Origin of the sequence: Mesorhizobium sp. M1163, from assembly GCF_040318415.1 — a bacterium.
Lineage (GTDB): Bacteria > Pseudomonadota > Alphaproteobacteria > Rhizobiales > Rhizobiaceae > Mesorhizobium.
This window is the reverse complement of record NZ_JAMYMF010000034.1, coordinates 1-55,697: the sequence shown is the minus strand read 5'-3', so window position 1 is coordinate 55,697 and position 55,697 is coordinate 1. Positions and strand designations below refer to the sequence as shown.

Below are 55,697 nucleotides of genomic sequence, written 5' to 3'. Positions count from 1 at the left end.
ACGACGAGGACGACGACGACCACCAGAAATAGCGCCGTCCGCCTGCAGTTTTCCACAAGCTCGGGACGGTTTCGCGGCCGCGATTGTGACCGATGATCGGCCTTGCCGACTGCCTGTCGCTTCCCGCCTGAACTCAATGTCCAGAAGCTGTTCCATCCGGGTAGAGTCGGATGGAACAGGTTCTGGCGTTTTGCCTGAGCATGATCTTTTCCGAAAACCGGATTCCACTTTTCGGGATCATGCTCTAAGCGCTGGACAGGCCGAATTCCCGTGCTATAACCCACGCGCTTTCAAGGGGTGCCGACGGCGCTTTCATGAACCCGGTGTGCAGATTGCCGCCCGCCGGAGCAGGCCCAGATAGCTCAGTTGGTAGAGCAGCGGACTGAAAATCCGCGTGTCGGTGGTTCGAATCCGCCTCTGGGCACCACTACTTCCTCATATAAAGTCAATGGCTTGCGGTGTCGCCAGCTTGGCGACTTACGGCATTTCATGTCGCGCCGTGTTGCGAACTGTTACCGTTGAGTTTCAAGGGTTTCCTGCGACTGTCGGCAACTCCACGCGACATGAACGCGACATGAGCTTCAACAAAGACCAGCCTCATGGCAAATGCTCGGTTTCAAATTTCATGTGCCCGCCGGCTTTACCGCTTTCTGGCAACCACCAGGAAATTCTGCGCAAGCTCCGCCGGAATCCTGGCACTTGCGCAGATCCTTTCAAACGGCACCATCAATATTTCGCACAGTCTTGGCAGCAATTTCCCGGGTCGCGGCAAAAAACCGTACCCAACTATCCGCTCGACAATAAAGCCATTTGCAATGAGCGTCTGCTCGTATCCTTTAATGCTCAAAGTGTGGCGGACTGTCCCTCCTGCATAACGGTTCAGAATGCGGCAGACCAGCCCTATTGGGGAGGTCGCATTCATGTGGATATTCGAGATTAGCAATCCACCTTCGTTCAAATGCGCGCTGATGGCCGACAGTGCATCCTTCCTGAGCTCATCTTCAGCATTGAGGAAGAATCTGAATGCCGTGACCACGTCGAACCTTTCGGCAAGCGGAGAGAACGTAAGATCAGCGCGGACCAATTTCACGTTCTTCGGAACCCGTGCGCTAGCCAGCATAGATTGGGAGATGTCAACGCCGACGACTTCACCAAAAAATGGAGCTGCGATATTTGCTATGCGGCCTGTGCCGCATGCGAAGTCCAGGCATTTCCGGTTCGGCCCGCCAACAGGCAGGAGAATACGTTCGACCAAAGGCTTTTCGATACCCGACCACAGAGCTGCATAGTAGCCGGACCGGTACGTGTCGGAGTAATGGGCACCGTACCCAGCCGTCTGGTGGCTTGCTCGGTAATCCCGACGAGCGGGTGCACGGTTCTCATGGACGCTCCCGAACGGTCGCCGCTGCGCCCGCAGAAATCTGCGAATGCCAACGAACGATCTCACCGTGAACACCATGCAACTCGCGCCTCTAGTCTGGCCCGACGCATGCCGTCGCGGGCAATCCGTGCCCCACGATGCGCGCGACGACCTGTTCGAAATTGCGTGGGTCGAGGCCGTCGACACGCATCAGCGGCCATTTGTCTTGCAGGCATTGGCCGATCTCCCTCGCGATATCCGCTTGCTTCAGGCCCCTGACCACTCCGACTTCGAGAAGGCGCTCGAGGTACGGCTGCCGCGCATACCGCTCAATGAGGCGGTGGCGCAGCGTTTCCCCGGGCGCGTCGACTTGAATGAGGAGATCCGGTCGCGGCAGGAACGTCAGGCAATTACGAACCATGTCGATACTTGGATTTCGTCCCAACAGGACGAGCGCACACAACGCCTGAACGATGCCCTCTTCGAAAATGAAGTACCCTTCTGAGGCCTTCGCCGTATTCCAGGCTTCGAAGAGCAAAACGACGTCGATCTTCAGACGCAACGCCCATATTCGGCTTTTTGGAGGGATCGATGCCAAAAGCCGCGCAGCGGCCCCCTCGCTCGGCGGGGTCGAGAACAAGACCGGACTCGCGGTGGCGAGCTTGTGCACCAGACGCTGGATACCATGGCGTGTCTCCGGGCTTTCATCCTCGACCGAATCGACTTCGCTGCCGACAGACACAAAATCAATCCGGCGATAGCCATTGACTGTCTTCACACGGATGTCGTGTTTCGCCAGCTCACGGCAAAGGGCGCGGAGAAGGGTCGTCTTGCCTGCACCAGGCGGACCGAACAACTCGATAATCATGTAGGGATCTCCCGAACAGGAAGCAGAAAGATCGGATGAAGCGAGCTCGCCCGCTCCGGCGGTGTGGCGAGCGTAAACACTCTGGCATCCGCCTGGCCGAGTTGACCCCGCTCGCTGGCATCCTGCTGACGCCGCAAAAAGCTTTGGAGGAGATGCGATGCGGTGGAAGACTGCCTTTCCATGGCGTGCAGTCCCGCCTGTTGAGCCGCGACAGCGTTGCCGGTTGACTTGAGAACTTGCAATTGCTTCTCGATCGCCTGCGCTTGCGGCTGGTTGACACGCCTGTCGCTGTCGAACTGGCTCGTCGCCCGTGCCATCTCCTGATCGATCGAGCGCCCCACGGTTGCCCGTTGGTCGACGTCGGTCGTCGTGGCTTCCAGGCGTGCGAGCCTCGACGACGCCGACCCCGCCGCCTGCGCCAACACCTCCGTCGTCGCGCCGCTTGCGCCCATAGGGAACATGGACCTCAGAAAGTCTCTAAATTGCCTGGGGATCAGTGCTTACTATGAGTGCCGAACCATACCATCATCCATCTGAATGACTGCCGGCACCACGGCACGCGCGTTTGGGCGCTGAACAGGGCAACGAGTTCAGGCCGAGCGGGCGGTTTTGGCTTGACGCGACACAAACGCGACATTCGGCCTAAAATCTGAACAATATCAATCACCGACAGCGGACTGAAATCCGCGTGTCGGTGGTTCGAATCCGCCTCTGGGCACCATTTTTTCCCGGTCCATTCTGGACACATAGGTTACGGTTTATACCTAAGACATGGGTGACAATCTCGCGCCGAGCGGATTGTCGATGGCGTGCAAGAATTATCTGGACCATGGCGCCAGAGGCTCCTGCTCGCCGGCCAAATGGCGATGAAGAACGCCTTCAGCATCTTGGATTCCGCTCTGGCCACAACCGCCCTACAGACCGAGGGCGCAGCCGTCCTTGCGCGGTTCAGAACCGCCCAGCAGGGTCCCGTTTGCCCAATCGATGCGAATAGCCTGCGCACCGCCGATCGGGTCCGTGGCAGGAATGATTTCGAAACCGCGCCGGCTAAGTTCAGCTACGGTTTCGCGAGCGAGCCCGTGTTCGGCCTGGACCTTCATCGTGCCGCTGACGGGGGCGACCCGCGGCAGATCGATCGCCTCCTGCAGGTCCATCCCGAAGTCGAGCACCTTCGTCAGCAGGTGCGCGTGGCCCATTGCCTGGTAGTAGCCACCCATAACGCCGAAAGGCATCTCTGCCCGGTCGCCTCTCGCAAGCATCCCGGGTATGATGGTATGCAGAGGCCGCTTGTTCGGCGCCACTGCATTGGGGTGCCTGGGGTCAAGGGAAAAGCTTTGCCCGCGATTGTGCAAGACGACACCGGAGCGTGGCGAGACCAGGCCCGAGCCAAAGCTGTCGAAGACCGAGTTGATGAAACTGACCGCATTGCGATCCTTGTCGACAACGGAAATATAGACCGTGTCGCTGTGCAGCGGCATATCGAACGCCGGCAGGTCCGCGCGGGCGCGCTTTAGGTCAATCATGCCGGCCAGACGATCGGCCCAAGCATTCGACAACATGTCGGCCACCGGGACCTCGGACGCATCAGGATCGGCGACGAGCAGGTCACGCGCGGCGTAAGCGAGGCGTGTCGCTTCGATTTCCAGGTGAAGCCGGTCCGCGGATTGCGGGTCGCCGTTGGCTTCGAAGCGCGAGAGGATGTTTAGAATCAGCAACGCGATCACACCCTGGCCATTCGGCGGACATTCGAACACATCGCAGCCTCGAAACGCCGTGCTGATCGGGGTCACGTACTCGCCTGTTGCCGAGGCGAAATCTTCGAGTGTGTGCAATCCGCCGAGCCCACGAAGATAGGCGACCATGTCTTCGGCCACAGGGCCAGCGTAGAAAGCCTCTCGTCCTTTTCTTGCGATCAGCCGCAGCGTTGCAGCCAACTCAGGCTGGCGATGCACTTGGCCAACGCTTGGCGCGCGACCGTTTGGCAGGAAAATCCGTTTCGCAGTAACATCGGAGGCCAGAAGTTCTTCCTCCAACGCCCAGTCACGATGGACCCGCGGTGAAATGGCGTAGCCTTCCTCGGCGAAGCGTATAGCAGGGGCCAGAATTTGATCGAAGGGCATGTGCCCGTGATCAGCGTGCAATCTGGTCCAGGCATCGATCGCTCCCGGGATGGTGACGGAGCCAGGAGAATTGCGAGCTACCTCCGCCATGCCACGTTCGAGGAACCAGTCAATTGTGAAGGCGGCGGGTGTCCTGCCCGATCCGTTGTAGGCGATGACCTCGCCGGATCCGTTTCGCGACAGAAGAGCGAAGCAATCGCCTCCAATGCCTGTCGAGGCTGGTTCGACGACACATTGCACCGCGCAGGCTGCGATGGCGGCATCCATGGCGTTGCCGCCGGTCGCCATGATCTCCACCGCCGTCAGGGTCGCCGACGGATGAGAGGTGGCGGCCATGGCCTCGCGTGAAACGACGACCGAGCGCGTTGGTTTCTCAAAATTTCGCATGCTATGCCCTTCTGATCGTGCTCAAGAGGCGGCGTCCCTCGTCGAGGGGCGGTGCCGCAGATGCCGCGACATCCAGTATTCGAGTGCCGCCAAGGCACGGATGATCGCGAAATTCAAAGTGAGATAAATGGCGCCCGCGCAGATGAAGACTTCAAAGGCGCGGTAAGTCTGGGAGATCAATCCCTGGGCAATTCCAGTCACCTCCATCAAGGTCACGATGGAGGCCAGAGACGTGCCCTTGATCATCAGGATGATTTCGTTGCCGTAACTCGGCAGAGCCTGGCGAAAGGCCAGCGGCAGGATAACATGCCGATAGGTCAGACAGGTGGACAGGCCGACAGACCGGGCCGCCTCGACAAGGCCGCGCGGCACCGATTGAATCGCGCCGCGGAGGATTTCACTGCCATAGGCGGTGGTGTTGAGTGTCAGCGCGATGATTGCGCACCAGTAGGGTTCGCGGAAAACGGCCCATAATCCAATTGCCGACAGTTGGTGCCGGAACTGACCAAGGCCATAATATGTCAGAAAAATCTGCACCAGCAGGGGCGTGCCCCTGAACACGGCAACGAAGCCACGGATCGGCAAAACGACGAAGGGCGATTCCGATTGCTGGGCAAGCGCCAATGTGACGGCAAGGACGAAGCCGGCAACAATGGAAGTCAGGGCCAATTCTATCGTAAGCGGCAGGCCGGCGAGGAGCTTCGGCAGGATTTCGAGGAAAAAACTGAAATCTATCATGCCGACCGGACGCGCCACGGCGCCTTTCGTTCCAGACGGTAAAAGGCATGGCCCGTGACGGAAGCGATAGCCAGATAGAGCAAGGCTGCAGCAATGTAGAAGATGAATGGTTCACGGGTCGAACCTGCAGCGATCTGTGCCTGGCGCATCAGTTCAACGAGGCCGATTACCGATATCAGCGACGAGTCCTTCAGAACCAACTGCCACACGTTGCCGAGACCTGGCAGCGCGTAGCTCAGGAGCTGGGGAAAAATAACCTGTCGCAGCCGCTGCAGCCGGTTGAGACCAAGCGCGCAAGCGGCATCGTGCTGTCCTTGGTCGATGGCGAGGTAAGCCCCTCGATAGACCTCGGCTTGATAGGCGCCCGAGATGATTGCGATGGCCAAGGTTCCAGTGGCAAAGGCCGGAACGCCGACGAATCCGGACCCGCCCAGGCTATGACCAAGCGAGGTCAGGGCGACACTTCCTCCATAGTAAAGCAGATAAATGGTCAGAAGGTCGGGCACGCCTCGGAAAACCGTGCAATAGCCAAGGGCCAAGAACCTCAATACCTTGGAGTTGCGGAGACGGCCGGCCGCTGCCAGCCCACCGAATACAGCGCCAAGCGCAAAGCCCAGCACAGACAGAAGCACTGTAACCGAGGCCGCCATGAGAAGAGCAGCCCCCCAACCTCCGTGCTGGAAACCAAGTAGCCGGAATGCGTCAACCATCGATACCCCCGGCAGGGCGAACGGCTCAGCTCCGGAACGGGTCAGGAATGGCCGTTCGCCGACAAGCGCCTACTTGACTGGAGTGACGTCGCTCTTGAGCCATTTAAGCGACAGGGTTTTGATCGTGCCATCGGCGATCGCGGCGTCGATGGCCCCGTTGAGCATATCTTTCAGCTTGATGTCCTCTTTGCGGATACCGGCACCGGAGCCAAGACCGAAGAGCCCCCCGACAAATCCCGGCCCGGCAAGCGTATAGTCGCTGAACTCCGGTTTGCCCAGCGTGGCGGCCAGCGCTGTCTGCTGTGCGAAGAGCGCGTCGATGCGACCCGCGGCAAGATCGAGATCGTGTTGCTCGGTGGTCTTGTATTCGCGAATCTCAGCGACGTCCGAGAAGTATTTTTTCACAAATTCCAGGTTCGCCGTTGCGGCCTGAACTCCAATGATCTTTCCCTTCAGCAATGGCTTGAGCTTGTCGATTGCCGCCTGCGCAGAGGCTTCATTCTCCAGCTTGAACCGCTCGTTGGAAATGCCGACCTTGCCCAGTTCGCTATCCTTTGCGACCGCGAAACCTGAGGGATCCACCGCATATGGCTGGGTAAAGTCAATGATCTTCAGACGTTTTTCAGTGATGAACATGCTCGCCATGATCACGTCGAACTTGCCAACGGTCAGCGCGGGGATCATGCCGTCCCAGTCCTGTGCGACGATCTTGCACTCGATCTTCATTCGCCCGCACAGATCATTGGCGAGATCGACTTCGAAGCCGTCCAATTTGCCGTCGGCTGTTGTGAAATTCCAGGGCGCGTAGGCTCCTTCGGTGGCAATGGTAATTGCCTTTGGTGTTTCTTGTGCGGCGGCGGCCTGGACCAGGCCGAACAAGACCGACGCAATGGCTGCGATGCGGCTAATTTTCATGTCATTCTCCTCTTTTTTGCCGGTATGGCAGTTCCCTTTCGTCGTGCCGGATTATCTTCCGGCTTCAACGAGTTAGATGGCGTTTTCTAGCGGCGGCCGGGACTTGCGAAGTTGGCCAGAAGGGGCGCTGTCTCGACGATATGATCCCGCATGACGATCTCTGCCTTGCCGGCATCACCTGACCGCAACACCTCAATCAGGATCTCGTGCTCGGCGCGCGCGCTGGCGGGCTTGTCGACATAGTCGAACCAGATGCGCAGGTAGGGTTCGATCACGACGTGCAGGCTGGCAATCTGCCGGACCAGCTTGGGTCGGTTGCTCAATTGGCAAATCTGCAAATGGAAGGCCTGATGGCGCACGACCCAGTCGCTGCTGCCGGTCTGGCTGGCGCGCTCCATGCGGTCGAGCTGGCGTTCCAGTTCTTCAAGCACTTCGATATCGATGTGCGGCATGGCAAGCCTCACCGCCAGCCCTTCGAGCACCGAGCGCATTTCAAACGTTTCGTATATCTCATCGAGGGTAAGGCCGGCGACGATGCAGCCACGGTTCGGGCGAATGACCACAAGACCTTCCGCGGCCAGCTGGCGGAATGCTTCGCGAACCGGCATGCGGCTCATGCCGATTTCCGTCGCGATCTCTTCCGGGATAAGCCGGTCCCCGGCGCGGTAGCGCCCCATCCTCAAGGCACGCTGAATGTGGCGATAAGCCTCCTCCTCGGCGGTCGTGATGCCCAGCGGCTCGATTGCGTCTGCTGCCATGTCCTTGGTCCAATCAGAGCGTATCTGTGTATCCACTTATCCAGTTGTCGCGACCTGTGTCAAGCACAGAAGCTTGTGCGCGTTAGAATTTCTCTTGTGAGAATAACCACTTGGACGGGAAAATGGGCAAGCACACCGTGATCAGCTAAGCCGCTGATCGGCCGCTTTCAACGTCCGGCAAAAAGGCCCGCCGCTCCATTTGCGAAGCGGCGAGGCCCCATATTCGGGGACGATCGCCGGAGTGTTCCCCGGCATTGCTTACAGCGCAATTCAGGTGCCAGAATTATTGACCCAAAACGGGTCACCGCATCGGAGGCGAGAAGGCGGACCTTCCGCGATCACGCTACTGCCGCGCTTTGCCATTGCTGCTACATTACTTTGCGGCGGACCTGATTTTTCCGCCTGGCCGGCGTCCGTCAGGCAACTTACCCCAACGCGCCCCCCCAAGTGACGCCGGCCATTTTCCCCATATTGCAGCACGGGCGCGCCGATTCCGTTATGCGCTTTCGAGCTATGGCAATCCGCCGGCGAGCCGCTTTGTCCAGCCTGCAATTGTCAGCCCGAAGGCCATTCCGGCGCAGTCGGCCACCCAGTCGAATAGATCCGGGTGGCGCCCTATCAGCTGCACGGCCTGAAGGCCCTCGATCGCCGCGCCCGTGAGCACGAGGAGGACGATCAGCTTCGCCTTGTGTTCCGGCCAGCCGAGACTTCCGAGAGCCGCCAGCACGACGAAGGCGGCGGCGTGATTGAGCTTGTCGTGACCAAACGTGAAAGCCAGGCCAAGACCCTGCAGGAGCTGCTCCGGCAAAAGGGCAAACAGCAGAACGCCGGCAAACGCGGCGGGAAAAGCAATCCTTGCCACGATCTGATAAGAATCCAGGCGCAACAAGGGTGAAATGGCCTTTCGTCCGAAATCTGCAGGGAACACCGCTGGCCGCTGAATCGAGAGCGAACGCGGCGTCCAATTTCCGCCGTCCGGGCGTCCGGTGCATCGTCAGAATGAATGAATGCTTCGGGTCAGCCGCTGCACAGGCCGGGCTCGTGGCAAGTGGCCTGCAATGGTGTGGCTTCCGCGATCACGCAATTACCCGCCGCGCCAACGCAGCTACTATCTGGCTGCGGCGGACCTGATTTCCGCTTGGCCGGCGCTGCATCAGGCACCTTACCCCACGCCTCACGAAGCAGCGCCGGCCATCTCTCCCAGCTAAAGCGCGTCGCGTTCGACCGGCCTCATGCGACGCGCTTAAGGTTCTTGTCTTGATGCATGTCGTTATCGCAAAACCGCTTCACACTTTTGCGCGACATGCATTGGATTTCCACCGGTTGCGCGATAACCCGGCCCGTATCAAAAAGCCCGCCGCCCTGTCGGACGACGGGCTCCGTTGCCTGGGCGCCAGGGCGCCGCGGTAGCGACTTCTGCTACTTATGCTCCCGCAGGTTTCCAATATGCTGCCACCGCATGGCGTTGCGCATCGGCTAAACAAACGAAGCCCGCGCCTCTGGCGGAGGGCGCGGGCCGACCGGGTTGCACCCCGATCTGCAGCAGAAACCCGGGAGGTTCCCGCTGCTTAAGATAACAATTAGAGACTTCTAATGTTCCCTTGGGGAAGATGCCGGCTGCTCCAGAATCTCATGGTCGGCACGACAACGATCGGGCCGTCAACTCATGCGCATGTTGATCTGGAAAATCCGTTCGTCGAAATGCCGCGTTTCGACGGCAAAGGTCAAAGCCACTTCAAGCACCAGACCGTCATGGTCGTTCCGGACCTTGACTGTGATCCTACGGTGAGGAAGGCCATCCCTGGCCATCTCGCCCAATGTGCGAAGGGCTTCTTTCCTGACCAGCGGGAAATCGTCACATGACGTTCCCTGATCGTCGGAATAGACGATTCCGTCTTCATCGGAATCGAAGAAATAAAGGGGCATTGGCTTGGCCGAAGCAGCGGCATCCGGGCACGTTGTCGATAGCTGACCGGAATTCTCGGCAGATCGTGATCAGTGCCTTTCCAACCGCCGGCTCCGCCGCCGTCTCACTTGCGCTCGCGCAATGCTTTCACCGCTTGCGAGAGGATCATCCGGTCGCCACCGGTCCTTTTGATCAGCTTGCTCACCTGGCTGGGCGAGACACCATTTTCCCGCGCGAAATATTCGACTTCATAATACTCATCCGCCGACACGCGGTTGCGGTCGCTGAAGTCTCGCTTGCTCTTGTCATCGGCCATTTCTCTTCTCCTCGTCTCTTCTCCTCGCCTCAGGGTCAACTTTGGTCAGAAGCACGCTGCAATTGAGGGTTCGCCCGCCACAAAAGTGACGCGCGAACCCTATCGGCGCAGGAAGGGACAGGGCTGCGCAGATGCCAGGTTCGATCGGAATGGAAACAGCCAAGATCGGTGCGAGCAACCGTCGACATTTTCCAAAGAATCCTCCCGGAACGTGCAGCCAGCAACGAGTTTGAGCGGCGGCGGTTCCGGGCTTCGCGACAAACCTACCCTTTGCCCGCGAGGATCAGACTTAGGTCCTGCGGCAACACGTCGATTGGTCCCCGCCGGGTGGGACCGAAGCCCCGTCGACGGAACGTTTTCAGCTGGCTTCCGTTCGAATGAGCCTTGGCGCGAAGAGCGGACCGAGTTCGCAAAGGAGACGACCATGAGAATGCATCTTTCCACCGCGGCGGCGGGACTTTTGCTGCTGGCAGGCGTCGGCGCCGCTGCGGCGCAAGACGTTGTCATCGAACCGCAGCAGGAAACCGTCATCAGGGAGTATGTGAAAAAGCAGCCGCTGGCCTCGGTGAAAATCCCTGGGGTGGAGCTCAACATCGGCTCGACGCTCCCCGACACCGTCGAGCTTCATGAGGTCCCGAACGTCAAATATCGTTATGTCGTCATTGACAACCGCACCGTTGTCGTCGACCCAGGCACGCGCAAGGTCATCAAGGTCATCGAGTGACGTGAAAACTCGGGCAGCCGTCGCCCGTCGCTCGGAAATGAGCGGCGGGTGACGTTTGCGTCAGGCGGTTCCTCGGCGCTCAGCTGGGACCCGCCTTACCGTCGAGGGCCGGGGGGCCTCACAGGCAGTTTCAATGCGAACAATCAGCAGACTTTTCGATTCCCATGACCAGGCGGCGCGTGCCGTCGAAACGCTTCAGGCAGCAGGAATTGCTCGCCAGGAGATCAGCGTCATCGGACCCTACGATGATGAAATCGGCGCCGTCTTGCGCGATCCAGGTACGGGTACCGTCCTTGGTGCGGCAGCCGGTTTGTTGGCCGGCCTCGGCGCCTTTGATATGCCCGGCATCGATCCCCTCGGCGCGGGATGGCTGGCATCGGCCCTCGTCGGTGCAGTCTTGGGCGGCGTTGCCGGCAGACTTTTCGCGACATTGTCCCGTATCGGCAAGCAGCCGGGCCAGCCGGATGCCGCACAAGGTGTGATCCTGGTGCTGGCGCATGTCGATGAAAGACAGGCCGACACCGCACAGGCGGTGCTTGGAGCTTCCGTTCAGGCGACGCAGTCTTTGGCCAGGGCGGCTTGAAGATTAAGCTCGGGCAAAACACTTGACCCGACCGAGCAGCGGGGCGATCAAAGCACGAACCCAAAAATCTCTGGCAAGCCGCCGCCAGAAAGTGTTGAACACCGTGCCGATCACATTCGGCGAGCGGTTGCGCTCGGCGAGGCTTGATGATTTGCTGTCGGTTTGCGGAGAACGAATGATGCATGAGCCTGTCGGTCAAGACGAATATGGGTCGACCAGCCCGTTCGATCCGGACGATCTGTCGAGGTTGAACGCGATCGGCCCGAGCGCCGGCAGCAACGATTTCGAAAAATACGCGGTAGCCGTGATCATCGTATTCGGCGCCCTGATCATCGGCGGCCTGATGGCCGCCGGCTTGAGCTTCGGGCGCCGCAGCACCTTCTTTTTCGCGCTTGGCGGCGCCACCGCGGCATGGATATCCGGCAACGCGCTCCTGCTCGATCGGCCGCGCATCTACGCCCTGTTCGTCGGCGTCGCGGCGTTGATGCTGATTGCGTCGACCATCGCGCTGGTCACCTGAAGCAAGGCGAATCTTCCTATTGACCGTGACCTTATCCGAAAACCGGTTCCGCCTTTTGAGACCATGGTCTAATACCCGATAGCCTCACCGGATGCGGCGCGGCTGTCGATGGCGCCGTTGTAGCGGGCGCCGCCGCCCTTCTCGATTTCCGCCAGGCTCTTGCCGCCGACCAGGATGCCGGCCGCCTGGCCCCAATTCGCCTCGGCGAGATCGAGATGGTAGCCCATGCCGGTAAGCAGCTTTTCGGTATCCGGCGACAGGCCGAAGGGTTCGATATAGACCGTGTCGGGTAACCATTGGTGGTGGGTGCGCGGCGCGTCGATCGCTTCCTGGATGTTCATGCCGTGATCGATGACGTTGACGATCGCCTCCAGCGTGATGGTGATGATGCGTGAACCGCCAGGGCTGCCGATGACCATGAACGGCTTGCCGTCTTTGGCGAGGATGGTCGGGCTCATCGACGACAGCGGCGTCTTTTTCGGCGCGATCGCATTCGCCTCGCCCTGGACGAGGCCGTAGAGATTGGGCACGCCGGGTTTCTGGGTGAAGTCGTCCATCTCGTTGTTGAGCAGGATGCCCGTGCCGTCGGCGACGACGCCGGCGCCGAAAGAGCCGTTCAGCGTGTAGGTTACCGCGACGGCGTTGCCGTCATTGTCGATGATCGAATAATGCGTCGTCTCGCTGCTTTCGCCAAAGCCCTTCGGCATCAGTTCCTGCGAGACGCCGGCCCGGAACGGATCGATCTTTTCACGGATTTCCCTGGCGTAATTCTTGTGGAGCAGTTTTGCGACCGGATTGTCGACGAAGCCGGGATCGCCGAGCGCCGAATTCCGGTCGACATAGGCGTGGCGCATCGCCTCGACCATGACGTGAACCGTCTCGGCCGAACCGGCGCCGAGATAGGACAACGGATAGAACTCAAGCACGTTGAGGATCTCGCAGATGATGACGCCGCCGGAGCTCGGCGGCGGCGAGGAAATGATCTCGTAGCCGCGATAATTGCAGGTCGCCGGCTTCAGCTCGCGCACCGCGTAGTTTTCGAAATCAGCCCTGGCCAGAATGCCGCCCTTCTCGCCGCTTGCCCTGACGATAGCGTCGGCGATCGCGCCTTTGTAGAAGGCATCCGCCCCGCGTTCGGAAACGGCGGCAAGCGAAGCCGCGAGATCGGGCTGAACGAGGCGCTCGCCGACAGCATAAGGCTTGCCGTCCGGCTTGAGGAAAATGGCCGCCGCCGCTGGGTCCCTCGCCAACCGCTCCGCGCCGCCCCGGAGCGAGGCCGCATCGCCCTGCTCCAGCACGAAGCCCTCCTTGGCAAAGCGGATGGCCGGCGCCAGCAAGTCCTGCCGCGACAGCGTGCCGTATTTCTCCCGCGCCGTCTCGAAACCGGCAACCGAGCCCGGCACGCCGACCGCCAGATAGCCGTCGAGGCTGGCGCCCTTCACCGGCTTGCCGTCCTTGTCGAGATACATGGTTTTGGTCGCGGCCAGCGGCGCGCGCTCGCGGAAATCGAGGAAGGTCGAGCGGCCGTCCTTGAAGCGGATGGTCATGAAGCCGCCACCGCCGATATTGCCGGCGGTCGGATAGACCACGGCCAGCGCATAGCCGACGGCGACCGCGGCATCGACGGCATTGCCCCCCTTCTTCAGCACCTCGACGCCGACTTCCGAGGCCAGATGCTGGGCGCTCACCACCATGCCGTGCTCGCCCTTCGCCGGCTGCGGCGAGGCGGCAAAGGCGAGGAAGGGTACGAAGGTCAGGGTGAGGGAAAGGCTGACGGCGATTAGGGTTCGGCGGGTGTTGTGCATGGCCGTTCTCCGAGGCGTGGGGTAGGCCTAGGAAACGCGCTTGGCGAGGTCGAGTCTACTGACATTAATGGGATTGGCGAGGGTTCAGGCCGGCGGAACTGCCGATCTCCCCCCTTGCGGGGGAGATGGCCGGCAGGCCAGAGGGGGGTGCTGTCCCTCCGACCTCTCCAGCAATGCGCGGGCACATCCTCTGGCTATTTTGCAGGTTGCACGGTTCGACGTTGGAGATCCGTCCCACCCCCCTCTGTCCTGCCGGACATCTCCCCCGCAAGGGGGGAGATCGGATTTCGCCTTTGGTTTTCGCCAACATTCAACGCTGACAGGCAATTTTGTTCTTGCTTTGTGCCGGCAGCTATGCTATTAATTTGGGTAAGGTGCCAATTGGCTCCAACGACCCGCCCTTCGTGGCGGGTTTTTCATTTTCACCCCAACATCAAACAATCCCGCCGCCGACGCTCGCCACCGCCGGCCGTTCCGCTGCGACCTTCGCCCGGTAGCCGGAGGCGCGGTAGGCGGCGACCGGATCGATGGCGCCACCGGTCTTCAGCCGCGCCATGGCAAGGATCGGCTCGACGTCGGTACGATAGGCTGTCTTCAGCGTCTGCGTCGCCATCAGCGCGTCATTGGCGTCCTGAAAACCTTCGAGCGCCTTGCGGTCGACCAGCAGTGCCTGGGCATAGGCGCGCTGCACCTCGACTGCCGACAGCATCAGGCTTTCGATCGGATCGGTAACGTTATGGCTCTGGTCGAGCATGTGGGCGGGATCGAAACCTTCGGCACCGGCAAGCTCGGCATCGACCAGCTCGTTGAAGACGAGGAACAGGCGGTAGGGATCGATCGAGCCGGCGTCGAGGTCGTCGTCGCCGTATTTCGAATCGTTGAAATGGAAGCCGCCGAGTTTCTTGAACTGGATCAGCCGCGACACGATCATCTCGATGTTGACGTTGGGGGCGTGATGGCCGAGGTCGACAAGGCAGAACGCCTTGTCGCCAAGCTCTTTGGCGATGATGTAGTTGGTGCCCCAATCCTGCACGACCGTCGAATAGAAGGCCGGCTCGTACATCTTGTGCTCGGTGAACAGCTTCCAGTCGCCCGGCAGCGCGGCATAGATCTCCTTCATCGCGTCGAGATAGCGCTCGAACGCCTTGGCGAAATTGACCTGGCCGGGAAAGTTCGAGCCGTCGCCGATCCACACCGTCAGCGCTTTCGAGCCCAGCGTCCTGCCGATCTCGATGCATTCGAGATTGTGCTCGACCGCCTGCCGGCGCGTCGCCGCGTCGGCGTGCGACAGCGAGCCGAACTTATAGGAAAGCTTCTGGTCTCTGGCGTCGGAGAAGGTGTTGGAGTTGATCGCGTCGAAGCCGATGCCGAAGCGGGATGCCGCCTGCTTCAGCCGGTTTGGATCGGCCTTGTCCCAGGGAATGTGCAGCGAGACGGTCGGCGTCGCCTGCGTCAATTGCCGGATGACGGCGCAGTCCTCGATCTTGTCGAAAATGTCGCGCGGCTCGCCGGCGCCGGGAAAGCGGGCAAAGCGGGTGCCGCCGGTGCCGACGCCCCAGGACGGGATGGCGACGGCGAATTTCTCGACCTTGTCGCGGATGGCGTCGATGGTGATGCCCCGGCGGTCGAGGCGCTCGCCGAGGGACTCGTAGTCGCGCTTGAGGTCGGCATTGCGCGCGGCATTGTGCCTGTCGACGAGGTCGGCGGAGATGATGGTTTCGGACATGGTTCCTCCCAAATGCGTTCGGTTGGCGCTGCCCCTCATCCGCCTGCCGGCACCTTCTCCCCGTATAGTGACGGGGAGAAGGGTAAAGCTCCGACGTCGGCGCCAACCCTCAAACGACTGCTTATCGCGTAAAACTCTGCGCGTTGCCGGCGTCGACATTGATGATGTTGCCGGTCGATTTTGCCGACATGTCGGAGGCGAAAAAATAGATCGCTTCGGCGATGTCCTCGGGGAACACCGACCGCTTCAGCATCGAGCGCGAGCGGTAGTGCTCTTCGAGATCGTCGGTCGACATCTTGTAAGCGGCGGCGCGCTGTTCCTTCCATTCGCCGGTCCAGATCTTCGAGCCGCGCAGCACGGCGTCGGGATTGACGACATTGACCCGGATCTGCGCTTCCGCGCCCTCCAGTGCCAGGCAGCGCGCCAGATGGATCTCGGCGGCCTTGGCCGTGCAATAGGCGGCGGCATTGGGCGATGCGGCAAGGCCGTTCTTGGAGGCGACGAAGACGACGTTGCCGCCGATCTTTTGCGTCCGAAACAGCCGGAACGCCTCCCGCGAAACCAGGAAATATCCCGTCGACAGGATGTCCATGTTCTTGTTCCACAGCGCCAGCGTGGTGTCCTCGATCGGCGCCGAGGAGGCCAGGCCAGCGTTGGACACCAGGATGTCGATGCCGCCGAACTCGACCGCTGTCTCGGCAAAGCCGGAGATCACCTGATCCTCGGACGTGACGTTGATGACGACGGGCCGCACGAAATCCTTGCCGTAGGCCTTGGCAAGCTCGTCATTGGCGCTGGCAAGGGCTGCCTCGTCGATATCGGCCAGCACGACGCAGGCGCCTTCGCGCAGCAGCCGGTTGGCGGTGGCGCGGCCAATGCCGCCGGCGCCGCCGGTGACCAGCGCGATTTGGCCGGCAAGAGCTTTCGGTTTCGGCAGGCGCTGCAGCTTTGCCTCTTCGAGCAGCCAGTATTCGATATCGAAGGCTTCCTGGTCGGGCAGCCCGATATAGGTCGACACCGTCGAGGCGCCGCGCATGACGTTGATGGCGTTGACGTAGAATTCGCCCGATATACGCGCCGTCGCCTTGTCGCCGGCGAAGGTCAACATGCCGACACCGGGCATCAGATAGACCACGGCGTTCGGATCGCGCACCGGTGGCGAATCCGCGTGCTTGCAGCGGTCATAATAGGCCTGATAGCCGACGCGATACTCCGCCACATCGTCGACAAGACGGGCAATGACGGCATCGACATCGGGATTCCTGGGATCGAACTCGATGACCAGCGGCCGGATCTTGGTGCGCAGGAAGTGGTCCGGGCAGGATGTGCCGAGTGCCGCCAACGGCCGCAAATCCCTGGAATTGACGAATTCGAGCACCGCAGGAGAATCGTCGAAATGGCCGAGCTTGTGGCTTTTCTCCGAGATCAGGCCGCGGATCCTCGGCATCAGTTTTGCAGCCACAGCGCGACGCGCCGGTGCATCGAGCGATTTGACGATTTCGCCGCCGAAGATCGGCTTGCCCTGGCTCTTGTGCTCGAACCAGTCGATCGCCTGGTTGATCACCGAAATCGTCGTCTCGTAGCATTCCTTCGGCGTGTCGCCCCAGCTGAACAGGCCATGGCTTGCCAGCACGACACCCTTGGCCTCGGGGTTCTCGAGGCAGAATTTCTCCAGCCACAGGCCGAGTTCGAAGCCCGGGCGCTTCCATGGCAGCCAGCCGATCGTGTCGCCGAATATCTCCTTGGTCAGCGCCTGCGAATCCTTGGCGGCGGCAATAGCGATGATGGCGTCGGGGTGCATGTGGTCGACATAAGGCTTCGGCACGAAGGCATGCAGCGGTGTGTCGATCGAGGCCGCGCGCGGGTTGAGGTTGAAAGTGCAGTGGGGCAAATAGCCGACCATCTCGTCTTCATGTTCGAGGCCACGATAGAGACCTTTCAGCGCGCGCAATTTGTCCATGTAGAGCGTGGCGAAGCCGTCGAGTTTGATCGAGGCGCTGTCGCCGCCCGAGCCCTTGACCCACAGCACTTCCACGCTCTGCCCAGTGAGCGGATCGTTTTGCCAGATCTTGGAGGAGGTGTTGCCGCCGCCATAATTGGTGACGCGCTTGTCGGAGCCAAGAACATTCGAGCGATAGACCAGACGTTCGGGCTCGCTCATCGCTTGCGCTTTTGCGTCATCCCAAAGATTGGCGAGGCGCGTGCCGGAGCGCTTGTCGAGCATAGGTAATCCTCCCTTTGGGACACGCAAACGGCGCGGGTCCCTTTTGTGCGAATTTCTACGCAAGCGGCTGTCTTGTCAATCACAAACGATCAATATCAATCATATTGCACTGCACAATGAAATTATCTGATCGGAAATGATTGACACTGCGCGCTTTGGGTGCCTAGATGCTCAAGCAGGGAGGAACCATGCACGAGAAAGAGCGCCACAGGATCATTCTGTCCGCCGTCCAGGAAAAGCCTGTGGTGACGGTGCAGGAGATGGTCGACCTGACGGAGTCGTCGGAGGCGACGATCCGGCGCGACATCGCGGCATTGCATGTGCAAAAGCGGCTGCGCCGAGTGCGCGGCGGCGCCGAGGCGCTCTCGCCGCCGCAGTTCATCGGCCTTGCCGGCCGGCCGTTTTCCGTCAACGAGACGATCAACGCTTCGCAGAAGCGGGCGATCGCACGAGAGGCCGTGGAACTCTGCAAGGACGGCGAGCCGATCATCATCAATGGCGGCACCACCACGTTCCAGATGGTGCATTTCCTGAGCGGCCGCCGCATGCCGATCTTCACCAATTCCTTTCCGATCGCCGAGCACCTGCTCAGGCATTCCAAGAACACGGTGATGCTGTCGGGCGGCACCATCTACCGCGAGCAGAACATCATCCTGTCGCCCTTCGACAATGACGTGACGCGCAATTTCTACGCGCGCCGCATGTTCATGGGCGCGCAGGGACTGGGGCCGCTGGGTCTTATGGAAGGCGACCCGCTGCTGATCCAGGCCGAGCAGAAGCTTATCGACCAGGCGGACGAATTGGTGGTGCTGGTCGACTCCTCGAAATTCCGCAAGCGCTCGAGCCTGATCCTGTGCGGCCTGTCGCGCATCGCCACGGTGATCACCGACGACGGCATCGAGGATCGCGAAGCCAAGATGCTGGAGACCGCCGGCGTGACGCTGATCGTCGCCCGCACAACGGCAAGCAACAAGGAAGAATCTTCGCTGCAGGCCTGAGAAAACTCACGCCCGCAGCGGCGATGGAATGCAACGCTCAAGGGAGGATATTCGATGAGCTTTCTGAAGAAACTGATGGTTACGGCGGCGTTTTCCGCCGCCATGTTCGTGAATGCCGCCTATGCCGAAAACGTCAAGATCGCGCTGGTGGTGAAGTCGCTCGGCAACGGCTTCTTCGACGCCGCCAACAAGGGCGCCGAAGAGGCGGCCAAGGAACTCGGCGACGTCGAGATCATCTACACCGGCCCGACCAAGGCGACCGCCGAAGCGCAGATCGAAGTGGTCAATTCGCTGATCGCCCAGAAGGTCAACGCCATCGCCATTTCGGCCAATGACGCCGACGCGCTGGTTCCGGCGCTGAAGAAGGCGATGGAACGCGGCATCACCGTCATCTCGTGGGATTCAGGCGTCGCGCCGGAAGGCCGCCAGCTTCACCTCAACCCTTCCGACACCAACCTGATCGGCGAGACCATCATCAAGCTTGCCGCCGACTACCTGCCGGAAGGCGGCGATGTCGCCATCCTGTCGGCTTCGTCCACCGCGACCAACCAGAACGCCTGGATCGACGCGGCCAAGAAGGTGCTGCCGGAGAAGTTCCCCAAGATCAAGCTCGTCGCCACCGTCTATGGCGACGACGACTCGGCCAAGAGCACGGACGAGGCCAAGGGCTTGCTGAAGTCCTACCCGAACCTCAAGGCGATCATCGCACCGACCACGGTCGGCGTCGTTGCCGCCGCGCAGGTGGTGACCGATGAAGGCCTGATCGGCAAGGTCAACGTCACCGGCCTGGCGCTGCCGTCGGAGTTCAAGAAGTTCATCGACAACGGCGCCAGCCAAGCGGTTGCGCTGTGGAACCCGATCGACCTCGGCTATTCGGCCGTCTACCTCGCCCACGACCTGGCGGTGAAGAAGGAAGAGGCGAAGCCCGGTGCTACGCTGTCGATCGGCCGCGTCGGCAAGGTCACGCTCGACGACACCAACTCGGCTGCGATGGCTCCGCCCTTCCAGTTCGACAAGTCGAACATCGAAAAGTTCTCCAAGATCTATTGATCCTGGAGCCTTCGAACTGGTGCGGCGGGACCTTGGCCCCGCCGCGGCCTCAACCGGACCTAGTTTCAGGGCTTGATACGATTATGGACACGACAGCCCAACACGAAGTGGCGAAGGAAGCGCCTTTGTCTCCCGGGCCGCGGCTGACGCTGTCCGGCATCTCGAAAAGCTTTCCCGGCGTGCGCGCGCTGCACGATGTCAGCCTGTCGCTCTATCCCGGCCAGGTGACCGCGCTGATCGGCGAGAACGGCGCCGGCAAGTCGACGCTGGTCAAGATCATGACCGGCATCTATCAGCCGGATGCGGGCACGATCAGCATCGACGGCCAGCCCGTCGCCTTGCCCAGCGCCCATGCCGCCTTCGGGCATGGCATCACCGCCATCCATCAGGAAACCGTGCTGTTCGACGACCTGACGGTGGCCGAAAACATCTTCCTCGGCCATGCGCCGCGCACCCGCTTCAAGACCATCGACTGGCGCACGATGCGCAAGAACGCCCGCGAAGTGCTGGACACGATGGGTGCCGGCCATATCGACGCCGATGCCAGGCTGAAGGATCTCGGCATCGCCAACAAGCATCTCGTCGCCGTTGCCCGCGCCATGTCGATCGACGCGCGGATCGTCATCATGGACGAGCCGACGGCGGCGCTTTCGATGAAGGAGATCGAAGAGCTTTTCCTGCTGATCGAATTCCTCAAGAGCGACGGCAAGGCGATCCTGTTCATCAGCCACAAATTCGATGAGATCTACCGCATCGCCGACCGCTATACCGTGTTCCGCGACGGCGAGATGGTCGGCGAAGGCCTGATCAAGGACGCCGGCCAGAGCCAGATCGTGCGCATGATGGTCGGCCGCGCGGTCGATCATATCTTTCCGCAGCGCAAGGCCGAGATCGGCGCGCCGGTGCTGGCCGTCTCCGGCCTGTCGCATCCGACCGAGTTCGATGATATCGGCTTCGAGCTGCACAGGGGCGAGATCCTCGGCTTCTACGGTCTTGTCGGCGCCGGGCGCAGCGAGGTGATGCAGGCGATATCAGGCATCACCCGCACCAGCGGCGGCACGATCACGCTGGAAGGCAAAGCGATCGCGCCGAAATCGGCGGCGGATTCGATCGATGCCGGCATCGTCTATGTGCCGGAGGAACGCGGCAAGCAAGGCGTGGTGATCGGCCTGCCTATCTTCCAGAATGTCTCGCTGCCTTCGCTCAAGCGAACCTCCAAATCCGGCATATTGCGGCTGGCGGAAGAGTTTGCGCTAGCCCGCTCCTACACAGAGCGGCTCGACCTGCGCGCCTCCTCGCTCAGCCAGGACGTCGGCACGCTGTCGGGCGGCAACCAGCAGAAGATCGTCATCGCCAAATGGCTGGCGACCGCGCCCAAGGTGATCATACTGGACGAGCCGACCAAGGGCATCGACATCGGCTCGAAGGCCGCCGTGCACGGCTTCATGGCCGAGCTCGTCGCGCAAGGCCTGTCGGTTATCATGGTGTCGTCCGAACTGCCGGAAATTCTCGGCATGTCCGACCGTGTCGTCGTTATGCGCGAGGGCCGCATTGCCGCGGTCTACGACAATAAGGGGCTCGACGCCGAAACGCTGGTCAGGACGGCAGCGGGGATCGCGGCATGAAGGCTCTTCTCAAATACCGCGAAGTCTGGCTGCTGGCGGCAATCGCCGTGCTGATCGGGCTGATCTCGATGCGTTTTCCGGGCTTTGCCGCTCCCGGCAATGTGCGCCAGGTGTTCAACGACACGTCGATCCTGATGATCCTGGCGCTCGGCCAGATGGTGGTTATCCTGACCCGCTCGATCGACCTGTCGATGGCAGCCAATCTCTGCTTCACCGGCATGGTGGTGGCGATGCTGAACGCCGCGCATCCGGCAATCCCGATCCCGCTGCTGATCGTCATCGCACTTCTGGTCGGCCTGGTGCTCGGCGCCATCAATGGCCTGTTGGTGTGGCGGCTGAACATTCCCTCGATCGTGGTAACGCTCGGCACTCTCACCATCTACCGCGGCGCCACCTTCGTTATTTCAGGCGGCGCCTGGGTCAACGCCGACCAGATGAGCCCCGATTTCATCGGCCTGCAGCGCGCGACGTTCCTCGGCATACCGGTGCTGTCATGGATTGCCCTGCTGGTCATCGCCTTGTTCTTCCTTGTGATGACGCGCACGGCGCTCGGCCGCTCGATCTACGCCATCGGTGTCAACCCGACCGCATCGGTCTATGCCGGCATCGACGTCGGCCGGACGAAATTCATCGTCTTCTGCATTTCGGGGATGATCGGCGGCCTCTGCGGCTATCTCTGGATCTCGCGCTACGTCATCGCCTCGGTCGAGGTCGCCAACGGCTATGAGCTCAACATCATCGCCGCCTGCGTCATCGGCGGCATCTCCATCGCCGGCGGCATCGGCTCGGTCGGCGGCGCGGTGCTCGGCGCGCTGTTCCTCGGTATCATCTCCAACGCGCTGCCGGTGATCAATATCTCGCCCTTCTGGCAAATGGCGATTTCGGGCAGCGCCATCATCCTGGCCGTGGTGCTCAACGCGCGCGGCGAACGCCGGCAAGGCCGCATCATCCTCAAAAAGGCGGAAGTGGCATGACCGATACCCCTGCCCCGCGCCATGTTCCGAACCGACTCGACAAGCCGTTCACTGCGGCGATCTTCTCATGGGAGGCGCTGCTGGTCGTCGTGGCGGTCGCCATCTTTGCCGTCAACAGTTTTGCCTCGCCCTATTTCCTCGACGCGTGGTCGCTGTCGGACCTGACTTTCAACTTCACCGAAAAGGCGCTGATCGCGCTGGCCATGGCACTGCTGATCATCTCCGGCGAAATCGACCTGTCGGTCGCCGCTATCATCGCACTCGCCTCGACGATGATGGGCATGGCGGTGCAGGCCGGCGCCGGCACGCCTGTCCTGGTGGCAATCGGCATCGTCGTCGGGCTCGGCTGCGGCGCCTTCAACGGGCTGCTCGTCACCAGGCTGGGGCTGCCGTCGATCGTCGTCACCATCGGCACGATGAGCCTGTTTCGCGGCGTTGCCTTCATCATCCTCGGCGACCAGGCCTACAAGGGCTATCCCGCGAGCTTCGCCTTCTTCGGCCAAGGTTATGTCTGGTGGGTGGTGTCGTTCGAACTGACGCTTTTCCTGGTCGCGGCCGTCGTCTACTGGTTCCTTCTGCATCGGACGAGCTTCGGCCGCCGGGTCTTTGCCATCGGCAACAACCCGGTTGCGGCGCAGTTTTCCGGCGTGCGTGTCGGCCGCATCAAGTTCATCCTGTTTTGCCTGACCGGCCTGATGGCGGGCATCGCCTCGGTGCTGATTACGTCACGGCTCGGCTCGACCCGGCCGTCGATCGCGCAGGGCTACGAACTCGAAGTCATCACCATGGTGGTGCTCGGCGGCGTCAGCATTCTCGGCGGCGCCGGCAGCATTCTGGGCGTCGTGCTGGCGGCCTTCATCATGGGGCTGGTGACCTTCGGTCTTGGCCTGCTCAACGTGCCGGGGATCGTCATGTCGATCTTCATCGGCCTGCTGCTGATCATCGTCATCGCGCTGCCGATCCTGTGGCAGCGCGTGCGGCGGGAGCGCTTTGCCTGATGCCCGAAAAATATGCGTTCAAGATGAAGCTCAATCCCGGCATGAAGGCCGAATACAAGAGGCGCCACGACGACATCTGGCCGTCACTCGTCGCGTTGCTAAAACAGGCTGGTATCTCCGATTACTCGATCCATCTCGACGAGGAGACCAACACCTTGTTCGGCGTGCTGTGGCGCCGTGACGACCATGGCATGGACGAATTGCCTAAGCATCCGGCGATGCAGCGCTGGTGGGCCGAGATGGCAGACATCATGGAAACCAAGCCGAACAACGAGCCGGTGGCGGTGCCGTTGGAAACAATGTTCCATATGGAATGACCCGCCACGTCGCCGTCATCGATATCGGCAAGACCAACGCCAAGGTGGCGCTGGTCGATCTCGCCGCAGCAAGCGAAGTGGCGCTGCGCAGGATGGTCAACGAGCCGGTTCGGCAACGCCCGTATCCGCACCACGACGTCGAGCGGTTATGGGCGTTCATCCTCGGCAGCCTGGCAGAGATCGATCGCGAGCAGCGCATCGACGCGATATCGATCACCACCCATGGCGCAACGGCGGTGCTGGCCGACGCATCAGGCGAACTGGCGCTGCCGGTGCTCGATTACGAGTTCGACGGTCCGGATGCCTTCGCCAAGGACTACGACGCGATCCGCCCGCCTTTCACCGAGACCGGCACGCCGCGCCTGCCGGCCGGCCTCAATCTCGGCGCGCAGTTGTTCTGGCAGCAGAAGCGCTTTCCAGCGGATTTCGCCAGGGCCGCCGCGATGCTGATGTATCCGCAATACTGGGCCTTGCGCCTGACCGGCGTCGCCGCCAGCGAGGTGACTTCGCTCGGCTGCCACACCGATCTGTGGAACCCGTGGAAAGCGGATTTTTCCTCACTGGTCGACCGGCTGGAATGGCGCCGGCTAATGGCGCCGGTGCGGCAGGCCAAGGACCGCTTGGGCCCGATCCTGCCCGCTCTGGCGCGGCAAACCGGCCTCGATCCGCAAACGCCGGTGTATTGCGGCCTGCACGATTCCAACGCCTCGCTGCTGCCGCATCTCCTGTCCGACAAGCCGCCTTTCTCCGTCGTCTCGACCGGCACCTGGGTGGTGTCGATGGCGGTTGGCGGCAGCAAGGTCACGCTCGATCCGGCGCGCGACACGCTGGTCAATGTCAACGCGTTCGGCGATGCCGTGCCCTCGGCGCGCTTCATGGGTGGCCGCGAGTTCTCCGTGCTGACGGAAGGCCAATCGGAAGACTGGACCGAAGACGATGTCGCCGCGGTGCTCGCGCGCAAGACGTCCCTGTTGCCTTCGACCCAACAGGATTCGGGGCCGTTTCCGCACTATGCCGCGGCGTGGCTCAGCGCCGAAGGTATGACGGCCGGCCAGCGCTTTGTCGCCATCTCGTTCTACCTGGCGCTGATGACCGCGACCTGCCTCGATCTGATCGGCGGCGGGGGGTCAACCATCGTCGAAGGACCCTTCGGCCGCAACCGGCTGTTCACCCGCATGCTGGCTGCGGCGACGGCGCGCGCCGTCATTGCCTCCGCGGCTGCGACAGGCACCAGCATCGGCGCCGCCTTGCTGGCGTCGGACCAGGGGACACCGCAAGGCAGAGGCGAAAGGACCGAACCGTCGGCCGATCCACTCTGGACAAGTTACGTGCGCTCCTGGCGTTCGGCAGTCGACGAACGAGCCTGACCGCCGAGCTCATGGCGCCCTGCGGTCAGGCCGTTGCTAGCCCGCGTAGAGCAATCCTTGTGGATCGATCTCCGGCTTGCGGCCGGCGACCACGTCGGCAAGGAATTTTCCCGAACCGCAGGCCATGGTCCAGCCGAGATGGCCGTGGCCGGTATCGAGATATAGATTGTCATACCGCGCCCGGCCGATGACCGGCACGGAGTTCGGCATCATCGGGCGAAGTCCAGCCCAGAGCTCGGCCTTGCTCTCGTCGAAGGCGCCGGGGAACAGGTCCTTGCCGGTGTTCAGGATCGAGTTGAAATCGCGCGGCTTGAACGTGCGGTCGAAACCGGTGAACTCCGCCGTCGAGGACATCCGCAGCCGATTTCCCAGCCTGGAATAGCCGATCAGCCGGTCCTCGTCGGCGCCGCCCATGATCGGCCCGTTGCTTTCATCTTCCAGCGGAACGGTCACGGTATAGCCCTTCACGGGATAGACGGGCAGGTCGATGCCGTAGCGGCGGCCGAGCAGACCGCTCTCCGGCCCCATGGAAATGACCACGGCGTCGCCGGCCACCGGGCCGGCCGAGGTCATCACCGCGCGCACCCGGTCGCCGTCGATGTCGAGGCCTTCGACCGTCGTGCCGTAGAGGAATTGGACACCGAGTTTTTCGGCGGCATAGGCAGCGAGGCGCTGCGTGAATTGACTGGAATCGCCGGTCTGGTCGATCGGCGAATAGACGCCGCCGGCAATTTTGTCCTTGGCTCCGGCAAGGCCGGGCTCGAGCTCGACCAGCCGGTCGCGGCCGACGATCTCGATCGGCAGGCCATGTTCGGCGAGATAGCGGTAATTGTCGGTGCCGGTATCAAAGCTCTGCTGCGAGCGGAAGAAATACAGAATGCCTTTCTTGCGCTCGTCATAGTGGATGCCGGTGTCGGCGGAGATGGCGTTGATGCAGTTGCGCGAATAGAGCGCCAGGCGCAGCTTGATCTCGGTGTTGGCGCGCATGCGCTTATGCGTGCACTGGCGCAGGAAGCGCAGGCTCCAGGCGACAAAATACGGATCGAAGCGCAGCCGCACCTTGATGCCGAGATCGTGGTTGTAGAGGGCTCGCAGGAACGTTTTAAGCGCGGCGGGCGAAGCCCAGGCGGTGGCATCGCCGGGAGATACCAGGCCGGCATTCGACTGGCTGGTGCCGCGCGCCGCCGCCGGATGGCGCTCGATCACCGTGACTTCATGGCCGTCGCTGGCCAGACAATAGGCCGCCGCCGTGCCAACGACGCCGGCTCCAAGCACCGATATTTTCATGCCGCCCCCAAGTCGAACGCAGCCGAACGCCTGCACGCTCAGCCGTGAGGCCCTTCAATAGCGCCTCTGCCTCCTGCCGACGAGCCCTTACGGAGAGCCCGCGCTTAGCCCAGAGCCGAATTCTTGCTGGTCAGGATGCGCTCCCAGGCAAGCGCATCGGAGACGATCTGGTCGAGGTTGTCACGCTGCGGGGTCCAGCCGAGTTCGCCGCGGGCCAGCTCCGAATTGGCGACAACCGCGGCGGCGTCACCGGGGCGGCGCTCGCCCATCCGCACCTCGAAATCATGGCCGAAGACGCGGCGTACGCTGTCGATGACCTCGAGCACCGAATAGCCGTGGCTGTAGCCGCAATTGGCGACCAGGCTCGATCCGCCGGCACGCAGCCGCTGCAGGGCCAGCCGATGCGCCGCCGCCAGGTCGCTGACATGGATATAGTCGCGCATGCAGGTGCCGTCCGGCGTCGGATAGTCGGTGCCGAACACCTGCATGAAGGGGCGCTTGCCGAGCGCCGTCTCGCAGGCGACCTTGATCAGATGCGTGGCGCCGGGCGTCGACTGGCCGGTGCGGCCCTTCGGGTCGGCGCCGGCGACGTTGAAATAGCGCAGCGCCGTATAGCGCAGCCCATAGGCAATAGCCGCGTCGCGGAGCATCCATTCGCTCATCAGCTTGGACAGGCCGTAGGGCGATTCCGGCGCAAGCCTGGCGTCCTCGCGTACCGGCTCCAGGCCGGCGCCGCCATAGACGGCGGCGGTCGAGGAAAAGATGAAATTGGGCACGCCTTCGCGCACCGCGGTCTCGATCAGGGTGCGTGTCTTGCAGGTGTTATTCTCGTAATAGGCAAGCGGGTCGGCCACCGATTCGGGCACGACAATCGAGCCGGCGAAATGGATGATCGCGTCGACCTTGTTGTCGCGGATGATCGAGGCGACCAATTCCTTGTCGGCGACATCGCCGACGACGAGCTTTGCTTCCGGAGCCACCGCCCATTCAAAGCCGGTCGAAAGCCGGTCGAGGACGACGACGCTGTCGCCCGTGTCCAGCAACTCCCAGACCATATGGCTGCCGATATAGCCGGCACCGCCTGTCACCAAAACCGTCATCCGCATCCTCGCTATTCATGATTTATCGGAACTGTCTCAATCGTCGCCGTACTGGAAAACCTGCCGCCAGGCCATTACAATCTGCAGTAACCAGTCTCATCGGCGGGTGGCATTGTCCTGAAACAAGATTGATCCACATCAAGGGAATAGGCCACGTTCCGTGGTCGTTAGGAACAGGCCTGGGGCGTGGCATTTTGACCAAAACGGTGCGGTGGACGGCGAATAGGCCAATGACTATGATCCCGCGCAAAATTGGGAAGGCGACATGAATTACCAGCGGTTCTTCGAGGAAGCGATCGACCAGCTCCATGCAGAGCGTCGCTATCGCGTCTTCGCCGACCTTGAGCGTATCGTGGGAAAATTCCCGCGCGCCATCTGGCGTGCCAATGGCCGCGCCGAGGAAATCACCGTCTGGTGCTCCAACGATTATCTCGGCATGGGCCAGCATCCCGACGTCATCGCCGCGTTCCAGAAGGCGGCAGGCAAAATGGGATCGGGGGCCGGCGGCACCCGCAACATTTCGGGCACCAGCAACCCGCTGGTCGAGCTCGAACTGGAGCTTGCCGACCTGCACGACAAGGAAGCGGCACTGGTTTTCACCTCCGGCTTCGTTTCAAACGAAGCGTCGATCTCGACCATTGCAAAGCTGCTTCCCAATTGCCTGATCATCTCGGACGAGCTTAACCACGCTTCGATGATCGAGGGTGTGCGGCGCTCGGGCGCCGAGAAGAAGATCTTCCGCCATAACGACGTCGCGCATCTCGAAAGCCTGCTGCAGGCGGCCGGCCGCGAGCGTGCCAAGCTGATCGTCTTCGAGAGCGTCTATTCGATGGATGGCGACATCGCGCCGATCAAGCAGATCGTCGACCTCGCCGAGCGTTACAATGCGATGACTTATATAGACGAGGTCCATGCCGTCGGCATGTACGGGCCGCGTGGCGGCGGCATCACCGAGCGCGAAGGGCTGGCCGACCGCATCGACATCATCGAGGGCACACTGGCCAAGGCGTTCGGCACGCTTGGCGGCTACATCACCGGCACCAGCGCCGTGATCGACGCCGTGCGCTCCTATGCGCCGGGCTTCATCTTCACCACGGCGCTGCCGCCGGCGATCGCTGCCGCGGCAACCACCTCGATCCGCCATCTCAAGCGCTCGCAGGCCGAGCGCGACGCGCAGCTGCGTCAGGCGACGCGGACCAAGGAAGTGCTTGCCGCGGCCGGCCTGCCGGTAATGGAGTCACCTACCCACATCGTGCCGCTGCTGGTCGGCGATCCCGAGCTCTGCAAGATGGCCAGCGACCGCCTGCTCGGCGTGCACGGCATCTATATCCAGCCGATCAATTACCCGACAGTGCCGCGCGGCACCGAACGGCTGCGCATCACGCCGACACCGTTCCATTCTGACGCGCTGATTGCCTCCTTACAGGACGCGCTAGTCGAGACATGGGATGCGTTGGGGATTCCCTACGGTTCGGCCGGCCGGCCTTCAGTGGCCAAGAGCGACCGCGTCATTCCGTTGCTGGTGCCGAAGTCGGGCGGGTAACCTCCGCCGCTACGGGCACCATTGCGGAAGCCGCCTATCGGTGCCGCCTCATTTTTCAGTGCTGCGATGCCTGGCGCGAAGCTCAACACACCTCACACAGTCTTCATCCATTTCGCCAGCCGGTGCGCGGCTTCTTCGAGCTGGTCGAGGCGGCGGTGGAAGCATAGCCTGAGGAAAGCTTCGCCGCCGGGGCCGAAGGCGGTGCCGGGGGCCAGGCCGACATTGGCGCGGTCGACCATGTCGAAAGCGGCAGCGCGGGAATCGGTGATGCCGTCGACGGCGAAGAACAGATAGAACGCGCCCTGCGGCACGGTGAACCGCGCCCTGCCGGTTTCGGCGAGAATGCCGCAGACGAGGTCGCGCGCCGCCCTCGCCCGCTCCACCTGTTCGACGATGAAGGCATCGCCCTCGTCGAGGGCGACGACGGCGCCGCGCTGCATGAACTGCGCAACGCCGGAAGTCGAATACTGGACCAGGTTCTCGAACACCTGCTGCAAGGCGGGATGGATCTTGATCCAGCCGATGCGCCAGCCGGTCATCGCCCAGTTCTTGGAAAAGGAATTGACGAACAGGATGCGGTCCTCATCGGCCATGATGTCGATGAACGACGCCGCGCGGCCATGGCCGTAGTGGAACAGCGAATAGATCTCGTCGGCAATGATCCACAGGCCCCTTTCGCGGGCGAGATCGAGGATTGCCTGCAGCGTCTCCTTGTCGGCGGTCCAGCCGGTCGGGTTGGACGGCGTGTTGACGAACAGCGCCTTGGTCCGTGGCGTGATCGCCGCTGCGATCTTGTCGACATCGCAGGACCAGCCATTGCCGGACTGATCAAGGGTGACTGCAACCGGAACGGCGCCGGCCACGCCGGCGGCGGCGGCGAAATTCGGCCATGCCGGCGACAGGTAGACAAGTTCGTCGCCCTTGCCGGCCACCGCGTCGATGGCCATCTGGATGGCATGCATGCCGGAGCCGGTGACGATGAATTCTTCGTTGGCGAAAGTCTTGCCGAAATGCCTGGTGTAGTAGCGGGCGAGCGCCTGCCTGAGTTCGGGAATGCCCCGCTGCCAGGTGTAGAAGGTCTCGCCGGCGGCCAGCGCCTTGGCGGCGGCATCGGTGATGAAGGCAGGCGTCGGCAGGTCGCCCTCGCCGGCCCAAAGCGGGATCATACCGTCGCGGCCGCGGCCACGATTCATGACGGCGACAATGCCGCTTTCGGGCGCCGCCCGCGCTTCGGCGCGCAGAGTATCGATCAGGGTCATGGATGGGTCCGTTTTCGTTTGCTCGACTGCTAGCGTGTTTCAGGGCGGACGAAAACAGAAAACCCCGGCCGCAAGCGACCGGGGTTTTGGTCCAGAAAGTTGCCGCAGGCGCTACTTTCTGGCGAGGAGATCGCGAATTTCGGTGAGCAGCGCGACGTCGGCTGGTGGCGGAGCGGCCGGGGTAGCCGGTTTCTCGCGCTCCAGCCGCTGGCGCAGATTGTTCACCGCCTTGACCATCAGGAAGATAATGAAGGCGAGGATAAGGAAGTTCAGCGCCACGGTGATGAAGCTGCCATAGGCGAAGACCGCGCCCTGCTTCTTGGCATCCGCCAGCGATGTGGCGTTAACGGCCGAGGACAAGGGCAGAAAGTAGTTGTTGAAGTCCAATCCGCCCAAAATCGCCCCGATGACCGGCATGATGATGTCGTCAACCAGCGAGGTGACGATCTTGCCGAAGGCAGCGCCGATGATGACGGCGACGGCCAGGTCCATCACATTGCCCCTGGAAATGAATTCCTGAAACTCTTTCAGCATTCGACCCTCCTTTCCTGACCGGCCGTGCTGCCGTCCACGCCCTCGGCATCGACCGGCGGGCAGAATAGCAAAAACCTGCGGTTGCGACAGGAGCAAAGACGTGTTTCCCCGGCCAGGATTGCGCGAAGCCGCGGCCATAATGCACCGAAAGCCGCGATGGACTCGGTGGCCAAGCTGTGATTGCGTCTGCAAGGCCGGATGAAAAAGCCGGCGCAGGGAGGAAGTTCGAGCCGTGCAGGGCTGGTTCATCGTCATCATCGCGATCGCCTATGTGACGTTGCTGTTTGCTATCGCCAGCCTGGGCGACCGGCGCTCGACTTCATCCGGGCCTGGCCGCGCCCGGCCCTTTATCTATGCGCTCAGCCTCGCCATCTACTGCACCTCCTGGACCTTCTTCGGCTCGGTCGGGCTCTCCTCCGAGCGCGGCCTCGAATTCCTCGGCATCTATATCGGACCGGTTCTGGTGTTCGTGTTCGGCTTTCCGCTGCTGCAGCGCATCGTCAGGCTGGCAAAGACCGAGAAGATCACCTCGATCGCCGACTTTCTTGGCGCCCGCTACGGCAAGAGCTTCGCTGTCGCGGCGATCGCCACGCTGATCGCAACCATAGGCGCGGTGCCTTACATGGCGCTGCAATTGAAGGCGATCTCCGGCTCGGTCAGCCTGATGGTCGAGCACTATACCGGCTCGCCGCCGTCGTTCGATCCGTTCGTCAGCGACATCTCGCTTGTCGTTGCCATGCTGCTGGCGCTGTTTGCCGTGCTGTTCGGCACGCGCCATGCCGACGCCACCGAACACCAGGACGGTCTGGTGCTGGCGGTGGCGGTCGAGACCGTGGTCAAGCTCGCCGCCTTCCTGGCGATAGGCCTGATGGTCACGTTTCTGATCTTCGGCGGGCCAGGCGATATGTTCGACCGGCTCGCCGAAAACACGCAGGTGCGCCAGGCGATGGGCTACAACACCTCGCTCGCGACCTGGCTGGTACTGACATGCCTGAGCGGCTTTGCCATCCTCATGCTGCCGCGCCAGTTCTACGTCACCATCGTCGAGAACCGCAGCGAGGCTGAGCTGCGCACGGCGACATGGGTGTTTCCGCTCTATCTCGTGGCAATCAACCTGTTCGTGCTGCCGATCGCGCTGGCCGGCCTGGAACTGGTCGGCCCCAGGACCAGCAGCGACCTCTATGTGCTGTCACTGCCGCTGTTCAGCGGCCACGACGTTCTGGCCATGGCCGCCTTTATCGGCGGCCTGTCGGCGGCGACGGCAATGGTGATCGTCGAAAGCGTCGCGCTGTCGATCATGATCTCCAACGACCTGATCATTCCGCTGTTCGTGCGCCGGCTGCTGCGGACCACGACCTCAGAGAGCGAGGACTGGTCGACGCTCATCCTCAATGTGCGGCGGGCGGCGATCTTCATCATGCTGTTCATCGCCTTCCTTTACTACCGCGAGAGCACAAACAGCGCGCGGCTATCCTCTATCGGCCTGATGTCGTTCGCCGCGATCGCGCAGTTCGCGCCGGCAATGATCGGCGGCCTGGTCTGGCGCGGCGCCAACGGAAGGGGTGCGGCACTCGGCATGGTGGCCGGCATCGTCGTCTGGAGCTACACGCTACTGCTTCCCTCGCTCGCCGCGCCCGAGACCGGCATCCTCGTCCACGGCCTGTTCGGCTTCGATGCATTGCGGCCGCAAGCCCTGTTCGGCACCGTCGCCGAGCCGCTGAACCATGGCGTGCTGTGGAGCCTGTCGATCAACACGTTGTTTTTTGTGTTCGGCTCACTGTCGCGCGCGTCGGTGCCGCTGGAACGCATCCAGGCGTCGATCTTCGTGCCGCGCGAGGCGGGGCCGCTGCCGAGCCTGCGCCGCTTCCGCACCACGATCACCGTCAACGACCTCAAGGACACGATTGCGCGCTATCTCGGTGTCGAACGCACCGAGCGCTCCTTCCAGTCATTCGAGAAGAGCAGCGGCACTTCACTGCACGGCAACGAACAGGCCAGCATGGATGTCATCCGCTTCTCCGAGCAGCTTCTGGCCAGTGCCGTCGGCTCCTCCTCGGCGCGGCTGATCCTGTCGCTGCTGCTGCGCCGCAACGACCGCGAATCCAAGGACGCCTTCCGCCTGCTCGACGACGCCACCGAGGCGCTACAGCACAATCGCGACCTGCTGCAGATCGCACTCGACCAGATGGAACAGGGCATCACCGTCTTCGACCGCGATTTCCGGTTGATCTGCTGGAACCGCCAGTACCGGGCGCTGTTCGACCTGCCCGACGAAATGGGCCAGGTCGGCGTCTCGCTCGATCGTATCCTGCGCCACCTTGCCGAGCGCGGCGATATACCGCCAGACCAGCGCGTCACCATGCTGAACCGCCTGACCAGCTTCGTCAGCCCATGGCAGATGGAGCTGAAGACCAGCGGGCGTATCCTGGAATTGCGCTCCAATCCGATGCCGGACGGCGGCATCGTCGCCACCTATGCCGACATCTCAGGGCGCGTCGAGCAGGATCTGGCGCTGAAGCGCGCCAATGAATCGCTGGAACAGCGCGTGAAGAGCCGCACCGCCGAGCTCACCCGCGTCAACGAGGAGCTGGCGCAGGCGCAGATGCTGGCCGAAGAGGCCAATCTCGGCAAGACGCGCTTCCTCGCTGCCGCCGGCCACGACATCCTGCAGCCGCTGAACGCCGCCCGCCTCTATTGCTCGTCGCTGATCGAGAAGACCGGCAAGGGGCCTGCCGGCAAGGCGGCGATGAATATCGAATCGTCACTGGAATCGGTCGAGACCATTCTCGGCGCGGTGCTCGACATTTCGCGCCTCGATGCCGGCGCGATGAAGCCGGACGATACGAGCTTCGGCCTCGACGGGCTGCTGCGCCAGATCGGCAACGACTTCCGGCCGCTTGCCGCCGAAAAGAAGCTCGAACTCTCGATCATGCCGTCGTCGCTCAGCGTCATGACGGATCGAAATCTGCTGCGCCGGCTGATCCAGAACCTGGTCTCCAACGCCATCAAATATACGCGCCATGGCCGCATCCTGGTCGGCGTGCGGCGGCGCGGCGAACTGGCCGAGATCCAGGTTATCGACACCGGCATCGGCATTGCCGGCGACAAGCTCAACACCGTGTTCCGCGAATTCACCCGGCTCGACGAGGGCATGCGCGAGGCGGAAGGCCTCGGCTTGGGGCTCTCCATCGTCGACCGCATCGCCCGCGTCCTGCGCCTTGAAATCCGGATCTTCTCCAATCCCGGCAAGGGCACGCGCTTTTCCGTGCTGCTGCCGGTGGCGGCCGTGCAGGCACCGCGGCGCGAGGCCGAGGCGAAGCCGCCTGCCCGCGCTACGACCTCGCTTGCCGGGCTGCATGTGCTCTGCATCGACAATGACGGCCGCATCCTCGACGGCATGCGGCTGCTGCTCGAGGGCTGGGGCTGCAGCGTCGACACGCTTTCCGGCGCGGAGGATCTCGACAGGTCCGCCATGCATCGGCCGGACATTGTGCTTGCCGACTATCATCTCGACGACAAGACCGGCCTCGAATTGATCGCCCAGTTGCGTGCGATCCATGGCGAGGACCTGCCGGCCGTGCTGGTCACCGCCGACCGCTCCAGCGAGGTTCGCGCCGCTGCTGGCAGGCTCGACGTGCCGGTGATCAGCAAACCGCTGAAACCGGCGATGCTGCGCTCGATGATGGCCAGGGTCAGGCCGCTGGCGCCGGCGGCCGAATGAGAATCAGCCAGCCGCCTGAACCGGGTCGCTGCCGATCTTGGACAAAAGGATGACCGCCTGGGTGCGGCTGTCGACGCCGAGCTTCTGCAGGATGGCCGAGACATGCGCCTTGATCGTCGCTTCGGAGACGCCGAGCTCATAGGCTATCTGCTTGTTGAGCAGTCCCTCCGCCAGCATGCCGAGCACGCGCGTCTGCTGTGGCGTCAGCGCCTGCAGCCGCTTGATCAGGTCGGAAATCTCGGGATCGCGCTCGACGCCGAGATCGACCCCGGCGGGTGCCGCGATGTCGCCTGCGAGCACCGACTGCACCGCATTGCGGATCTCTTCCATGCTGGCCGATTTGGAGATGAACCCCGAGGCGCCCAGGTCGAGCGCGCGCCGGATCGTCACCGGATCGTCATGCGCCGAGACCACCATCATCGGCACCGCCGGATGGATGCCGCGCAACGAGATCAGGCCGGAAAGGCCGCTTGCGCCCGGCATCGAGAGGTCGAGCAGGACCAGATCGACATCCTCATTGGCCAGGACCAGCGCCTTGGCGCTTTCGAAATCGCCGGCCTCGTGAATGGCGGCAACATCTCCGATGCCGGCGAGTGCCTCCCTCAATGCACCGCGAAAAAGCGGATGATCGTCGGCGATGACGAATGTGTAGCCCAACGGTGATATCCCTCCCCGAATCCCGTTGGCGATTTTCCGCCTTGCAGGATCTGAACGATCATAACCCTACGCCTGCTGTTCGGCGTGGCCGGCTTGCTATTCCCGCCCTAGGTCTTTTTGCGAATTGCCTAGGTCTTTTGCGAATTGGGCTTGGCGCCGTCTTCGTCCTTGTCCATGTCCTTGACGATATCCATGAAGCTGCGCAGGAAGCGCTCCATGTAGCCCATCGTCTTGTTGAAATCCTCCTCGCTGGGCAAAGTCGATTCGAAACGCGCGGCTAGCGAATTTTCGAGCTTGGCGACGCGTTCGTCGAGCGCCTTCACCGAATTTTGCAGCCGGTCGACCTGATCCTGGAAGGCGGCACGTTCGTCGGCCGCTGTCTTGCAGACGAGCTGACCGGAACGCTCCTCGCAGAGCGACATGGCGCCGGTCTGCGTATCCATGCGCACATAGCCATTGGCCGATTTTTCCAGCCGGTAGCGATCGGCTTCCTCGGAAAAGGCCGAAGCTGCGACAAGCGAGACCAGTGCTGCGGGGATCAAGACGTGTTTCAGACGCATGTTTTCCTCCATGAGCCAGTCGGCGCAATCTATCACAGTTTGCGCCGGAATTGGGGAAGAACCTGAAATGGGGAAGAACGCGGGCCTGCCCTTCCCCGCATGATCTGTTCGGACTATAGCGCAATGATGTCCGAGATCATCTACAAGATAGTTCCCGAGGCGCTGTGGCGCGAGGCTGAACGAGAAGGCCGCTTCACCGGCGCGCCGATCGACGTCGCCGACGGCTTCATCCATTTTTCCACCGCCGGGCAGGTTCGGGAAACGGCGGCCAGACATTTCACCGGCCAAAGCGGGTTGCTGCTGGTCGCCGTCGACAGCGCGCGCCTCGGCGACGCGCTGAAATATGAGGTCTCGCGCGGCGGCGCCTTGTTCCCTCATCTCTACGGCGGGCTCGGCCTCAATGCGGTCGTTTCTGTGCAGGCATTGCCGCTCGGCGCCCACGGCCGGCATGAATTCCCGGCGCTGGAGGCCGAATGAGCGCGTTCGACCGGATCGGCCAAAAACTGCTGTTCACGCTCGATCCGGAAACCGCGCATGGGCTGTCGATTGCCGCGCTGAGATGCGGCCTGCCGGTCGCCGGGCGCCCTTTGCGAGACGACAGGTTGAAGACACGCATCTGCGGGCTCGATTTTCCGAACCCGCTCGGCATGGCCGCGGGTTACGACAAGAATGCCGAAGTGCCGGACGCGCTGCTCGGCCTCGGCTTCGGCTTCGCCGAGGTCGGCACGATCACGCCGCTGCCCCAGACGGGCAATCCGAAGCCGCGCATCTTCCGGCTGCCTTCGGACGGGGCAGTGATCAACCGGCTGGGCTTCAACAATGAAGGCCACGCCGCCGCGGAAAAGCGTCTTGCTGCCCGCAAGGGCCGCGCCGGCGTCGTCGGCGTCAACATCGGCGCCAACAAGGACAGCGCCGACCGCGTCGGCGACTATGAGCGCGGCGTGATCAGGTTTGCGCGATACGCCGGCTATCTGACGATCAACATCTCCTCGCCAAACACGCCGGGCCTGCGCAACATGCAGGCGCGCGAACAGCTTGGTGAACTCCTGTCGCGGGTCATGGCCGCGCGTGCGGCGGCACCGGCAAAGCCGCCCGTCTTTCTCAAGATCGCGCCGGACCTGGTCGAGGCCGAACTGGAGGACATCGCCGCCGAGATCACCGACAAGCAAATGGACGGCGTCATCGTCTCCAACACCACGATCGCGCGAGCCGGCCTGCGCAGCGCCGGCCTTGCCGGCGAGACCGGCGGGCTTTCGGGAAAACCCTTGTTCGAGCGCTCGACCATCGTGCTGGCAAGGATGCGAAAACTACTTGGCCCGGATCCCGCCATCATCGGCGTCGGCGGCGTCGATTCCGCCGAGACGGCGCTGGAAAAGATCCGTGCCGGCGCCGATCTCGTCCAGCTCTATACCGGCATGATCTATGCCGGGCCTGCGCTGCCGGGGCGTATTCTTTCCGGCATGGTCCGTTTCATGGACAGTCAAGGGCTGAAGTCGCTGCGCGAGCTTCGCGACAGCCGCCTCGATCACTGGGCGACGAAACCGCTTTAGCGATCAGTTAAAGGCCGTGCGCACCCGCAGCCGCAATATAGTGAGCAGGCTGAAGCCGCGTACCAGCAGGAACACGTGCAGCGCCGCCCACAGGCCGTGATTGCCGAACGCCGGCGCCAGGATCAGCAACGCGGCGCTGAACGCCAGGAACGACACCAGCATCATGTTGCGCATGTCGCGCGACCATGTCGCGCCGATGAAAACACCGTCCATCTCGAAAGCCAGCACGCCGCTGAGTGCGGTGAATGCCGCCCATGGCAAGTAGATGTCGGCGACGGCGCGGACGTCTGTCGAGGTCGTGATCAGGGCGACCAGACCGGTGCCTTCCAGCAGGAGCACGAGCGTCGCCACGCCTGCCAGGCCGAGCCCCCAAAGCAGCGTCAGCCGCACCGCCTGGTCAAACGCCGTGGCGGCACGGGCGCCGATGGCGCGCCCGGCCAGCTGTTCGGCGGCGGTGGCGAAACCGTCGAGGAAATAGCCGGCAACCAGGAAGAGGTTCATCAGCACGGCGTTGGCGGCCAGCGTCAGCGTGCCGAATTGCGCGCCTTGGCGCGTGAACAGCGCGAAGGCGGCGAGCAGTGAGAAGGAGCGGATCATGATATCGCGATTGAGCGACATCATGCGCAGGAATGCCGGCAAATCGAGGACGCGATGGCGCGGCAGCCTGGGTGCGGCCCAGAAGCGCCGGCCGACGATGGCGAGACCAAGCAGCATGGCGACGAACTCGCCGGTGAGCGTCGCCCAGGCGACGCCGGCAACGCCCCAGCCAAGCTCCAGGGCGAGCAGGAAGCAGAGCGCGATATTGATGCCGTTCAGCACCAGCTGCAGCATCAGCCCGAGCCCGCCCTCGCCGCGCCCCAGCACATAACCAAGGATGGCGTAATTGATAAGCGAGAACGGTGCTGCGAGCATCCTGATGCGGATATAGACGTCCATCGCCGCGCCGACGCGCGGCTCGGCGCCGATGAACCATTGCCCGGCAGCCGAAACCAGGGGCGCAAGTGCGGCAAACACGATGCCGGCGACGACCGCGATCAGCACGGCGCGCCAGAACACCGCCTGCTCCTCCAGTGCATCGCCGCGCCCGAAGGCCTGGGCGACGAGGCCGGTGGTGCCGGAGCGCAGGAAGTTGAAGGTGGTGAAAACGACGTCGAAGATCAGGGCGCCGGCCGCCAGGCCGCCGAGAAGGGCGGCGTCGCCGAACTGTCCGACCACCGCCGTGTCGACAATTCCGAGCAACGGCGTCGTCAGATAGGCAAGCGTCATCGGCACGGCGATGGCGAGCACCGAACGGTTGGTGACGACGAAAGCCCTGGCTTCGGTGACGTGGGCTTCGGTGGGCAAAGCCTGCTCCAAACGTGTGTTGCTTCCTGTTGCGGCTTGATCGGCTAGCCGATGTGCCCCAGTTTGCGGACCTCGCGCAACCATCCATCCCGGCATGGTCAACCGAAACCGGCCTCTGGCGCACCGGCCGTCCCATGTCCTTGCAGATCGTTCATCATCCCGATTACGACGCCGGTTTCGCCGTCAACCACCGCTTCCCGATGAGCAAATATCCGCTGCTGATGGACGCCTTGCGGGCACGCGGCCTGGCGCGGCCCGAAGCGCTCAACACACCAGCGGTGGCGCGGCCATCATGGCTGAAGCTTGCCCACGCGGCAGACTATGTCGACCAGGTGCTTGCCTGCGACGTGCCGGTGAGGATCGAGCGCGAGATCGGCTTTCCCGTGGGACCGCGGGTTTCGCTGAGGGCGCAGCTCGCAACGGCCGGCACGGTGATGGCGGCGCGGCTGGCTTTGCTGAACGGAATCGCTTGCAACACGGCCGGCGGCAGTCATCACGCGCGGCGCGCGCAAGGCGCCGGCTTCTGCACCTTCAACGACGTGGCCGTTGCCGCGCTGGTGCTGCTCGCCGAAGGTGCCGCCCAAAACATCCTGGTCGTCGACCTCGACGTGCATCAGGGCGACGGCACGGCGGATATCCTGAACGACGAGCCGCGCGTGTTTACCTTCTCCATGCATGGCGACCGCAACTACCCCGCGCGCAAGATCGCCTCCAACCTCGACGTCGCCCTGCCCGACGGCACCGGCGATGCAGCCTATCTGGAGCGGCTGGGCGCCATCCTGCCGGAGCTGTCGGCGCGAAAGCGCTGGGATCTCGTCTTCTACAATGCCGGCGTCGATGTCCATGCCGAGGACCGGCTCGGCAGGCTGGCGCTGTCGAATGACGGGCTGCGCGCCCGCGACGATATGGTGATCCGCCATTTCCGCACGCTAGGCGTCCCGATGTGCGGCGTTATCGGCGGCGGCTATTCGACGGATGTCGCAGCACTTGCCGCACGCCACGCCATCCTGTTCGAGGTGGCTGCGGGCTACGCGTGAAAGGCTGTTTGTTTGAGCATGATCTTTTCCGAAAGCCGGTTCCCACTTTTTGGGATCATGCTCTACTTCCTGAAATTGGCGATCCTGAGCAGGATGAAGGCCGGCACGACGATCGCGGCACCGAGCAGGATGTAGCCGAGGAAGCGGTCGATGGCGTGGAAGCCCAAATTCCACAGGTCGATGAAGAATTTGCGGATGCCGTAGAGCACGTCCATCGGCGACCAGCCGAAGGCGTTCATGACCAGGCCGACGAGGAACGACACCACAAGCAGCTTCAAGATCACCCGGAGCGGCGTATCGCCGAGAAAGCGGTTCAGTGCGGACAAGGCCTGTCTCCACAGTCGGGTGCCGCGATTCGGGCACATGCCCAGAAATACGCAGTTGACCGCCCGGCATCAAGCCGAGCCCTCAAACCGGATTGCGCATCGGCGCCGGGCCATGATATCGGAGGAACCAGCGCGGGTATGATGTAATGGTAGCTTGTCAGCTTCCCAAGCTGAACGCGCGGGTTCGATTCCCGCTACCCGCTCCAGCTTTTGCCACACGGGTTGCGCCTGAGTTGGCGATGTTGAAAACTTGCGGCTTTACAGGCAGTTTTACAGCTCGGCTGGCCGTCCTTCATCTGTTTGGCCGATGTGCCAGTTCGTCGAATATCTCACATTGAGGGTCGGCGGGGCCTCGAATGACCCCAACCGGAATGTCTACCCTTGGCCCGCTCGCTTCTGCTGGCGGGCTTTTTTTGAGCATCACGCAGCAGTTGTGGCCGACGTGCATCGGCGCCGCTGCTGGTGGGCCTGTCTGGTCGTCTGGCCGGCCACGGGATGCGCCCCGCTACCCGCTCCAATCCTCAGCCCACCTCCCGCAAAATAAAATCGTGCAGCATCTTGGCCGCCGGCGACAGCGCGCGGTTCTTTACCGTGATCAGGCTGTAGGGCCTGACCTCGATGTCGAACTCGGTCTGGACGACGTCGATGGCGCCGTCGAGCCCTTCGGGGTTCTGAATGAACTTCGCGACCTGGATCGACACCGGCGCGATCGCGTCGGATTGCGCGACCATGACCAGAGTCAGTAACAGCGAGCTGGTGTTGAGGATGCGATCCGGCAGCGCGATGTTGCGGTTCAAAAAGTTGCTTTCCATGGCTTGGCGCAGCGGCGAGCCGCCCGACTGGAAAACCCAGTCATAGGCGGCGGTGTCTTCCAACCGCACTGCCTTGCCCTTGGTCAGCGGGTGGCCGCGGCGCACGATCAGGCAGGCCTTCTCGACGCCGATGACGCGGGCCTCGAACAGCCGCGGATTGAGGTCGTCGGGGATGCGGGCGATGATGAAATCGTGCCGAGAGGCGATCAGCTCGCGCGCCAGCACGTTCGAGGTCTCGACCTGCATGGTGATCTCGATGCGCGGATAGAGGCGCCGGATCTCGCGGATCGCCGGCACCGCCAGCTCGATCGCCGGTGCCGTGACCGCGCCCAGGAACACCGAGCCGCCCTTGCCCGCCTTGAGCTCGAAGATCTCGCGGTCGACCTCGCGCATCTCGAGCAGGATCGACCGCGCGCGCCGTGCCAACGCCTTGCCATAGGGCGTCAGCGTGATGCCACGCGGCAGCCTTTCGCAGAGCTTGACGTCGAGCACCGCCTCCATCTCGGCGATCATGCGCGAAGCCGCCGGCTGCGAGATGTTCATGACCTGGGCCGCGGCACTCACCCGGCCGTGCTCGTCGAGGGCTGCGATCATACGCATGTGACGCAGGCTCAAGCCGCTGCGCAGCAGGGTTCCGCCATCGCGCGGAATCTCATCGTAACCGGCTGATATTCCACCAGGATTTCGCAGCGCCGCCATGATTTTTCCCTACTCCTACGCCCGGCGCCCCAGCTGGATCCGGCAGCGTCGTCACTAGCCTAAGCCATATCAGTCTCGATATAGCAACCATCAAAGATCGCATTTGACAGTTATGGCAAAGCGACACACCCTTCGCGCGTCCTGAGACTTGACGGTCGGTGACGAGGGAAAACTCGTATCGATTGAACCAGAGTTTCGGGGCCGATTGGGAGGATACCGGAGATCGATTGACGGCAGCGGCGCGTTTGGCGCTCCTGCACGATTGCGCGGCCCACGAAACCCAAGGGTACGCGTCCATCAACCAGGGAGAGTTAATGTGAAGATTATCAAGACACTGGCCGCCGTCGCGGCCCTAGGCATCGCGGCTATGACGCTGCCGGCGCAAGCGGGCGAAGGCCTGGTCGGCGTGCTGATGCCCACCAAGACCTCGCAGCGCTGGATCAACGACGGCGACGCCGTCAAGTCCCAGCTCGAGGCTCTGGGCTACACTGTCGACCTGCAATACGCGCAGGACGACATTCCGAACCAGCTCAGCCAACTGGAAAACGAAATCACCAAAGGCCCGAAGGCGCTGATCATCGCTTCGATCGACGGCACCACGATGGGCGATGCGCTGCAGAAGGCGAATGACGCCGGCGTCGTCGTCGTCGCTTACGACCGCCTGATCAAGAAGACGCCAAATGTCGACTACTACACCACCTTCGACAATTTCGGCGTCGGCGTCATCCAGGCCAAATCGCTGCTCAAGGGCCTCGGCTATCCCGAGAAGAAAGGCCCGTTCAACATCGAGCTGTTCGGCGGTTCGCCGGACGACAACAATGCGTTCTTCTTCTATAACGGCGCCATGTCGGTTCTTCAGCCGCTGATCGACGACAAGACCCTCGTCGTGAAGTCCGGCCAGATGGGCATGGACAAGGTCGGCACGCTGCGCTGGCTGGCGGCAACCGCCCAGGCCCGCATGGACAATCTGCTCTCCGCCAACTACTCGGACGGCAGCCGCGTCGATGGCGTGCTCTCGCCCTATGACGGCCTGTCGCGCGGCATCATCGCTTCGCTGCGCGCCGTAGGCTACGGCACTGCCGATCAGCCATGGCCGATCGTCACCGGACAGGACGCCGAGACCGCTTCGGTCAAGGCGATCATCGCCGGCGAGCAGTATTCGACCGTGTTCAAGGACACCCGCGAACTCGCCAAGGCGACGGTCGAACTCGTCGACAAGGTGCTCTCGGGCGGCAAGCCGGAAGGCCTCGACACCACGACCTACAACAACGACGTCAAGGTCGTTCCCTCGATCCTGTTGACGCCGCATGACGTCGACAAGTCGAACTACCAGGCGCTGGTGGTCGACTCCGGCTACATCAAGGCCGAAGAACTGAAGTAATCGCGGTTACAAAGCCTGGGGTCCTGCGCAGGCAGGGCCCCTTTTCGTTGGCGAGCCAGCCCGGTATTGTTTGCGGACCTCGCAGGAGTGGTATTCTCAATGGCATCGACGATTTTGGAGATGCGCGACATCACCAAGACGTTTCCAGGCGTCAAGGCGCTGTCGAACGTCAAGCTCATGGTCGAGGAAGGCGAGATCCATGCCGTGGTCGGCGAGAACGGCGCCGGCAAGTCGACGCTGATGAAGGTGCTGTCGGGTGTGTATCCGTCCGGCACCTATGACGGCCAGATCATCTATCGCGGCGATGAGTGCCATTTCAAAGGCATCCATGACAGCGAGCGCAAGGGCATCGTCATCATCCACCAGGAGCTTGCGCTGGTGCCGATGCTGTCTATCGCCGAAAACATATTTCTCGGCAACGAGCAGGCCAAATACGGCGTCATCGACTGGAATGCCAACGAGACGCGCACCAGCGCCCTGCTCAAGAAGGTCGGCCTCAAGGAAGACCCCAACACGCTGATCACCAATATCGGCGTCGGCAAGCAGCAGCTGGTCGAGATCGCCAAGGCGCTCAGCAAAGAAGTGAAGCTGCTCATTCTGGACGAGCCGACGGCGAGCCTGTCCGAAAAGGACAGCCAGGCGCTGCTCGATCTGCTGCTCGAATTCAAGCGGCAGGGCATCACTTCGATCCTGATCTCCCACAAGCTCAACGAGGTGAACCGGGTCGCCGACAAGGTCACGATCATCCGTGACGGCCGGACCATCGAGACGTTGGCCAAGAAGGACATCTCGGAGGACCGCATCATCACCTCGATGGTCGGCCGTTCGCTCGACGACCGCTACCCGCCGCGAGAGCCGAAGATCGGTGAGACCGTTCTCGAAGTGAAAAACTGGTCGGTCTACCATCCCATCCATGCCGAGCGGCAGGTCATCAAGGGCATCAACCTCAACGCCCGCAAGGGCGAGGTGGTCGGCATTGCCGGGCTGATGGGCGCCGGCCGGACCGAGTTTGCCATGAGCCTGTTCGGCCGGTCCTATGGCCGTCGCATCACGGGCGAGGTGTTCCTTAACGGCAAGCCGATCGATGTCTCTTCGGTGAGCAAGGCGGTGGAACACGGCATCGCCTATGTTACGGAGGACCGCAAGACCTACGGTCTCAACTTGATCGACCATATCAAGCATAACATCACGCTGGCCAACCTGCCCGGCGTCTCGCGCCATGGCGTTATCGACGATTTGCGCGAGCTTTCCGTCGCCAACGATTATCGCGGCAGGACCAATATCCGCGCCTCAAGCGTCTACCAGATGACCGGCAACCTTTCTGGCGGCAATCAGCAGAAGGTGGTGCTGTCGAAATGGCTGTTCGCCAATCCGGAAGTGCTGATCCTCGACGAGCCGACACGCGGTATCGATGTCGGCGCCAAATATGAAATCTATACGATCATCGCGCGTCTCGCCTCCGAGGGTAAGGCAATCATCGTCATCTCGTCGGAAATGCCCGAACTGCTCGGTATCACCGACCGCATCTACGTCATGAACGAAGGACGCATCGTCGGCGAAATGGCGGCGAGCGACGCCAGCCAGGAAAAGATCATGCGCGCCATCGTCCGTGGAGAAGGGAAAGCATCATGAGCACCGAAAGCGCTCCCGGGCCGCAAACCGGCGTCGCCCAGGATATACAACAGGCACCTCGCATTGCCGTCTCGGCGCTGGTCACCAATCTGCGCGAATACGGGTTGGTGCTGGCGTTGATCGCAATCATGGTGTTCTTCCAGTTCACCACGTCCGGAACGCTGTTCAAGCCGGTGAACCTCAGCAATCTCGTGCAGCAGAACAGCTTCATCATCGTGATGGCGCTGGGCATGCTTCTGGTGATCGTTTCGGGCCATATCGATCTCAGCGTCGGCTCAGTCGCCGGCTTCATCGGCGCACTGGCGGCGATGATGATGGTTATCTGGCCGCTTGGCCCATTGAGCAATCCGCTGGTGGTGTCGATCATCTGCCTGATCGTGGGTGGCGCGATCGGCGCGGCACAAGGCTACTGGATTGCCTATCACCGAATACCGAGCTTTATCGTCACGTTGGCGGGCATGCTGATCTTCCGCGGCATCTGTCAGGCGCTGCTGGGTGGCGGGTCTTCCGTGGGGCCGCTTCCAGTCGGCTTCAAGGCGCTGAGTTCCGGCTTCATTCCGGACCTGATCGGCCCATTGACGCTGATACCACCGACCGTGAACGCCGCCGGCAAAACCATTGTCGGCAGCGGCCTGACGCTGCACCTGACGACTATCGTGATCGGCCTCGCCGCCGTGCTCGCCTATGCCTATTTCGGGCTCAGGGCGCGGCGCACCCGCGAGCGGCATGGCTACGAAGCCGAGCCTTTCTCGCTGTTCGTCGTCAAGACCCTGGTGATCAGCGGGCTGGCACTGTTTCTGGTCTACCAATTCGCCACCTATAGGGGCCTGCCCATCGTTCTCATGGTGATGGGCGTGCTGATAGCGTTGTTCGTCTTCGTTACCAAACGCATGACGATCGGACGCCGCATCTATGCGATGGGCGGCAATGCCAAGGCAGCCCAGCTATCGGGCATCAAGACCGAACGGCTGACGTTGATGGTGTTCATCAACATGGGCGTGCTGTCGGCACTCGGCGGCCTGATTATCGCGGCGCGCCTGGGGCAGGCGGTGCCTGCGGCGGGCCTCGGCAGCGAACTCGACGTCATCGCCGCGGTGTTCATTGGTGGCGCTTCGGCGATGGGCGGCGTCGGCCAGGTCATCGGCGCGGTGGTCGGCGGTTTCATCATGGGCGTCATGAACAACGGCATGTCGATCATGGGCGTCAATGTCGATTGGCAGCAGGTGGTCAAAGGCCTGGTGCTGCTCGGCGCCGTCGTCTTCGACGTCTACAACAAGAACAAGGCTTGAGAGGCAACCAGGAGGCATACAGGTCACATCGCGGCGCTGCCGGGCGGCGCGAAGAAGTCCCCGAGGGACCTGACCCGCGAGCGCAATCCGGACGAAGAATTTCAACCGCGGCGTGGACAGGGTCCGAGCCGCGCCGGGCAGGGTTTGCCAAGAAGGCAGGCCGCAATTCAGAGAGGGTTACCATGCTGATCTCACAGATCCTCGACGACGCCGAGACGATCCGCGTCGTTGCCCGCAACGGCGGCAAGACCCGCGTCATCAACGGCGCTCGCAGCGTCTATTCGCTGGCGATGGAAGCCGCGCGCACCGGCACCGGGCTTGTCGCCCTGATCGAGCGCAAGGGCTTCGGCGAAACCGTCGATCTCGACGCAGCCTACAAGAAGGGACGGCTGCTGTCGCCGATCAACCATCCCGATCCGGCGCATCTCCATCTCACCGGCACCGGGCTGACGCATCTCGGCTCCGCCGCGACCCGCGATTCCATGCACAAGAAGCTCAGCGATGGCGGCGAGGAACAGCTGACCGATTCCATGAAGATGTTCCGCATGGGGCTGGAGGGCGGCAAGCCGGCGAAGGGCCAGATCGGCGTGCAGCCCGAATGGTTCTACAAGGGCAACGGTACCATGGCAGTGGCGCCCGGCGCGGCGCTCATGTCGCCCGCCTTCGCCCAGGATGCCGGCGAGGAGCCGGAAATCGCCGGAATCTATGTGATCGGCGACGACGGCGCCCCGTTCCGCGTCGGCTTCACGCTGTCGAACGAGTTTTCCGACCACGTCACCGAGCGCGTGAATTATCTCTTCCTCGCCCATTCGAAACTGCGCAACGCCTCGTTCGGGCCGGAGATCCTGATCGGCGACCTGCCGTCCGACATTCGCGGCGCTTCACGCATCCTGCGCCACGGCAAGCTGCTTTGGGAAAAGCCGTTCCTGTCGGGCGAGGCGAACATGTCGCACACCATTGGCAATCTCGAGCATCACCACTTCAAATACTCGGCCTTCCGCCAGCCGGGCGACGTGCATGTGCACATGTTCGGCACGGCGACGCTGTCCTTCGCCGACGGCATCAGGACGGAGGCCGGCGACGTGTTCGAAATCGAGGCGCAGGATTTCGGCCTGCCGCTGCGCAACCCGCTCGAAATCGAGCAGCCGGTGAAGGTGGCGGTGAAGGCGCTTTGAGCCGGCATAGCCGCAAGTAAGGGGAAGCTCAGCGCGCCGCGCGGAAATGCTTGGACAGTTTTAGGCCCTGCGCCTGATAGTTGGAGCCGAGATCGGTGCCGTAGAGTGCCTGCGGCCGTTTCAGCATGTGCTCGTAGACCAGCCGCCCGACGATCTGGCCATGGTCGAGAATGAACGGCACTTCGTGGCTACGCACCTCGAGCACCGCCCGGCTGCCGGTGCCGCCCGACGCCGAATGGCCGAAACCGGGGTCGAAGAAACCGGCATAATGGACGCGAAACTCGCCGACCAACGGATCGAAGGGCGTCATTTCGGCGGCGTAGAGCGGCGGCACATGCACCGCCTCGCGTGACACCAGGATATAGAATTCGTCCGGATCGAGCACCAGCTCGCCGGCACCGCTCTTGTAGAGCGGCTCCCAGAAATCGACGACATCCTGCGCGGCGCGCTTGTCGACGTCGACCAGGCCGGTGTGGTGCTTGCCGCGATAGCCGACCAGCCCGTCCTTGTCACCGTCGAGGTCGATCGACAACGCGATGCCGCCGCCTGAGATGTTGGGCGGCTCGGTGGCGACCAGCATCTCGGCGCGATGCAGGTCGTGCAGTTCGCTTTCCGACAAAAGCGCATTGCCGGTGCGGAACCTGATCTGCGACAGGCGCGAGCCGGTGCGCACGACGATCGGGAAGGTGCGCGGGCTGACCTCCAGATAGAGCGGGCCTTCATAGCCGGCGGCGATCTTGTCGAACTCGTGGCCGCGGTCGGTCATTACCCGAGTGAAGATGTCGAGCCGCCCGGTCGAGCTCTTCGGGTTGGCCGAAGCCGAAATATGCGCGGGCAGCGCCAGGCTTTCGAGCAGTGGCACGATGTAGACGCAGCCGGTTTCGAGCACGGCACCTTCGGCGAGGTTGATCTCGTGCAACTTCAGCCGGTCGAGCTTGTCGACAACTCTGTGGTCGGGGCCGGGCAAGAAGGAAGCACGCACGCGCCAGGCCTTGTCGCCGAGCCTGAGGTCAAGGCTGGCCGGCTGGATCTGGTCGGCATCGAGCGCGCGCGGCGATTTCAGCGCGCCCGTCTGGAACAGCGCGGAAATATCCCGATCGGGAAGAATGCCTGTCTGCCGCAAGGGTCTGGCTCCGTTCGAACACCGGGCGAGGTCTTGTTTCGTCACAGGTCCTTGCCACAAACCGTGGACGCCTTTGGCACCTGCTTGGTACAACCGTCTTAATCATGCCGGCAATTGACGCAAGCGTGGTGCGGGTCTAAAGCTCGTTATCCCGTGGTGATTTGGCCGGTCGGCTTGCAGCCACGTTAAACAAGTCGCTAAAGGACCGTCGGGCCGCAAGGCCATATGGACCGGTTGCGACTTTCGCGACCGGTTTTTTGTTGTTTGGACCATTTTTGGTGTTTGGATAGAATGATGACCAAGAAGCGCGACTGGAAGCCTCAGACCGCACTCGTGCATGCCGGGACGCTGCGTTCCGGCTTCGGCGAGACCTCTGAGGCGATGTATCTCACCCAAGGCTATGTCTACGAGACGGCGCAAGCAGCGGAAGCGCGCTTCAAGGGTGAGGAGCCGGGCTTCATCTATTCGCGCTATGCCAATCCGACGGTCGACATGTTCGAAAAGCGTATGTGCGCGCTGGAAGGCGCCGAGGACGCGCGCGCCACGGCGTCCGGCATGGCGGCGGTGACGGCAGCATTGCTGTGCAGCGCCAAGGCGGGCGACCATATCGTGGCGGCGCGCGCATTGTTCGGCTCCTGCCGCTGGGTGGTCGAGACGCTGGCGCCGAAATACGGCATCGAGGCAACGCTGGTCGATGGCACTGACATCGCCAATTGGGAACAGGCGGTCAAGCCGAACACCAAACTGTTCTTCCTGGAAAGCCCGACCAACCCAACGCTGGAGGTGGTCGACATCGCCGCCGTCGTGGCACTTGCCAACTCGATCGGCGCCAGGCTGATCGTCGACAATGTCTTCGCCACGCCCTTGCAGCAGAAACCCTTGCAGCTCGGCGCCCATATCGTCGTCTATTCGGCCACCAAGCATATTGACGGCCAAGGGCGCTGCCTTGGAGGCGTTATCTTGTCGGACAAAAAATGGATCGACGAGAACCTGCATGACTATTTCCGCCACACCGGCCCCAGCCTCTCGCCCTTCAATGCCTGGACCCTGCTGAAAGGCCTGGAGACGCTGCCGCTGCGCGTACGCCAGCAGACGGAAAGTGCCGGCCGCATCGCGGATTTCCTCGCCGAGCGCCCGCAAATCGCCCGCGTCATCTATCCCGGCCGTGCCGACCACCCGCAAGCGGCCGTGGTCAAGAAGCAGATGTCGGGTGGTTCGACGCTGATCTGCCTGGATGTGAAGGGCGGCAAGCAGGCGGCCTTTGCTTTCCAGAACGCGCTCGACATCGTGCTGATTTCCAACAATCTCGGCGACGCCAAGAGCTTGATCACCCATCCGGCGACGACCACGCACAAGAATTTGACCGATGAGGCCCGCGCCGAGCTCGGCATCGGACCGGGAACGCTCAGGCTTTCCGTGGGCCTGGAAGATACCGACGATCTGCTCGAAGATATCGAGCAAGCGCTGAGAGCTGCCGGATAAGGCTGGCCGAACAGGGCGAGCGGGTTCGTACAGCCCGCGCCGGACGTGCCGGTCAGGCGCCGGACGGGGTCTCTTCCAGCTCCGCGACGGCCTTGGTCTGGATGGTCATAACGTTGCCGCGCCAGTCGACGGCGCCGCTCAGCCAGCCGCGCGCCCATATCGCCGGCAGCATGCAGTCGCGAACCATCATTGCCAAGATGGTGCGCAGCGACAGGTGCCATCCTTTGACCCAGGCCAGGGCACATTCCGGCAGGTAGGCCGCGACCAGCACGGCGATGGCGGTTGCCGGCAGGCTGACGCCGGCGTCAGCCGCCGCGATCAGCGCAAGCACCAGCGGCGGCGCCGCGCCGATCAGGATCTCGGGGGCGAAGAACAGCGCGAAGGTGACGCGGCGCAGCCGCGCCCAACGCGCCTGCCGAGACCAGATCTCGCCAAGCGTGCGCCGGCCGAGCGGCTGTTCGAACGGCGAAGCGACAAGATTGACCCGCAGTCCGAGCCGGTTGACCAGCTTGGTCGCGGCGGCGTCCTCGGCAATCTCGGCGGCCAGTGCGCGGATGCCGCCATTGGCGTCAAGCATCGGCTTGTTCCACAACATGCTCTTGCCCTGGGCGAAGCCAAGGCCGAGCGCCTCTCCAGCGTACTGCCAGCGTGCCTGCAGCGTGTTGAGAAAGGCGCATTCGACCTCCCCCCAAAACCCTTCAGGCCGCGAGCCGATCGGCGTCGAGCAGACGAGGCCGGTGTCGGGCCGCCATGCCGCCATCAGCTGCTGGACATAATCGCTCGGCATAAGCACGTTGGAATCGGCAAGGATGACCCAGCGATAAAGCGCCGCTTCCCAACCCTTCACGCAATTGTTGAGTTTCGGATTGCCGCTGATGCGGTCGTCGCCGACGAGCAGCCGGGCGCGTATAGCCGGAAAACGCGCCATTGCAGCGGTGATCGACTTGACCACGGGGTCGTCGGCATGGGCGACGCAGAAGATGAGTTCGTAGCGCGGCCAGTCGAGTGAGAAGGCGCGCTCCAGCGTCTCCTCGGTAAACGGCTCGACGCCGCGCGCCGGGACGACGATCGATACCGGTAGCACGGTGGCGGCGGGCGATGCGATCCTGGCTGCTCGCTTCAGCTTCAGCGAAGCTAACAGGACGCTGGCGAGATTTGAAAGAAGGAGAGCTATGGAAAAGAGGGCGGCTGCGAATGTCGGTTCCATCGAAATCTGGTCACTCCAGAAATGCCGGCCGCCTGACGGCCGTTTTCAACAATTCGACAGAACACCGAGTCGCCCGGCACAAGCCTGCACACCATCATTGTCATGTGTCACTTAAATGACATTGTTTTTCGGCACCTGCGCTTGAGTCGGGCAAGGAGATGACGCGCATCGTTGATCAAACTGCGCTGAGCGTCGAAAGTTCCATCTACATTGCTTTGGAGCAGTTTATGTACAGCGCCGTCACCCGCAACATCGAAGTGCAGGTCAGGCCGTTCTATCTGGAGGATCACTCCGACCCGCCGCAAAACCGCTATGTCTGGGGCTACCAGGTGACCATCGACAATCAGTCGGACGAGTTCGTGCAGCTTCTGTCGCGCTACTGGCACATTACCGACGGCACCGGCAAGGTCGAGGAAGTGCGCGGCCCCGGGGTTGTCGGCGAGCAACCGGGACTCAACCCCGGCGACAGCTATCAGTATACGTCTGGATGCCCGCTCTCGACCCCGTCCGGCATCATGGTCGGGCACTACACAATGCGCAACAAGCGGGGCGAGACCTTCGACGTCGCCATCCCCGCCTTCTCACTCGATTTGCCAGGCACCCGGCGCACCGTCAATTGACGTTCACTTTGATTCCTCTTCCCGCCTTGCGGGGCGAGGAACCCAAGTTCTGCGAAGGCAGCCGCACTGACGCTCGTTATTGAGCCGCTGCAAATTCCGCCGGGTCGAAGTCATATTGCTTCGAGCAGAATTCGCAGGCGACGTGAATGCTACCATCCTCGGTGCTGTCTCTGATCTCCTCGGCGGAAAAACCCTCGAGGATGCCGCGGATCTTCTCCCTCGAGCATGAGCACTGGTCGGCGACCGGCACGCCGCCGAAGACGCGGACACCATGCTCGTGGAACAGCCGGTAAAGCAGCCGCTCGGCGCCGATAGTCGGATCGATCAGCTCGGTCGGTTCAATGGTACCAAGCAGCGCCAGCAGTTCCTGCCAGGAATTGTCGGTCGGGTCGTGGATTTCCTCACGCGGATCGCCGTCGCCCCCGGGAAGGTCGGGTACGCGCATGCGTTCCGGCGACTGCGGCAGGAATTGTGCCAGCAGGCCACCGGCGCGCCATTGCTCGCGGGCACCGCCGACGCCGGGCGTCAGAAGCTTGGCCACCGAAAGCCGTAGGTCGGTCGGAATCTGCTCCGATTGGCGGAAATAGGTGCGTGCGGCTTCTTCCAGCGTGACGCCGTCGAGCTGGACGATGCCCTGGTAGCGTTGCGTGTGGGCGCCCTGGTCGATTGTCAGCGCCAGGACGCCGCTGCCGAGCAGCGTCTGCGGCGACGTCTCGCCGGCAGCCGTCAAAGCCTCCAGCCGGTCGGCATCGAAGCGGGCATAGGCGCGCAGCGCGTGCGGCGTGGAGAAATCCGCGACCAGCATATCGACCGGCCCGTCGGTGCGGGTCTGCAGAATGAACTTGCCCTCGAACTTCAACGAAGTTCCGAGCAGGACGGTCAGCACACAGGCTTCGGCCAGTAGTCGTGCCACCGGCTCGGGATACTCGTGGCGGCTGAGAATAGCGTCGAGCATCGGCCCGAGCTGGACGGTACGGCCGCGCACGTCGAGCGGGCCGACCTCAAACGGCACGACATGGTCGTCGCCGGCGTAGCCGAACTCGCCGAGCTTGGGTTGATGTTCAGCCAATTGACGAGTTTCCAACATGACAAAGCTCCGGGGCGCGGCGATGCCGCCCTCCGGGGCGCATGCGACGAGACGCGCTCGATTTGCGTGATGCGCCTGAGATAGGCACCACGAACTCCCGGATCAAGGCGGCCCGGATCAAGCGCCCAGGCACCAGGCCAAAACCGCCTTCTGGGCGTGGAGCCGGTTCTCGGCCTCGTCGAACACCACCGAATGCGGCCCATCGATGACCTCGTCGGTAACCTCCTCACCGCGATGCGCCGGCAGACAGTGCATGAACAGCGCGTCCGGCTTGGCTTTCGCCATCAGGGCCGCGTTGACCTGATAGGGCAAGAAGACATTGTGGCCGCGCGCACGGTGCTCCTGACCCATCGAGACCCAGCAGTCGGTGACGATGCAGTCGGCCTCGTGAACGGCCTCCTCGGGCGAACGAGTGAATTTCAGCTTGCCGCCATTGGCCTTCGACCAGTCGACATGCCTCTGAGCCGGTTCGCTGCCTTCGGGCACCGCGACGTTCAGCTTGAAGCGGAACCGCGCAGAGGCCTCCAGTAAAGAATGCAGGACATTATTGCCGTCGCCGGTCCAGGCGATCGTCTTGCCGGCCACCGGACCGCGGTGCTCTTCGAAGGTCATGATGTCGGCCATCAACTGGCAGGGATGGGTTTCGTCGGTCAGCCCGTTGATGACGGGCACCGTAGCGTTTTCCGTCAGTTCCAGCAGCCGGTCATGCGAGGTGGTGCGGATCATGATGGCATCGACATAGCGCGACAGCACCTTGGCCGTGTCTGCAATAGTCTCGGAACGGCCAAGTTGCATCTCGGTACCAGTCAGCATGATCGTCTCGCCACCCAACTGCCGCATGCCGACGTCGAACGACACGCGCGTGCGCGTCGAGGGCTTGTCGAAGATCATCGCCAGCACCTTGCCTTCGAGCGGCTTGGTGCGTTCGCCGGCCTTGAGCCTCGCCTTTCGCACAGCTGCGTCGTCGAGCATGAAGCGCAGATCGCCTTCGGAAACGGCGGAAAGATCGGTGAAGTGGCGAAGGGACATCAGGAATTCCAGGATTACTTCGCGGCGGCAGCGACGATGGCATCCGCCAGGCTCTTGGCGCCGGCACGAATGCGCTCGAGCCCCTCGTGGATCTCGGCATCGGTGACGGTGAGAGGCGGCAGCAGACGGATAACGTTGTCGCCGGCCGGAACCGTCAAGAGATGCTGGTCGCGCAGTGCCACCGTAACCTTGGTGTTGGGCATCGCGCATTTAAGGCCGAGCATCAGGCCGGTGCCCCTGATGCTTTCGATAACGTCCGGAAATTCGTCGGCGACACCGGCCAGCCCCTGTTTCAAGAGCAGCGCCTTGCGCCGGACGTCATCGAGAAAGCCGTCTTCCAGCACTACGTCGAGCACGGCATTGCCGACCGCCATGGCCAGCGGATTGCCGCCGAAGGTGGTGCCGTGCACGCCGGCGGTCATGCCGGCCGCTGCCTCGTCGGTGGCGAGGCAGGCGCCCATCGGGAAGCCGCCGCCGATGCCCTTGGCCACCGCCATGAGGTCGGGTGTGACACCCGCCCACTCATGCGCGAACAGCTTTCCGGTGCGGCCGACGCCGCATTGGACCTCGTCGAAAATCAAGAGCAGTCCGTGCTGATCGCAGAGCTGCCTGAGCCGCTTCAGCGATTGCGACGGCACTTGCCTGATGCCGCCCTCACCCTGCACCGGCTCGATCAGGATCGCCGCGGTTTCAGGCGTGATCGCCTTTTCGGCGGCGTCGATGTCGTCGAAGCCGACTTGGTCGAAGCCGTCGACCTTGGGGCCGAAACCTTCCAGATATTTGTACTGGCCGCCGGCGGCGATGGTCGCCAGGGTGCGGCCATGGAAGGCGCCTTCGAAGCTGATGGTGCGGAAGCGCTCGGGGTGGCCCTTGACGAAGTGATAGCGCCGCGCCGTCTTGATGGCGCATTCAAGCGCCTCTGCGCCGGAATTGGTGAAGAACACCTTGTCCGCGAAGCTGGCATCGGCCAGCCGCTCGCCGAGCCGGCTCTGTCCCGGAATCTCGTACAGATTGGAGACGTGCCAGAGCTTGGCGGCCTGTTCAGTGAGGGCCGCGACCAGATGCGGATGGCTGTAGCCCAATGAATTCACGGCGATGCCGCCTGCGAAATCGAGATATCGCTCGCCCTTGTCGGTGACCAGCCAGGTGCCTTCACCGTGGTCGAATGCCAGGGGTGCGCGAACAAAGGTCTCGAAAAGCGCCGAACCGCTCATTATATGCGTCTCCGGAACCGGAAAATCAAAAAGCCGCCAAAGCGGCGGCCCTTGTGGCTTATCGTGTTTTTCGGCCGTGAAGTCAACGAAAAGGTCGCGCAAGGACGTGCGGCAAGCCCCCCAGCACAATGCCGGCTCATAAGCGACCGGGCAAGTTGGGGAAAACCGAAAAAACCGATTCGTGTTGGCCTTGGGACTATTGTCACCGAGTCAGCGCATAAGGTAATTGTAGTAGAGAAATAACTAGATTTCGTGCGGCGGACCTAATCACCCGATATATGTGGTGTCTGCCCGGCAGAAGCCGGGTCGGGAATGGATTCCGATTGCCGCACATTTCAGCAGGAGCGCGGTCTCATGAACTGGACTGACGAGCGAGTCGAACTTCTCAGAAAATTGTGGTCGGAGGGCCTCAGCGCCAGCCAGATCGCTGCACAGCTTGGCGGGGTCAGCCGCAATGCGGTGATCGGTAAAGTGCACCGGCTGAAACTGTCCGGCCGCGGACGCACGACCGCCTCACCGGCACGCCAGAAGAAGACGGTCCAGGGATCGACGATCCAGAAATCGGTGTCGCGGGCGGCAAGCGCTACGCGCCATGTCACCACGTCGATCGGTGCGACCGCGCTCAAGGCGCAATTTGACGCCGAACCGGTGTCGCGCCACTATATCCGCCCGGTCGAAAACGTCGTCGTGCCGATCTCGCGGCATCTGCAACTCGTCGAGCTGAACGAGCGCACCTGCAAATGGCCGAATGGCGATCCGCTTTCCGAAGACTTCCATTTCTGCGGCAACGACGCCGCCGAAACCGGGCCCTACTGCAAGTACCACGCCCGCGTGGCGTTCCAGCCGGCGTCGGAGCGGCGGCGGAGCAGATAGTTTGGCGGAGTAAGGGAGTAGGGCAGTACGGCAGTATGTGGTGAATTGCAGAGAAGCGTGCTCAGGAGCGATATCCTACTGCCCTACTGCCCTACTGCCCTACTGCCCTACTGCCCTACTGCCCTACTGCCCTACTGCCCTACTGCCCTACTGCCCTACTGCCCTAC

General features: G+C 62.5%; 51 protein-coding genes, 2 tRNA genes and 1 riboswitch (1 of these 54 running past the window's edge). Of the genes, 25 read left to right on the top strand and 28 right to left on the bottom strand.

From position 1 onward, the window contains the following. Positions 1-32, top strand: the 3' portion of a protein-coding gene (gene yacG, locus NKH43_RS27365) for a DNA gyrase inhibitor YacG (RefSeq protein WP_023719447.1). It extends 160 nt beyond the left edge of the window; the window shows 32 of its 192 coding nt (coding positions 161-192); the start codon falls outside the window, past its left edge; its stop codon occupies positions 30-32. 319 nt (positions 33-351) lie between these two features. Next, a tRNA-Phe gene (locus NKH43_RS27360) sits at positions 352-427 on the top strand. Positions 428-640: 213 nt separating this feature from the next. Here NKH43_RS27360 and NKH43_RS27355 read toward each other — a convergent pair. The 11 genes from NKH43_RS27355 to NKH43_RS27305 form a co-directional block, all read right to left on the bottom strand. After that, positions 641-1,255 (bottom strand): class I SAM-dependent DNA methyltransferase, encoded by a 615-nt coding sequence (locus tag NKH43_RS27355; RefSeq protein ID WP_352482429.1) that lies wholly within the window; start codon positions 1,253-1,255, stop codon positions 641-643. Positions 1,256-1,472: 217 nt separating this feature from the next. Further along, positions 1,473-2,228 carry an AAA family ATPase gene (locus NKH43_RS27350; protein WP_023719449.1) on the bottom strand — a complete coding sequence of 252 codons (756 nt, stop codon included), beginning with the start codon at positions 2,226-2,228 and terminating at the stop codon, positions 1,473-1,475. Beyond that, positions 2,225-2,680 (bottom strand): hypothetical protein, encoded by a 456-nt coding sequence (locus NKH43_RS27345; RefSeq protein ID WP_352791676.1) that lies wholly within the window; start codon positions 2,678-2,680, stop codon positions 2,225-2,227. Before NKH43_RS27345 ends, NKH43_RS27350 begins: the two co-directional genes overlap by 4 nt. 462 nt (positions 2,681-3,142) lie before the next feature. Further along, positions 3,143-4,735 (bottom strand): gamma-glutamyltransferase, encoded by a 1,593-nt coding sequence (ggt, locus tag NKH43_RS27340; RefSeq protein WP_352860770.1) that lies wholly within the window; start codon positions 4,733-4,735, stop codon positions 3,143-3,145. 21 nt (positions 4,736-4,756) lie between these two features. Further along, complete coding sequence (locus NKH43_RS27335; protein WP_023719452.1) at positions 4,757-5,473, bottom strand: ABC transporter permease; 717 nt, start codon at positions 5,471-5,473, stop codon at positions 4,757-4,759. Beyond that, positions 5,470-6,183, bottom strand: a complete 714-nt coding sequence (locus NKH43_RS27330; RefSeq protein WP_023719453.1) for an ABC transporter permease — start codon at positions 6,181-6,183, stop codon at positions 5,470-5,472. Before NKH43_RS27330 ends, NKH43_RS27335 begins: the two co-directional genes overlap by 4 nt. A 69-nt stretch (positions 6,184-6,252) precedes the next feature. Further along, on the bottom strand, positions 6,253-7,098 hold the full coding sequence (locus NKH43_RS27325) for a transporter substrate-binding domain-containing protein (RefSeq protein WP_352791673.1): 846 nt from the start codon (positions 7,096-7,098) through the stop codon (positions 6,253-6,255). Positions 7,099-7,184: 86 nt separating this feature from the next. Next, the gene (locus NKH43_RS27320; RefSeq protein ID WP_352482437.1) at positions 7,185-7,856 is read right to left on the bottom strand and encodes a GntR family transcriptional regulator; all 672 of its coding nucleotides are present in this window, start codon (positions 7,854-7,856) and stop codon (positions 7,185-7,187) included. Positions 7,857-8,367: 511 nt separating this feature from the next. After that, entirely contained in the window at positions 8,368-8,718 is a 351-nt protein-coding gene (locus NKH43_RS27315; RefSeq protein WP_031194161.1) for a VanZ family protein, read from the bottom strand. A 797-nt stretch (positions 8,719-9,515) separates the two neighbouring features. Beyond that, positions 9,516-9,782: a DUF6894 family protein gene (locus NKH43_RS27310; RefSeq protein ID WP_352493800.1), complete on the bottom strand. Its 267-nt coding sequence runs from the start codon at positions 9,780-9,782 to the stop codon at positions 9,516-9,518. A 104-nt stretch (positions 9,783-9,886) separates the two neighbouring features. Continuing rightward, positions 9,887-10,078, bottom strand: coding sequence for a DUF3606 domain-containing protein (locus NKH43_RS27305; protein WP_023719459.1), 192 nt, complete (start codon positions 10,076-10,078; stop codon positions 9,887-9,889). Between the two features lie 424 nt (positions 10,079-10,502). Between NKH43_RS27305 and NKH43_RS27300 the strand changes: the two genes are divergently transcribed. From NKH43_RS27300 to NKH43_RS27290, 3 genes are all read left to right on the top strand, one after another. After that, positions 10,503-10,802, top strand: coding sequence for a DUF1236 domain-containing protein (locus tag NKH43_RS27300; protein ID WP_023719460.1), 300 nt, complete (start codon positions 10,503-10,505; stop codon positions 10,800-10,802). 133 nt (positions 10,803-10,935) lie between these two features. After that, entirely contained in the window at positions 10,936-11,385 is a 450-nt protein-coding gene (locus tag NKH43_RS27295; RefSeq protein WP_352493799.1) for a hypothetical protein, read from the top strand. 175 nt (positions 11,386-11,560) lie between these two features. After that, positions 11,561-11,905: a hypothetical protein gene (locus NKH43_RS27290; protein WP_198030499.1), complete on the top strand. Its 345-nt coding sequence runs from the start codon at positions 11,561-11,563 to the stop codon at positions 11,903-11,905. A gap of 68 nt (positions 11,906-11,973) precedes the next feature. Here the strand turns inward: NKH43_RS27290 and ggt (NKH43_RS27285) are convergent, their stop codons facing one another. The 3 genes from ggt (NKH43_RS27285) to NKH43_RS27275 form a co-directional block, all read right to left on the bottom strand. Continuing rightward, positions 11,974-13,710 (bottom strand): gamma-glutamyltransferase, encoded by a 1,737-nt coding sequence (gene ggt, locus NKH43_RS27285; RefSeq protein WP_352860767.1) that lies wholly within the window; start codon positions 13,708-13,710, stop codon positions 11,974-11,976. Positions 13,711-14,143: 433 nt separating this feature from the next. After that, entirely contained in the window at positions 14,144-15,436 is a 1,293-nt protein-coding gene (gene rhaI / locus NKH43_RS27280) for an L-rhamnose catabolism isomerase (protein ID WP_352860765.1), read from the bottom strand. 121 nt (positions 15,437-15,557) lie between these two features. Then, complete coding sequence (locus tag NKH43_RS27275; RefSeq protein WP_352852424.1) at positions 15,558-17,660, bottom strand: bifunctional rhamnulose-1-phosphate aldolase/short-chain dehydrogenase; 2,103 nt, start codon at positions 17,658-17,660, stop codon at positions 15,558-15,560. A 188-nt stretch (positions 17,661-17,848) separates the two neighbouring features. Between NKH43_RS27275 and NKH43_RS27270 the strand changes: the two genes are divergently transcribed. The 7 genes from NKH43_RS27270 (at position 17,849) to NKH43_RS27240 (ending at position 24,989) form a co-directional block, all read left to right on the top strand. Continuing rightward, complete coding sequence (locus NKH43_RS27270) at positions 17,849-18,658, top strand: DeoR/GlpR family DNA-binding transcription regulator (RefSeq protein ID WP_352493797.1); 810 nt, start codon at positions 17,849-17,851, stop codon at positions 18,656-18,658. 54 nt (positions 18,659-18,712) lie between these two features. Then, positions 18,713-19,708, top strand: a complete 996-nt coding sequence (gene rhaS, locus NKH43_RS27265) for a rhamnose ABC transporter substrate-binding protein (protein WP_023719466.1) — start codon at positions 18,713-18,715, stop codon at positions 19,706-19,708. 83 nt (positions 19,709-19,791) lie between these two features. Then, positions 19,792-21,333, top strand: a complete 1,542-nt coding sequence (locus NKH43_RS27260; protein ID WP_352852423.1) for a sugar ABC transporter ATP-binding protein — start codon at positions 19,792-19,794, stop codon at positions 21,331-21,333. Beyond that, the gene (locus tag NKH43_RS27255) at positions 21,330-22,307 is read left to right on the top strand and encodes an ABC transporter permease (protein ID WP_352493795.1); all 978 of its coding nucleotides are present in this window, start codon (positions 21,330-21,332) and stop codon (positions 22,305-22,307) included. Before NKH43_RS27260 ends, NKH43_RS27255 begins: the two co-directional genes overlap by 4 nt. Continuing rightward, positions 22,304-23,305: an ABC transporter permease gene (locus NKH43_RS27250; RefSeq protein WP_352482463.1), complete on the top strand. Its 1,002-nt coding sequence runs from the start codon at positions 22,304-22,306 to the stop codon at positions 23,303-23,305. The genes NKH43_RS27255 and NKH43_RS27250 overlap by 4 nt, the downstream gene beginning before the upstream one ends. Further along, positions 23,305-23,622, top strand: coding sequence for an L-rhamnose mutarotase (rhaM, locus tag NKH43_RS27245; protein ID WP_352482465.1), 318 nt, complete (start codon positions 23,305-23,307; stop codon positions 23,620-23,622). Before NKH43_RS27250 ends, rhaM begins: the two co-directional genes overlap by 1 nt. After that, a complete protein-coding gene (locus NKH43_RS27240; RefSeq protein WP_352852422.1) occupies positions 23,619-24,989 on the top strand; it encodes an FGGY-family carbohydrate kinase in 1,371 nt (456 codons plus the stop codon). The genes rhaM and NKH43_RS27240 overlap by 4 nt, the downstream gene beginning before the upstream one ends. Before the next feature lie 36 nt (positions 24,990-25,025). Here the strand turns inward: NKH43_RS27240 and NKH43_RS27235 are convergent, their stop codons facing one another. Both NKH43_RS27235 and galE read right to left on the bottom strand, forming a co-directional pair. After that, positions 25,026-26,276 (bottom strand): D-amino acid dehydrogenase, encoded by a 1,251-nt coding sequence (locus tag NKH43_RS27235; protein WP_352482468.1) that lies wholly within the window; start codon positions 26,274-26,276, stop codon positions 25,026-25,028. 104 nt (positions 26,277-26,380) lie between these two features. Further along, the gene (gene galE / locus NKH43_RS27230) at positions 26,381-27,376 is read right to left on the bottom strand and encodes a UDP-glucose 4-epimerase GalE (protein WP_023719473.1); all 996 of its coding nucleotides are present in this window, start codon (positions 27,374-27,376) and stop codon (positions 26,381-26,383) included. A gap of 265 nt (positions 27,377-27,641) precedes the next feature. Here galE and hemA point away from each other — a divergent pair, with 265 nt between their 5' ends. Continuing rightward, complete coding sequence (hemA, locus tag NKH43_RS27225; protein WP_023719474.1) at positions 27,642-28,919, top strand: 5-aminolevulinate synthase; 1,278 nt, start codon at positions 27,642-27,644, stop codon at positions 28,917-28,919. 92 nt (positions 28,920-29,011) lie between these two features. On the opposite strand, the gene NKH43_RS27220 is transcribed toward hemA, so the two are convergent. After that, positions 29,012-30,178 (bottom strand): pyridoxal phosphate-dependent aminotransferase, encoded by a 1,167-nt coding sequence (locus NKH43_RS27220; RefSeq protein WP_352547899.1) that lies wholly within the window; start codon positions 30,176-30,178, stop codon positions 29,012-29,014. A gap of 111 nt (positions 30,179-30,289) precedes the next feature. Beyond that, a complete protein-coding gene (gene mscL, locus NKH43_RS27215) occupies positions 30,290-30,712 on the bottom strand; it encodes a large conductance mechanosensitive channel protein MscL (RefSeq protein ID WP_023719476.1) in 423 nt (140 codons plus the stop codon). Positions 30,713-30,944: 232 nt separating this feature from the next. On the opposite strand from mscL, the gene NKH43_RS27210 reads away from it, so the two are divergent. Next, complete coding sequence (locus NKH43_RS27210) at positions 30,945-34,433, top strand: PAS domain-containing hybrid sensor histidine kinase/response regulator (RefSeq protein ID WP_352482470.1); 3,489 nt, start codon at positions 30,945-30,947, stop codon at positions 34,431-34,433. 3 nt (positions 34,434-34,436) lie between these two features. On the opposite strand, the gene NKH43_RS27205 is transcribed toward NKH43_RS27210, so the two are convergent. Together NKH43_RS27205 and NKH43_RS27200 are read right to left on the bottom strand one after the other, a co-directional pair. Then, a complete protein-coding gene (locus tag NKH43_RS27205) occupies positions 34,437-35,099 on the bottom strand; it encodes a response regulator (RefSeq protein WP_502893818.1) in 663 nt (220 codons plus the stop codon). Between the two features lie 119 nt (positions 35,100-35,218). Next, positions 35,219-35,650 (bottom strand): hypothetical protein, encoded by a 432-nt coding sequence (locus NKH43_RS27200; RefSeq protein WP_352715654.1) that lies wholly within the window; start codon positions 35,648-35,650, stop codon positions 35,219-35,221. A gap of 126 nt (positions 35,651-35,776) precedes the next feature. On the opposite strand from NKH43_RS27200, the gene NKH43_RS27195 reads away from it, so the two are divergent. Continuing rightward, positions 35,777-36,127, top strand: coding sequence for a DUF952 domain-containing protein (locus NKH43_RS27195; RefSeq protein WP_023719480.1), 351 nt, complete (start codon positions 35,777-35,779; stop codon positions 36,125-36,127). After that, positions 36,124-37,200, top strand: a complete 1,077-nt coding sequence (locus NKH43_RS27190) for a quinone-dependent dihydroorotate dehydrogenase (protein WP_352860761.1) — start codon at positions 36,124-36,126, stop codon at positions 37,198-37,200. The genes NKH43_RS27195 and NKH43_RS27190 overlap by 4 nt, the downstream gene beginning before the upstream one ends. A gap of 3 nt (positions 37,201-37,203) precedes the next feature. On the opposite strand, the gene NKH43_RS27185 is transcribed toward NKH43_RS27190, so the two are convergent. After that, a complete protein-coding gene (locus tag NKH43_RS27185) occupies positions 37,204-38,628 on the bottom strand; it encodes an MATE family efflux transporter (RefSeq protein ID WP_352860760.1) in 1,425 nt (474 codons plus the stop codon). A 50-nt stretch (positions 38,629-38,678) separates the two neighbouring features. On the opposite strand from NKH43_RS27185, the gene NKH43_RS27180 reads away from it, so the two are divergent. Then, positions 38,679-39,581 carry a histone deacetylase family protein gene (locus tag NKH43_RS27180; RefSeq protein ID WP_352493789.1) on the top strand — a complete coding sequence of 301 codons (903 nt, stop codon included), beginning with the start codon at positions 38,679-38,681 and terminating at the stop codon, positions 39,579-39,581. A gap of 62 nt (positions 39,582-39,643) precedes the next feature. Here NKH43_RS27180 and NKH43_RS27175 read toward each other — a convergent pair whose 3' ends face one another. Beyond that, positions 39,644-39,946 (bottom strand): DUF6460 domain-containing protein, encoded by a 303-nt coding sequence (locus tag NKH43_RS27175; protein WP_254816341.1) that lies wholly within the window; start codon positions 39,944-39,946, stop codon positions 39,644-39,646. A 93-nt stretch (positions 39,947-40,039) separates the two neighbouring features. Between NKH43_RS27175 and NKH43_RS27170 the strand changes: the two genes are divergently transcribed. Then, positions 40,040-40,113 (top strand) — tRNA-Gly (locus tag NKH43_RS27170). Between the two features lie 315 nt (positions 40,114-40,428). On the opposite strand, the gene NKH43_RS27165 is transcribed toward NKH43_RS27170, so the two are convergent. Further along, the gene (locus NKH43_RS27165; protein WP_352482475.1) at positions 40,429-41,418 is read right to left on the bottom strand and encodes a LysR family transcriptional regulator; all 990 of its coding nucleotides are present in this window, start codon (positions 41,416-41,418) and stop codon (positions 40,429-40,431) included. A gap of 316 nt (positions 41,419-41,734) precedes the next feature. Here NKH43_RS27165 and chvE point away from each other — a divergent pair, with 316 nt between their 5' ends. The 4 genes from chvE (at position 41,735) to araD1 (ending at position 46,895) form a co-directional block, all read left to right on the top strand. After that, positions 41,735-42,799 (top strand): multiple monosaccharide ABC transporter substrate-binding protein, encoded by a 1,065-nt coding sequence (gene chvE / locus NKH43_RS27160; RefSeq protein WP_023719486.1) that lies wholly within the window; start codon positions 41,735-41,737, stop codon positions 42,797-42,799. A 99-nt stretch (positions 42,800-42,898) separates the two neighbouring features. Beyond that, positions 42,899-44,431: a multiple monosaccharide ABC transporter ATP-binding protein gene (gene mmsA, locus NKH43_RS27155; RefSeq protein WP_023719487.1), complete on the top strand. Its 1,533-nt coding sequence runs from the start codon at positions 42,899-42,901 to the stop codon at positions 44,429-44,431. After that, positions 44,428-45,720, top strand: coding sequence for a multiple monosaccharide ABC transporter permease (mmsB, locus tag NKH43_RS27150; RefSeq protein WP_023719488.1), 1,293 nt, complete (start codon positions 44,428-44,430; stop codon positions 45,718-45,720). The genes mmsA and mmsB overlap by 4 nt, the downstream gene beginning before the upstream one ends. Positions 45,721-45,902: 182 nt before the next feature. Then, positions 45,903-46,895 carry an AraD1 family protein gene (araD1, locus tag NKH43_RS27145; RefSeq protein ID WP_023719489.1) on the top strand — a complete coding sequence of 331 codons (993 nt, stop codon included), beginning with the start codon at positions 45,903-45,905 and terminating at the stop codon, positions 46,893-46,895. Positions 46,896-46,923: 28 nt separating this feature from the next. Here araD1 and NKH43_RS27140 read toward each other — a convergent pair whose 3' ends face one another. Further along, entirely contained in the window at positions 46,924-48,018 is a 1,095-nt protein-coding gene (locus NKH43_RS27140; RefSeq protein WP_352482477.1) for a 2'-deoxycytidine 5'-triphosphate deaminase, read from the bottom strand. 143 nt (positions 48,019-48,161) lie between these two features. Further along, positions 48,162-48,239: riboswitch (SAM riboswitch) on the top strand. 70 nt (positions 48,240-48,309) lie between these two features. Here NKH43_RS27140 and NKH43_RS27135 point away from each other — a divergent pair. Next, positions 48,310-49,500: an O-succinylhomoserine sulfhydrylase gene (locus NKH43_RS27135; protein WP_352860757.1), complete on the top strand. Its 1,191-nt coding sequence runs from the start codon at positions 48,310-48,312 to the stop codon at positions 49,498-49,500. A 52-nt stretch (positions 49,501-49,552) separates the two neighbouring features. Here NKH43_RS27135 and NKH43_RS27130 read toward each other — a convergent pair whose 3' ends face one another. Beyond that, positions 49,553-50,707: a ceramide glucosyltransferase gene (locus tag NKH43_RS27130; RefSeq protein WP_352860755.1), complete on the bottom strand. Its 1,155-nt coding sequence runs from the start codon at positions 50,705-50,707 to the stop codon at positions 49,553-49,555. Positions 50,708-50,934: 227 nt separating this feature from the next. Here NKH43_RS27130 and apaG point away from each other — a divergent pair, with 227 nt between their 5' ends. After that, positions 50,935-51,327, top strand: a complete 393-nt coding sequence (gene apaG, locus NKH43_RS27125) for a Co2+/Mg2+ efflux facilitator ApaG/CorD (protein WP_254816331.1) — start codon at positions 50,935-50,937, stop codon at positions 51,325-51,327. Between the two features lie 76 nt (positions 51,328-51,403). On the opposite strand, the gene NKH43_RS27120 is transcribed toward apaG, so the two are convergent. From NKH43_RS27120 to NKH43_RS27110, 3 genes are all read right to left on the bottom strand, one after another. Further along, entirely contained in the window at positions 51,404-52,414 is a 1,011-nt protein-coding gene (locus tag NKH43_RS27120) for an Hsp33 family molecular chaperone (protein WP_023719494.1), read from the bottom strand. A gap of 117 nt (positions 52,415-52,531) precedes the next feature. Beyond that, positions 52,532-53,443 (bottom strand): ornithine carbamoyltransferase, encoded by a 912-nt coding sequence (gene argF / locus NKH43_RS27115; RefSeq protein WP_031194171.1) that lies wholly within the window; start codon positions 53,441-53,443, stop codon positions 52,532-52,534. A 14-nt stretch (positions 53,444-53,457) separates the two neighbouring features. Continuing rightward, positions 53,458-54,657: an aspartate aminotransferase family protein gene (locus NKH43_RS27110; RefSeq protein ID WP_023719496.1), complete on the bottom strand. Its 1,200-nt coding sequence runs from the start codon at positions 54,655-54,657 to the stop codon at positions 53,458-53,460. Between the two features lie 354 nt (positions 54,658-55,011). On the opposite strand from NKH43_RS27110, the gene NKH43_RS27105 reads away from it, so the two are divergent. Continuing rightward, positions 55,012-55,530: a GcrA family cell cycle regulator gene (locus NKH43_RS27105; protein WP_352526795.1), complete on the top strand. Its 519-nt coding sequence runs from the start codon at positions 55,012-55,014 to the stop codon at positions 55,528-55,530. The last annotated feature ends 167 nt before the right edge of the window (positions 55,531-55,697 follow it).

Excerpts from the sequence above, each read along its gene's own strand:
- NKH43_RS27350 (WP_023719449.1), bottom strand. The coding sequence starts at position 2,228 with ATGATTATCGAGTTGTTCGGTCCGCCTGGTGCAGGCAAGACGACCCTT.
- NKH43_RS27345 (WP_352791676.1), bottom strand. The coding sequence starts at position 2,680 with ATGGGCGCAAGCGGCGCGACGACGGAGGTGTTGGCGCAGGCGGCGGGG.
- ggt (WP_352860770.1), bottom strand. The coding sequence starts at position 4,735 with ATGCGAAATTTTGAGAAACCAACGCGCTCGGTCGTCGTTTCACGCGAG.
- NKH43_RS27335 (WP_023719452.1), bottom strand. The coding sequence starts at position 5,473 with ATGATAGATTTCAGTTTTTTCCTCGAAATCCTGCCGAAGCTCCTCGCC.
- NKH43_RS27330 (WP_023719453.1), bottom strand. The coding sequence starts at position 6,183 with ATGGTTGACGCATTCCGGCTACTTGGTTTCCAGCACGGAGGTTGGGGG.
- NKH43_RS27325 (WP_352791673.1), bottom strand. The coding sequence starts at position 7,098 with ATGAAAATTAGCCGCATCGCAGCCATTGCGTCGGTCTTGTTCGGCCTG.
- NKH43_RS27320 (WP_352482437.1), bottom strand. The coding sequence starts at position 7,856 with ATGGCAGCAGACGCAATCGAGCCGCTGGGCATCACGACCGCCGAGGAG.
- NKH43_RS27310 (WP_352493800.1), bottom strand. The coding sequence starts at position 9,782 with ATGCCCCTTTATTTCTTCGATTCCGATGAAGACGGAATCGTCTATTCC.
- NKH43_RS27305 (WP_023719459.1), bottom strand. The coding sequence starts at position 10,078 with ATGGCCGATGACAAGAGCAAGCGAGACTTCAGCGACCGCAACCGCGTG.
- NKH43_RS27300 (WP_023719460.1), top strand. The coding sequence starts at position 10,503 with ATGAGAATGCATCTTTCCACCGCGGCGGCGGGACTTTTGCTGCTGGCA.
- NKH43_RS27295 (WP_352493799.1), top strand. The coding sequence starts at position 10,936 with ATGCGAACAATCAGCAGACTTTTCGATTCCCATGACCAGGCGGCGCGT.
- NKH43_RS27290 (WP_198030499.1), top strand. The coding sequence starts at position 11,561 with ATGATGCATGAGCCTGTCGGTCAAGACGAATATGGGTCGACCAGCCCG.
- ggt (WP_352860767.1), bottom strand. The coding sequence starts at position 13,710 with ATGCACAACACCCGCCGAACCCTAATCGCCGTCAGCCTTTCCCTCACC.
- rhaI (WP_352860765.1), bottom strand. The coding sequence starts at position 15,436 with ATGTCCGAAACCATCATCTCCGCCGACCTCGTCGACAGGCACAATGCC.
- NKH43_RS27275 (WP_352852424.1), bottom strand. The coding sequence starts at position 17,660 with ATGCTCGACAAGCGCTCCGGCACGCGCCTCGCCAATCTTTGGGATGAC.
- NKH43_RS27270 (WP_352493797.1), top strand. The coding sequence starts at position 17,849 with ATGCACGAGAAAGAGCGCCACAGGATCATTCTGTCCGCCGTCCAGGAA.
- rhaS (WP_023719466.1), top strand. The coding sequence starts at position 18,713 with ATGAGCTTTCTGAAGAAACTGATGGTTACGGCGGCGTTTTCCGCCGCC.
- NKH43_RS27260 (WP_352852423.1), top strand. The coding sequence starts at position 19,792 with ATGGACACGACAGCCCAACACGAAGTGGCGAAGGAAGCGCCTTTGTCT.
- NKH43_RS27255 (WP_352493795.1), top strand. The coding sequence starts at position 21,330 with ATGAAGGCTCTTCTCAAATACCGCGAAGTCTGGCTGCTGGCGGCAATC.
- NKH43_RS27250 (WP_352482463.1), top strand. The coding sequence starts at position 22,304 with ATGACCGATACCCCTGCCCCGCGCCATGTTCCGAACCGACTCGACAAG.
- rhaM (WP_352482465.1), top strand. The coding sequence starts at position 23,305 with ATGCCCGAAAAATATGCGTTCAAGATGAAGCTCAATCCCGGCATGAAG.
- NKH43_RS27240 (WP_352852422.1), top strand. The coding sequence starts at position 23,619 with ATGACCCGCCACGTCGCCGTCATCGATATCGGCAAGACCAACGCCAAG.
- NKH43_RS27235 (WP_352482468.1), bottom strand. The coding sequence starts at position 26,276 with ATGAAAATATCGGTGCTTGGAGCCGGCGTCGTTGGCACGGCGGCGGCC.
- galE (WP_023719473.1), bottom strand. The coding sequence starts at position 27,376 with ATGACGGTTTTGGTGACAGGCGGTGCCGGCTATATCGGCAGCCATATG.
- hemA (WP_023719474.1), top strand. The coding sequence starts at position 27,642 with ATGAATTACCAGCGGTTCTTCGAGGAAGCGATCGACCAGCTCCATGCA.
- NKH43_RS27220 (WP_352547899.1), bottom strand. The coding sequence starts at position 30,178 with ATGACCCTGATCGATACTCTGCGCGCCGAAGCGCGGGCGGCGCCCGAA.
- mscL (WP_023719476.1), bottom strand. The coding sequence starts at position 30,712 with ATGCTGAAAGAGTTTCAGGAATTCATTTCCAGGGGCAATGTGATGGAC.
- NKH43_RS27200 (WP_352715654.1), bottom strand. The coding sequence starts at position 35,650 with ATGCGTCTGAAACACGTCTTGATCCCCGCAGCACTGGTCTCGCTTGTC.
- NKH43_RS27195 (WP_023719480.1), top strand. The coding sequence starts at position 35,777 with ATGTCCGAGATCATCTACAAGATAGTTCCCGAGGCGCTGTGGCGCGAG.
- NKH43_RS27190 (WP_352860761.1), top strand. The coding sequence starts at position 36,124 with ATGAGCGCGTTCGACCGGATCGGCCAAAAACTGCTGTTCACGCTCGAT.
- NKH43_RS27185 (WP_352860760.1), bottom strand. The coding sequence starts at position 38,628 with ATGGTTGCGCGAGGTCCGCAAACTGGGGCACATCGGCTAGCCGATCAA.
- NKH43_RS27180 (WP_352493789.1), top strand. The coding sequence starts at position 38,679 with ATGTCCTTGCAGATCGTTCATCATCCCGATTACGACGCCGGTTTCGCC.
- NKH43_RS27175 (WP_254816341.1), bottom strand. The coding sequence starts at position 39,946 with ATGTGCCCGAATCGCGGCACCCGACTGTGGAGACAGGCCTTGTCCGCA.
- NKH43_RS27165 (WP_352482475.1), bottom strand. The coding sequence starts at position 41,418 with ATGGCGGCGCTGCGAAATCCTGGTGGAATATCAGCCGGTTACGATGAG.
- mmsA (WP_023719487.1), top strand. The coding sequence starts at position 42,899 with ATGGCATCGACGATTTTGGAGATGCGCGACATCACCAAGACGTTTCCA.
- mmsB (WP_023719488.1), top strand. The coding sequence starts at position 44,428 with ATGAGCACCGAAAGCGCTCCCGGGCCGCAAACCGGCGTCGCCCAGGAT.
- araD1 (WP_023719489.1), top strand. The coding sequence starts at position 45,903 with ATGCTGATCTCACAGATCCTCGACGACGCCGAGACGATCCGCGTCGTT.
- NKH43_RS27135 (WP_352860757.1), top strand. The coding sequence starts at position 48,310 with ATGATGACCAAGAAGCGCGACTGGAAGCCTCAGACCGCACTCGTGCAT.
- NKH43_RS27130 (WP_352860755.1), bottom strand. The coding sequence starts at position 50,707 with ATGGAACCGACATTCGCAGCCGCCCTCTTTTCCATAGCTCTCCTTCTT.
- apaG (WP_254816331.1), top strand. The coding sequence starts at position 50,935 with ATGTACAGCGCCGTCACCCGCAACATCGAAGTGCAGGTCAGGCCGTTC.
- NKH43_RS27120 (WP_023719494.1), bottom strand. The coding sequence starts at position 52,414 with ATGTTGGAAACTCGTCAATTGGCTGAACATCAACCCAAGCTCGGCGAG.
- argF (WP_031194171.1), bottom strand. The coding sequence starts at position 53,443 with ATGTCCCTTCGCCACTTCACCGATCTTTCCGCCGTTTCCGAAGGCGAT.
- NKH43_RS27110 (WP_023719496.1), bottom strand. The coding sequence starts at position 54,657 with ATGAGCGGTTCGGCGCTTTTCGAGACCTTTGTTCGCGCACCCCTGGCA.
- NKH43_RS27105 (WP_352526795.1), top strand. The coding sequence starts at position 55,012 with ATGAACTGGACTGACGAGCGAGTCGAACTTCTCAGAAAATTGTGGTCG.